Below are 52,470 nucleotides of genomic sequence, written 5' to 3'. Positions count from 1 at the left end.
TCGCGGGCAAGCCCGCTCCCACAGGTCCTGAGGCTGACCAGCAACAATCACCGGCACATCAATCTTCTTCACGCACCGTCGCCACTTCATCCGCCCGCACTTTGACTTTCGCTCCGGAAATGTCTTCGAACTCGTAGAAGCCATCTTTGGTCTCGGTTTTCGGCATGTCCTTGGTCAGGTATTGCGTGCCGTTTTGCAGGGTTACCACGGTGGGGGTGGAGCAGCCTGCCAGTGCCAGCAGGGCGGCAGCCGCCAACGGTAGAACCAACGTCTTGATGTTCATAACCACCTCTCATATTCGAAAAAAACGCAGCGACCGTCGCGTTTGACAGCACCTCTATCGCGGTTGGTGCCGTGGAGGGGCGGAAAGTTCGGCCTCTTAAGAAAAATGATTGATAGCGATCCGCCCATCTTTTTCCGATTGCGCCATGCAGGGTGTTGCTGGTATCTGTACGCATAACCAGTATTCGCTCGCCATGGCTCCCTTTCCCGTGACCGCAAATCCCCTCGAAGACCCGTTCTATTACTTGAACAACTTCATGCAAGTGCTTGATTGGCTTGAACAACGCTACGGCGATGTGCTGGCCGAAGAAGAGCAGCGCTTCATCTCTGACTTCAATCAACTAAATCGCGAATCCCGAGCGCTGTTGGTCAGGATGGTCATGCGCAAGGGCATTCATTTCAGGGCGAGCAAGCTGCAATACGTCGAAATCGGCGACACCCTCGAAGCGGTGGAACCATTGGTGGCGCTGGGATGGATCGACGAACAACGGCCACTGCCCATCGAGGCGCTGTGCGAGCTGTTGCTCAAGGCCGAAATCCTGCAATGTCTGGGCCACGCCATTGACCAGCCGAAGGCCAAGAAAACCGACTGGCTTCCCGTCCTGAGCGAGCGCTTTCCCGAGGCGCTGAGCTTTCAGGCGTGGTGTCCAGCCCTGAACGAGCGTCTGTTCAGCGTGACCATCATGGATCTGTGCGACCGGCTGCGTTTCATGTTCTTCGGCAATCTGTACCAGGACTGGTCCGAATTCGTTCTGGCGGACCTCGGCATCTTCACCTACGAAAAAGTCGAGTTCTGCGTCGACTCCCGAGGTTTCCGCAACCGCGAAGACGTGGATGCCGGTATGTTCCTGCACTTGTGTCAGCAAGCATTCATAGACGGCGAGGAAATCGAAGACATCGTCGAGCGTATCGGCGGCCTGCCCCTCGGCAACCCCTGGCTGCAAAGACGCCGGGACAAACTGCTGTTCCAGATGGCCCAACACTGCGAACGCATCGCCGATTTCGCAACGGCCCTGACACTCTATCGCCAATCTGCCTACCCCGGCGCCCGGGTGCGCCTGATCCGCGTGCTGGAGCGATGCGCCGAATACGAACTGGCCCTGGAATTGGCCACCCAAGTCCAGCAATCCACCCCAAGCGCCGCCGAGCAGCAACAACTGCTGCGTATGCTGCCCAGGTTGCGTCGCAAACTCGGTGGACCCGCGGTCAAACGCGCAGCACAACGGCAGATGGAGCGTCTGGACCTGCTGTTGCCCAGAATCGATCCCGACCTGTCCGTGGAGTACTACGTCCAGGCACACCTGGCAGAAGATTCGGCGCCGGTGCACTACGTCGAGAACAGTCTGATTAATTCGCTGTTCGGCCTGCTGTGCTGGCCGGCGATTTTCGCGCCGCTGCCCGGGGCGTTTTTCCACCCGTTCCAACGCGGCCCGGTGGACCTGCTCAACGAAGACTTCCAGGAAAGGCGAGCGCAGCTGTTCCAGGCTTGCCTTGAGCAACTGGACGACGGTCGATACCTGCACACCATTCGCCAGTGCTACACGGAAAAATGGGGCGTGCAGTCGCCTTTCGTGTTCTGGGGCGCGCTGGACGAGGCCTTGCTGGAGCAGGCCCTGGACTGCCTGCCACCCGAACACCTCAAACACTGGTTCAACCGCCTGTTGCTGGACATCAAGGCCAATCGCGCCGGAATGCCGGACCTGATCCAGTTCTGGCCGCAGCAGAAAACCTACCGCATGATCGAAGTCAAAGGCCCGGGCGATCGCCTGCAGGACAACCAGTTGCGCTGGCTGGAGTTTTGTCATGAACACGGCATGCCGATCGCCGTGTGTTACGTGCAGTGGGCGGAGCAGGGCGCTTGAGCTACAGCATCGCGGTACGTGCGCTGTGTGAGTTCACCGCCAAGGTGGGCGATCTCGACCTGCGTTTCACCCCGTCACCCACAGCGCTGGAAGGCATCGTCGGGCATCGTACGGTGGCCTCCCGGCGCAGCGAGGACTATCAAAGCGAGGTCGCCCTTGAAGGTCGGTTTCAAAGCCTGACCGTCAAAGGCCGGGCCGATGGCTACGACCCGGCGCGAAACTGCCTGGAAGAAGTCAAAACCTACCGTGGCGACCTGAGCAAGCAACCGGCCAATCACCGGCAACTGCACTGGGCCCAGGCGAAGATCTACGGCTGGTTGATGTGCCGCAAGTTGCAGTTGGAGCAGATCAACCTGGCGCTGGTGTACTTCGACATCGTCAGCGAAAAGGAAACCTGCCTGGTCGAAAGCTTCAGCGCCACACAGTTGCAGGAGTTCTTCGAAAAGCATTGCACCCGTTTCCTGCACTGGGCCGAGCAGGAAATGGCCCATCGCCAGGCGCGCAACTTCGGGGCGCAACAGCTTGCATTTCCCCACAGCGGATTTCGGCCGGGGCAACGACATCTGGCCGAGTCGGTGTTCAAGGCCGTCAGCACCGGCCGCTGCCTGATGGCCCAGGCGCCGACGGGGATCGGCAAGACCCTGGGCACGTTGTTCCCGATGCTCAAGGCGCTCGCGCCGCAGCAACTGGACAAGGTGTTCTTCCTCACGGCGAAAACCCCCGGACGCAAACTGGCGCTGGATGCGGCGCAGGTCATTCTCGACAGTGCCAACGCTCCGCCCCTGCGGGTACTGGAGATGATTGCCCGGGACAAGGCCTGCGAACACCCGGACAAAGCCTGCCACGGCGAGTCCTGCCCCCTGGCCCAGGCCTTTTACGACCGTTTGCCGGCCGCACGACAGGCCGCCAGCGAACTGAAGCTGCTGGACCAGGGCGCTTTGCGCCAGGTCGCCCTGGAGCACGCTGTATGCCCGTACTACCTGAGCCAGGAAATGGCCCGCTGGGCCGACGTGGTGGTTGCCGATTACAACTACTACTTCGACTTCAGCGCCTTGCTGTTCGGACTGGCCCAGGCCAATCAATGGAAGGTCGCGGTACTGGCAGACGAGGCCCACAACCTGGTGGAGCGCGGCCGGCAGATGTACAGCGCCAGTCTCGACCAGTTCACTCTCAACACCGTACGCAAAACCGCGCCCGAACCTCTGAAAAAGTCCTTCCAGCGGGTCAATCGCGAATGGAACGCCTTGCATGACCCGCAGCCGATTGCCTATCAGGCCTACGACAAGGCGCCGGAGAAACTGCTGCAGGCGTTGTCTTCCTGTACGGGCAGCATCGGCGAATACCTGAACGACCACCCGCAAGGCCTGGACAGCGCACTGCAGAGCTTCTACTTCGACATGCTGCAGTTCTGCCGGGTGGCCGAGCTGTTCGATGAGCAGTTCCTGTTCGACATCACCAAGCGCGACCTCGACCGCAAGAAACCGCTGTCGAATCTGTGCCTGCGCAACGTGGTGCCCGCCGGCTTCATCGGGCCACGCTTGACTGCGGCGCGCAGCACCGTGCTGTTCTCCGCGACCCTGAGCCCGCGCCGCTATTACGCCGATCTGCTGGGTACACCCGGCAACACGGTGTGCATCGACGTCGAATCGCCGTTTCATGCCGACCAACTTCAGGTGCACATCGCCAGCCAGATCTCGACCCGGTTCACCCATCGACAGGCGTCCCTTGCGCCTATTGTCGAGCTGATGGCCCAGCAGTACCAAACCCGCCCCGGCAACTACCTGGCGTTCTTCAGCAGCTTCGATTACTTGCAGCAGGTCTCGCAGTTACTGGCCGAACGGCACCCGCAGATCAAAACCTGGTCACAATCGCGAGGCATGGCTGAAGCGCAGCGCCAGCAGTTTCTCGATCAGTTCACCGAGGACGGCGAGGGCATCGGTTTTGCGGTGCTGGGCGGGGCGTTCGGCGAAGGCATCGACCTGCCCGGCGCGCGGCTGATCGGCGCGTTCATCGCGACCCTGGGGCTGGCGCAGTTGAACCCGGTCAACGAGCAGATCAAACAGCGCATGGCGGCGATCTTCGGCGCCGGCTACGACTACACCTATCTGTACCCCGGCCTGCAAAAAGTCGTGCAGGCGGCCGGCCGGGTGATTCGCACTCAGCAAGACAAAGGCGTGGTGATGCTGATCGATGACCGATTTGCCGAGTCACGGGTTCGGCAGTTGCTGCCGAGCTGGTGGTCCATCGGCGATACCGCGGTGCAGGGCGTCTAAATTCAGGCTGTCCAAATCAGCGGTTTGTCGCATACTTCCAAGAAACATTCTGACGCGAGTACTCAATGAGCGAGGATCGAAGCAAAGGGATCGCAAGCGATGACATGCGCTTTCGGCTGCTGGTCGATGCGGTCGTCGATTATGCGATCTACATGATCGATCCCGACGGCATCATCATCAGCTGGAATGCTGGCGCCAAGCGGTTCAAGGGCTATGAAGAAGCCGAGATCCTGGGCCAGCATTTCTCGCGCTTCTACACCGACGCCGACCGACGAGCCGGCCTGCCGCAACGGGCGCTGGACACGGCGCTGCATGAAGGACGCTTCGAAGGCGAAGGCTGGCGGGTGCGCAAGGACGGCACGCATTTCTGGTCAAGCGTGGTGATCGATCCGATTCGCGATCCGTCGGGCACATTGCTGGGCTACGCCAAGATCACCCGGGACCTGACCGACCGCAAGATGGCCGAGGAAACCCTCAAGCAAAGCGAGCAGCAGTTCCGCCTGCTGGTGCAGAGCGTTACCGACTACGCCATTTACATGCTCACGCCAGACGGCTACGTGTCCAACTGGAATCCGGGGGCTCAGCGCATCAAGGGCTACCGGCCCGAAGAGGTCATCGGCCAGCACTTTTCCATGTTCTATACCGCCGAGGACCGTGAGGCCAACGAGCCGTGTCGGACCCTGGACATCGCCAGGCGTGAAGGGCGCTTCGAAAACCGCGGTTGGCGCCAGCGCAAGGATGGCACGCGATTCCTCGCACATGTGGTGGTAGACCCGATCTGGGGCGACACCGGCACCTTGCTGGGTTTCGCCAAGATCACCCGTGATGTCACCGAGGCGGCCCAGGCCCAGCAAACCCTTGAGAAAACCCGGGAAGCGCTGTTCCAGGCGCAGAAGATGCAGGCGATCGGTCAACTCAGCGGCGGCATCGCCCACGACTTCAACAATTTGCTGACGGTGATCCTCGGCAACCTGGAAATCGTCCGCAAGCGCGTGGGCGACGATCCGCGCCTGACCCGTTTGATCGATAACGCCACCCAGGGCGCCCAGCGTGGTGTATCCCTGACCCAGCGCATGCTGGCCTTCGCCCGCCGTCAGGAGCTCAAGGCAGAACCTGTCGATATCCCCGCACTGGTGCAGGGCATCACGGGTCTGCTGCGCAGTTCGCTCGGGCCTTCGGTCAGAATCGAAACCAATTTCTCTCCTGAACCTGAGCCGGTACTGGCCGACCTCAACCAGCTGGAGCTGGCGGTGCTCAATCTCGCGACCAACGCCCGGGACGCCATGCCCAATGGCGGCAAGATCGTAATGGGCACCAGCACCGAGGTCATTCTCGATCAACCCCACTCGACCCTGGCACCCGGGCGATACGTGTGCCTGTCCATCAGCGACACCGGCGAAGGCATGGACGAGGTGACGCTCGCCTCGGCGATGGACCCATTCTTCACCACCAAAGGTGTCGGCAAAGGCACGGGCCTGGGACTGTCGATGGTCCACGGTTTCATCGAGCAGATGGGTGGACGTTTCCTGCTCAAAAGCGAAAAAGGCATCGGTACCTCCGCAGAACTCTGGTTGCCGGTCGCTCAGGCGGGATCGTTGGCCGAGGCCGCGAATACCGTGCCTGCCGCCCCCGAGGTGCCACGTTTGAATGTGCTGGTGGTCGATGACGACAGTCTGGTGCTGACCAGTACCTGTCTGCTGCTTGAGGACCTGGGGCATCGGGTCAGCTTTGCCGATTCCGGCGCACAAGCGCTGCGCCTGCTGGAGAGTGAGCAGCACTTCGACCTGGTCATCACCGACATGGCCATGCCGCAGATGAATGGCGCACAACTGGCCCAGGCGATCCGCATTCTGATGCCCGACTTGCCGATCATCCTCGCCACCGGCTTTGCCGAGAGCATTGATGGCTTCGCCGCCGGCCTGCCACGCTTGTCCAAACCCTTCACCCAAAACAGTCTGGTGGAAATCATCGCCGCGGCGCTGAAGTGAGCCGGCGTTCGCGCTGCTCGTAGCGTGCAAGCATCGGTTGGGTGCTGATGCCGTGCAGCAGAATGCTCAGCGCCACCACCGACAGGGTCAGGTCGGTGCACAGGCTGGCGACCGTTGCCGGCAGGTCGTGATTCAGGGCGTAGAACAGGTAGTAGAAGCTACCGATCCCGCGAATCCCGAACCAGCCGATCAGCAGTCGTTGCCGGGTGTTGAGCAGGCTGCCCCAAGGCACCAGCCCGACGCTCAAGGGGCGAATCACGCAGAACAGCACCAGGGCAATCGCCAGCGCGCGCCAGTCCCAGTGGCCGACCAGCACCACGCCGAGCAGGGTCACCAGAAATACCTCCATAGCCCGTTCCACCAGCCCGCCGAACGCCAACATGTCGCCGATCATGATGCCGGCGGCCACCTGTGTGTCGTCCAGATGCTCCACGTCTCCGTGCAGCGCCTCGTGGGGTTCGACGTCCTGGTGGCCGACCACGGCTTTGACCAGATGCTCCGCCGGCGGCTGCAAATGCCCGGCGGAGTTGACCTCTGCAGCCCGCAACCCCAAGCCGGCGGCGAACACCGAGAGAAAGCCGTAACCGTGCACCGCTTCGGCGGCGACATAGGCCAAGGCAATCAGAGCGAAGGTCAGGTAGTCGTTGGGCGACAAGGTGCTGTCGGCATTGCGGATGCGCATCGACAGGGTCAGGCGACCGATCCCGCGTCCCATGCAGTAGCCGATCAGCAGGCCGGCCGGCACTGCCCACAGCAGCCTCTTCAAGGCCCAATCATCGAGCCAGGCGCTGGAAGCACCTTCAGGTTGTTGCAGGAACAACAAACCAAGAATGACGAAGGGAAAGGCAATGCCATCGTTCAGGCCGGCTTCGCCCGAAAGGCCAAAGCGTACAGGGTCGTCATCCTGGGCATCGTTGACCTGCACCAGCGACGCAAGCACCGGGTCAGTGGGCGCCAGAATCGCGCCTATGAGCAAGGACGATCCCCACGCCAGATCGAAGGCGAAGTGCAGCAACAGGCAGACACCCGCAATGGTCAGCACCATCACCGGCCCGGCGAGGCCGTAGGCTACGCGCCATTTGCGCTTGTTGAGTGGCAGGCGCAGCTTCAGCCCGCAGACGAACAACGAAAACAGCACCGCAACTTCCGTCAGGTGCTCCATCCAGAACGACGCATCCTTGATGTCCAGCCTGAGCCAACCCAAGCCTGCAGGCCCGATGGCCATGCCGAGCAACAGGCACACGGCCGAGGTGGTCACCGGCATCCAGCGCAAATACGAAGACGTCAGCGCCAGCGCCAGCAACACGGCGCCCAACACCGACACCCAGGCAACGAAGCTCATGGCCTCGGGTCGTCAGCCAACGGTGGCACGCAGGTATTCAGGACTCAGCACGTTGAACCAGATCAGGATCATCTCCACCAGAACGGTGACCAGCACCAGCAGCGCGACACCCCAGACGCAGGCCGCATTGAGCAGGCCTTGCTCCTTGCGCTCGTGCATGAAGGTCGGCAACCCGACAAACAGCAGGAACGTCGAATAGACCGAGGCAGCGCCCAGCACCAGAATCGCCAGCCAGCGGCTCGGGTACAGACCGGCCAGGCCTGCGACGAAGAACGGCGTGACGGTGTAGGCGGCAAAGCCGATGCACTGGTTGAGGGTCGGTCTGGCGTCAAAGGTCCGGGACATCCAGCGGATGAACATGCCGATGACTGCAACGCCGACCATGATGCTGACGTACAGCAGCACACTCAGTTGCAGGGCGCTGGCGGCACTGAGCTTGACGGTTTCGTTTTCGGCCAGGCTCCAGCCCACATAGGTGGTGCCGATGAACAGGCAGACCGGTGGAATCAGGGCCAACAGCAGCAGATGCGCCAGGTAGTGGCGCGGATGGGCTTCCTCTTCCTTGCGAATATCCGTCCAGGCGAAGTTGGGTTGGGTGAACAGCTTGACGATAGGTGCGGACATGGCGACCTCCATTTATCGACAGGCCCGCCATGGGAGGGCCCTTATCGTGTTGAGCGGCGCGGCAATGGCGGGGTTCCATCTTTTGGCCCAAGTGTCTAGGCCCAAGTGTCTAGGCCCAAGTGTCTAAAGAATGGGTTTGCCGCCTGTCACACCAAAGCGCTGGCCGGTGATGTAACTGCCTTCGTCCGAGGCCAGCAGCACATAGATCGGCGCCACTTCCACCGGCTGGCCCGGACGGCCGAGCGGGGTGTTGCCGCCGAAGTTCTGAATCGTTTCTTCCTTCATGGTCGATACGATCAGCGGCGTCCAGATCGGCCCCGGTGCCACGCTGTTCACCCTGATGTTCTTCGGCCCCAGCATCTGCGCCAGGCCTGCGGTGAAGTTGGCGATTGCGCCCTTGGTGGTGGCGTAGGCGAGCAGGGTGGGGTTGGGCATGTCCGAGTTGACGGAACTGGTGTTGATGATCGAACTGCCGGGTTTCATGTGCTTCAGCGCGGCTTGGCATATTCGGAAAATCGCGGTGATGTTGACGTCGAAGGTCATCACCCACTCTTCGTCGGAGATGTCTTCGAGGGTTTCGTGAGTCATCTGGAACGCGGCGTTGTTGACCAGCACATCGATGCGGCCGAAACGTTCGACGGTTTTCTCAACCAAACCCCGGCAATGAACCTTTTGCGCCAGATCACCGGGCAGCAGCAGGCACTGGCGGCCGGCCTGTTCGACCCAGCGCGCGGTTTCTTCGGCGTCCTGCTGTTCATCGAGATAGGCGATGGCGACATCGGCGCCTTCCCGGGCAAAGGCAATCGCCACGGCCCGACCGATGCCGCTGTCGCCGCCGGTGATCAGGGCGATCTTGCCTTCAAGGCGTCCCGAGCCCTTGTAGCTCTGCTCGCCACAATCGGGATAGGGATCCATCTTGCGCTGCGAACCGGGGACAGGCTGGTGTTGTTTGGGGAAGGGTGGTTTGGGGTAGTGGGTCATCATCAATCTCCGAACGTTAGTGGTGCTTGTTCGGGGTTGACTGTGAGGGTTTGGCGGGAGTTCGGTTGGATTACCGGGGGAGTGAGATCTCAAATCAACACGAGATACCTGTGGGAGCGGGCTTGCCCGCGATGGCGTCAGGGCGGGCGACATCGATGTCGACTGTTCGGGCCTCATCGCGGGCAAGCCCGCTCCCACAGGGTATGCGGTGATTAAAGTGGCCCATCAGGCCTTTAGGTTACGCAAACTCCGCTCCATCCGGCTGATGCCTTCTTCGAGCAACGACCGCGGGCAGCCGAAGTTCAGGCGTACGAACTGCTTGCAGCCGTCGCCAAAGTCCAGGCCCGGGCTCAGGCCGACCTTGGCCTGCTCCAGGAAGAACTGCTGCGGGTTGTCCAGCCCCAGCGCCGTGCAGTCGAGCCAGGCCAGGTAGGTGCTTTGCGGCACGTTCATGGTGATGCCCGGCAGGCGGGTGCGCACGGCGTCGACCAGGTAATCGCGGTTGCTCTGCAGATAGGCGCTCAACTCGGCCAGCCAGGGACCGGCTTCGCTGTAGGCTACGCGGGTCGCTTCCAGGCCCAGCGGGTTGACGCTGTCGACCATGCCGCAACGGGCGTGGTTGACCTTCTCGCGCAGGTGGCGGTCCTGAATGATCATGAACGAGGTCTTCAGGCCGGCGATGTTGTAGGCCTTGCTGGCCGACATCAGGGTGATGGTGCGCTGGGCGATCTGCGGGCTCAGGGTGGCGATCGGAATGTGCTTGCGACCGTCGAAGCACAACTCGGCATGGATCTCGTCGGAGATGATCCAGGCGTCGTGCTCCAGGCAGATGTCGGCGATGGATTGCAGTTCTTCGCGTGGGAATGCCTTGCCCAGCGGGTTGTGCGGGTTGCTCAGCAGCAACGCGCCGCCACCTCGCAGAGACTGGCTCAGGGTATCGAGCGGGGTGCGATAGGTGCCGTCCGCTTGTGCCTCGAAACCCAATTCGACCTTGTTCAGGCCCCAGTGCCCCGGCGCGTGACGCAGCGGCGGGTAGTTGGGAACCTGCACCACAACGTTCTGCTGCGGCTGGACCAGCGCCTTGAGCGCCATGTTGAAACCCGACTCGACGCCCGGCAGGAAAATCAGCTCCTGAGGCTCGATGCGCCAGGCGTACTTGTTCCACAGATCCGCGACGATGGCTTCACGCAGGCTGTCCGGGGCCACGCTGTAGCCGACCATCGGGTGTTCCAGACGCTTTTGCAGGGCCTGGATGATGACCGGCGGCGCGGCGAAATCCATGTCGGCAACCCACATCGGCAACACATCGGCCGGGTAGCGGCTCCATTTGGTGCTACCGGTGTTGTGGCGGTCGAACACCTGATCGAAATCGAAAGTCATGCGGGGTCTCGTGAAGGCGGGGTTGGATATGGCGCCATCATAATCGCCTGGCGGGTTGTTCGCGATATCAATGCACACCAACGATCCCTGTGGGAGCGGGCTTGCCCGCGATGGCGGCGGCAAATTCAACATATCCTTCGCCTGACCCACCGCTATCGCGGGCAAGCCCGCTCCCACAGTGTTTTGTGTGCGCAGTGGGAATCGCCGACAAGCGGCCGACGGTCGGTTTTCATCCCGGTTTCGACAGGCTTGTCTATCGTTCAAGTGTCGGCAGCGCGTCTGCCGCGCCCGTGATTGTCCAGAAAAATCCGGCAAAGCACCGGATCTCCACCTGATCAGGAGTGCACGATGGACCTCAGCCGTCGTCAGTTCTTCAAGGTCGCAGGTATCGGCCTTGCAGGCTCTAGCCTTGGCGCGTTGGGCATGGCCCCCACGCTTGCCTTCGCCGAGCAGGTGCGCCATTTCAAGCTCGCCCACACCCATGAAACCCGCAACACCTGCCCGTATTGCTCGGTCGGTTGCGGGTTGATCATGTACAGCCAGGGCGATGCGGCGAAAAATGTCGCGCAAAGCATCATTCACATCGAAGGTGACGCCGACCACCCGGTCAACCGCGGCACCCTTTGCCCCAAAGGAGCGGGTTTGCTGGACTTCATCCATAGTCCCGGGCGCCTGCAATACCCGCAAGTGCGCAAGCCCGGCAGCAACGAGTGGACGCGCATCGGCTGGGATGAAGCCCTGGACCGCGTTGCCGACCTGATGAAGGCCGACCGCGACGCCAATTTCATCGAGAAGAACGAGCAAGGCCAGACGGTCAATCGCTGGCTGACCACGGGCTTCCTCGCGGCATCGGCGGCGTCCAACGAAGCGGGTTACATCACCCACAAGGTCATTCGCAGTCTCGGCATGCTGGGGTTCGATAACCAGGCGCGTGTCTGACACGGCCCGACGGTGGCAAGTCTTGCCCCGACGTACGGCCGTGGTGCCATGACCAATACCTGGACCGATATCGCCAACGCGAATCTGGTTCTGGTGATGGGCGGCAACTCAGCGGAAGCGCACCCATGCGGTTTCAAATGGGTGACCGAAGCCAAGGCGCACAACAAGGCGCGGCTGATCGTGGTCGATCCGCGTTTCACCCGGACCGCCTCGGTAGCCGATTTTTACGCGCCGATCCGCACCGGCACCGACATCGCCTTCATGGGCGGGCTGATCAATTACCTGCTGACCGAGGACAAGATCCAGCACGAATACGTGCGCAACTACACCGACGTGTCGTTCATCGTCAAAGCCGGCTATGGCTTCGAGGATGGCATCTTCAGCGGTTACGACGCGGACAAGCGCGCCTACACCGACAAGTCCGGCCGGGGATACGAGCTGGGCGAGGACGGTTTCGTCAGAGTCGACCCGACCCTGCAGGATCCGCATTGCGTGTTCCAGTTGATGAAGCAGCATTACAGCCGCTACACCATGGAACTGGCGAGCCAGATCTGCGGCATGCCGGTCGATGCGATGAAGAAAATCTGGGAAGAGATCGCCACCTGCTCGCAACCGGGCAAGACCATGACGATCCTCTACGCCCTGGGCTGGACCCAGCACTCGATCGGCTCGCAGATCATCCGCAGCGCGGCCATGGTGCAATTGCTGCTGGGTAACGTCGGCATGCCCGGCGGCGGCGTGAACGCCTTGCGCGGACACTCCAACATCCAAGGGCTGACTGATCTTGGCCTGTTGTCCAACTCGTTGCCGGGTTATCTGACCCTGCCGCTGGACGCCGAGCAGGATTACAACGCCTATATCCATAAGCGCACTCAGGTGCCGCTGCGTCCAGGACAATTGTCCTACTGGCAAAATTACGGCAAGTTCCACGTCAGCCTGATGAAAGCCTGGTACGGCGCCAACGCCACGGTCGAGAACAACTGGGCCTACGACTACCTGCCGAAGCTGGACATCCCCAACTACGACATCCTCAAGGTCTTCGACCTGATGGGCCAGGGCAAGGTCAACGGCTACATGTGCCAGGGCTTCAACCCCATCGCGGCGCTGCCCGACAAGAACCGGGTGATGGCGGCGCTGGCCAAGCTGAAATGGCTGGTGGTGATGGACCCGCTGGCCACGGAAACCTCGGAGTTCTGGCAGAAGGTCGGGCCGTACAACGACGTCAACACCGCCAATATCCAGACCGAGGTGATTCGCCTGCCCACCACCTGCTTTGCCGAGGAAGACGGCTCGCTGGTCAACAGCAGCCGCTGGCTGCAATGGCATTGGAAAGGCGCCGATGGTCCTGGTGAGGCCCGCACCGATGTGCGGATCATGACCGAACTGTTTCTGCGCCTGCGCCAGCGTTATCAGGCCAACGGTGGCAAATTCCCCGATCCGCTGCTCAAACTGTCGTGGCCGTACAAGATCCCAGAGGAGCCTTCGCCCGAGGAGATCGCCAAGGAGATCAACGGTTACGCCACTACCGACTTCACCGATGGCTCAGGCGCGGCGATCAAGGGCAACTCGCAACTGGCCGGCTTCAGCCAGCTCAAGGACGACGGCAGTACGGCCTCCGGCTGCTGGATTTTCTGCGGCAGCTGGACTGAAGCGGGCAACCAGATGGCCCGCCGCGACAACAACGACCCGTACGGCATGCACCAGCATCAAGGTTGGGCCTGGGCCTGGCCGGCCAACCGGCGGATTCTCTACAACCGCGCCTCGGCCGACCCGCAGGGCAAACCATGGGATGAGAAAAAGCGCCTGGTGTGGTGGAACGGCAAGGCCTGGGGCGGCACCGACGTGCCGGACTACAAGGCCGACGTAGCGCCGGAAGCGGGGATGAACCCGTTCATCATGAACCCCGAAGGCGTGGCGCGGTTCTTTGCCGTCGACAAGATGAACGAGGGGCCATTCCCCGAGCACTACGAGCCGTTCGAGACGCCGATCGGCATCAACCCGCTGCATCCGCAGAACAAGAAAGCCACCAGCAATCCGGCGGCGCGCATCTTCGAGTCGGTGTGGGATTCCCTCGGTGTGGCCAAGGACTATCCGTACGCGGCCACCAGCTATCGGCTGACCGAGCATTTCCACTTCTGGAGCAAGCACTGCCGGCTCAACGCGATTGCCCAGCCCGAGCAGTTCGTCGAGATCGGAGAGGTGCTGGCCAAGGAGAAAGGCATCGCCGCCGGCGACCGGGTGCGGGTCAGCAGCAAGCGCGGCTTCATCGAAGCGGTGGCGGTGGTGACCAAGCGGATCCGGCCGTTGCAGGTCAACAACCAGGTGGTGCATCAGATCGGCATCCCGCTGCACTGGGGTTTCACCGGCCTGACGCGCCACGGTTACCTGACCAACACCCTGGTGCCGTTCCTCGGCGATGGCAACACACAGACCCCGGAATCCAAGTCATTCCTGGTCAACGTGGAGAAAATATAAATGGCCAGCCAAGACATCGTTGCACGCTCGGCCACCACTACAGTGCCGTCTTCGGTGCGCAATCTGGAGGAAGTGGCGAAGCTGATCGACACCACCAAATGCATCGGCTGCAAGGCCTGTCAGGTCGCCTGTTCGGAATGGAACGAGCTGCGCGACGAGGTGGGCCACAACTACGGCACCTACGACAATCCGCAGGACCTGACGGCGGAAACCTGGACGTTGATGCGTTTCACCGAACACGAGACCGACGCCGGCAATCTGGAGTGGCTGATCCGCAAGGACGGCTGCATGCACTGCGCCGAACCCGGTTGCCTGGCCGCATGCCCCAGCCCCGGGGCGATCATCAAGCACGCCAACGGCATCGTCGATTTCAACCAGGATCATTGCATCGGTTGCGGCTACTGCATCACCGGTTGCCCGTTCAACATCCCGCGCATTTCGCAGAAGGACCACAAGGCCTACAAATGCACGCTGTGTTCGGACCGGGTGGCCGTGGGGCTGGAGCCGGCCTGTGTGAAAACCTGTCCGACCGGTGCCATTGTGTTCGGCTCCAAGGAAGACATGAAGGAACACGCCGCCGAGCGCATCGTCGACCTCAAAAGCCGCGGTTTCGACAACGCCGGGCTATATGACCCCGCAGGCGTCGGCGGCACTCACGTGATGTACGTGCTGCACCACGCCGACACGCCCAAGCTCTACGCCGGGCTGGCGGCCGACCCGACCATCAGTCCGCTGGTGGGCCTGTGGAAGGGGGTGAGCAAACCCCTGGCGCTGCTGGCCATGGGCGCGGCGGTGCTGGCCGGGTTCTTTCACTACGTGCGAGTGGGGCCGCAGATTGTCGAGGAAGACGAACTGCCCCATGGCCCGGATCCGTCGGTGCATGAAGTCGATCCTTCGGTGCACACCTATGATCCCAAGCGGGAGAACCGGCCATGATCCGCAAAGAGATCCTTCGCTACACCGCCAACCAGCGCACCAATCACTGGCTGGTGGCGATTCTGTTCTTCATGGCCGGGCTGTCGGGGCTGGCGCTGTTTCATCCGGCGCTGTTCTGGCTGAGCAACCTGTTCGGCGGCGGGCCCTGGACGCGCATCCTGCATCCGTTCATGGGCGTGCTGATGTTCCTGTTTTTTCTCGGCCTGGTGTTCCGTTTCTGGCGCGCCAATTACTTCATCGCCAACGACCGCCTGTGGCTCAAGCGCATCGACCGGGTGATGAAAAACGAAGAGGAAGGCGTGCCTGCCATCGGCAAGTACAACCCGGGGCAGAAACTGCTGTTCTGGACTTTACTGCTGTGCATGCTGGTGTTGCTGTTCAGCGGGCTGGTGATCTGGCGGGCGTATTTCAGCGCGTACTTCGGTATCACGGCGATTCGCTGGGCGATGCTGCTGCATGCGCTGGCGGGTTTCGTGCTGATCCTGAGCATCATCGTGCACATCTACGCGGGCATCTGGATCAAGGGTTCGGTGAGCGCAATGATGCATGGCTGGGTCAGTCGCGCATGGGCGAAGAAGCACCATGAATTGTGGTATCGCGAGGTGACCCGCGACGACACCAGAGACAAGACTCCCCATCGACCGATCACGAAAAAGGGATGACATTTGCCAACCATTCTCGAACCCGGACAAATCGAAGCGGCGGCCGGTACGCCACCGTTTCTGCACCTGCCGCCGCACAACCTGTTCACCCTGCGCGCCGAGCGCCTTGACCAGCTGGCCGAAGGGCATCCGCTGGCCGATTACCTGCGCCTCTTGGCCGGGTTGTGCCGGGCACAACAGCAGGTCATGGATAATCCGCCGTCCAGCGAGCCGCTCGATCGCCAGCGCATCGAGTTATGCAAGGAACACGGCCTGCCGCCGTTCGCCGCCGATAGTTTGAGCCGTGAAGATGATTGGCAGGGGTTTCTTGATGCGCTGCTGCAGTCTTATGTCGCTCCCGATCAGCCTGCTGTGGTCGAGGCACTGGACACGCTGCGTCAGGCCAGCACCGGACAACGCCGGGTGTGGGCGGTGGCGTTGCTCAGCGGGCAATACTCCATGGTGCCGGCGGCGCTGGTGCCGTTCCTCGGTGCAGCCCTGCAAAGTGCCTGGAGCCATTGGCTGTTGAGCACGCCGGATCTGCATTTGACGGCGGGCGCCAACCTCAGCCAGTGCCCGGCCTGTGGATCGCCCGCCATGGCCGGGGTGATTCGCCATCGCGGCAAACACAACGGCCTGCGGTATCTGGTCTGCTCGTTGTGTGCCTGTGAGTGGCATGTGGTGCGGGTCAAGTGCGTGTATTGCGAGCAGAGCAAGGGGCTTGAGTACCTGAGCCTGGAGGACGATCGCCACGCCGCGAACCAGGCGCCGCTACGGGCGGAAATATGTCCGGGCTGCAATGTCTATCTCAAACTGCTGTATCTGGAGAACGATGCCCATGCCGAAGCCCTGTCGGCGGACCTCGCCAACCTGATGCTGGACATGCGCCTGGCCCAGGACGGTTACCAGCGGTTGGCGCCCAATCTGCTGCTGGCGCCGGGAGACGAATGAGCACAGGGTCTACACTCTGGCGCGATGGTCATTCGTATTCTGGAGCGCCTGATGCCCGCAAGCCTTGCCAGCCAAACCCCGCGTCTGCCTTCCATCGACAGTCTGCTTCGACACCCGGCGTGCCAGCCACTGGCCGAGCGTTACGGGCGCGAAGCCTTGCTCGGGTCCTTGCGGCAACTGCTCGATGAATTGCGCGAAAGCGTGCAACTGGGGCAGATGCAAGCCGTCGAAGTCAGTCCCGAAGTGCTGGCAGGAAGGGTAGGCGAGCGTCTGGCTGTCCAGCACCGCAGCCATGTACGGCGAGTGTTCAACCTCACCGGCACTGTGCTGCACACCAATCTGGGCCGCGCCCTGCTGCCGGAAGAAGCCATTGAGGCCGTGCAAATGGCGGCGCGTTATCCGCTGAACCTGGAATTCGATCTGCACAGCGGCAAGCGCGGCGATCGTGACGATCTGATCGAAGGTTTGATCCGCGAGTTGACCGGCGCCGAGGCGGTGACCGTGGTCAACAACAATGCTGCCGCCGTCCTGCTGACCCTCAACAGCCTGGGAGCGCGCAAGGAAGGCATCATTTCCCGGGGCGAGCTGATCGAAATCGGCGGGGCGTTTCGCATTCCCGACATCATGGCTCGGGCGGGGGTGAAGCTGCACGAGGTCGGCACCACCAATCGCACCCATGCCAAGGATTACGAAGCGGCCATTGGCCCGCGCAGCGGTCTGGTGATGCGGGTGCATGCGAGCAACTACAGCATTCAGGGGTTCACCACCAGCGTGCCCACGGCGGAGTTGGCGCAACTGGCACACAACCATGGTTTGCCGCTACTTGAGGACCTTGGCAGCGGCAGCCTGCTGGATCTCACTCGCTGGGGGTTGCCGGCAGAGCCTACGGTGCGCCAGGCGCTGCTCGATGGCGCGGATATCGTCACCTTCAGCGGCGACAAGTTGCTTGGCGGGCCACAGGCCGGGTTGATTGTCGGGCGCAAGGAGCTGATCGCGAAGATCAAGAAGAACCCGCTGAAACGGGCGCTTCGGGTCGACAAGTTGACTTTGGCCGCACTTGAGGCGGTGCTGGGGCTGTATCGCAATCCGGATCTTCTGGCCGAGCGTCTACCAAGCTTGCGCCTGTTGACGCGGCCTCAGGGGGAAATCCTCGCTCAGGCAGAACGTCTGCAACCCTCGCTGGCGCGGGTGCTGGGCGCCGCCTGGAGGGTCAGCGCAGTGCCGGCGCTGGGCATGATCGGCAGTGGCAGCCAGCCGGTGGCGCGGTTGCCGAGCGCGGCGTTGTGTGTGCGGCCGCTGACTTCGAAGCGTCTGCGCGGGCGGTGTCTGCTGGGGCTGGAGGAGGCGCTGCGTGGCTTGCCGATCCCGGTGCTGGGGCGCATCGATGACGACGCCTTGTGGCTGGACTTGCGCCAGCTGGACGACGAGACGGCGTGGCTGGCGCAACTGGATCAATTGCAAGGGGAGGAGCGGGCAGGGTGATTGTCGGCACCGCAGGGCACATCGACCACGGCAAGACCGCGTTGCTCCAGGCCCTGACCGGGCAGGCCGGGGACCGGCGCCGGGAAGAGCGCGAGCGGGGCATGACCATTGACCTCGGCTACCTTTACGCTGAGCTGGCGCCGGGTGCGGGGCTCACCGGGTTTATCGATGTTCCGGGGCATGAGCGCTTCACCCACAACATGCTGGCCGGGGCGCAGGGCATTGATCTGGTTTTGCTGGTGGTTGCGGCGGATGACGGTGTGATGCCGCAGACTCGTGAACATCTGGCGATTGTCGAGCTGCTGGGTATCCCGCGGGCGTTGGTGGCCATCAGCAAATGCGACCGGGTTGAGCCGTCCAGGGTGCAGCAAGTGCGGGAGCAGATCAGCGCATTGTTGGCACCTGGTCCCTATGCCGACGCACCTTTGATGGGCTTGTCTAGCCTGACGGGGGAGGGCGTCGAAGCCTTGCGCGAGTCCTTGCTGGTGGCCCAGTGTGAGGTGCGGCAACGCAGTCTCGACGGCGGATTTCGCCTGTGGATCGATCGGGCCTTCAGTGTTGCGGGTGCGGGGATAGTGGTCACCGGTACGGCGCTGTCGGGTCAGGTGGCGGTGGGCGATACGCTGCAGCTTGGGCCGTTGGGCAAAACCGTTCGGGTGCGGGGACTGCACGCGCAAAATCAGACCGCTGAAACCGCCATGGCCGGGCAGCGTGTGGCGTTGAATATCAGTGGCGAACGGCTGGCGCTGGAGCAGATTCATCGGGGGCAGTGGCTGACTTCAGAGTGGCTGTATGCGCCGACTCAACGGCTGGACATCGATCTGCAGTTGCTGTCCAGCGAATCCCGCGCCTTCGAACACTTTCAGCCCGTGCACGTGCATATCGGCACCCAGGATGTGATCGGTCGCGTGGCCTTGCTGGAGGGCGCGAGCGTGGCGCCGGGCGAGCACATGTTCGCGCAGTTGCTGCTCAATGGACCAGTGCAGGTGGTCAAGGGTGATCCGCTGATCCTGCGTGACCAGAGCGCGCAGCGCACCCTGGGTGGCGGCCGGGTACTCGACCCGTTCGCACCGACCCGGCAACGTCGCAGTCCGGAGCGGCTTGCGCAATTGCAGGCGTTGAGCAGCACCTTCGACATCGAAACGATATTGCCGGCGCTGCTGGCCAACAGCGACACCGGGCTCGATCCGCAGCGCCTGGAGCGTCAGTTCAACCGTCCCCGTGTCAGCTGGACGCTGCCTGACAGCGTGCGGCTGATCGAGACACGCACGGGCCCGGTTTTATTCGACTCGGTGCGTTGGCAGGCTTTGAAAGACGGGGTACTGGAACATCTGGCGCGTTTTCATGAGCAGGAACCGGATCAGATGGGGCCGGATCGTGATCGCCTGCGGCGCTTCAGCGGTACGGTGCTGGAGCGTGCGACCTTCCTGTGTCTGCTCGATGAAATGCTGGGCGCTGGTCTGATTGCCGCCAGCGGGCCGTGGTTGCATCGGCCGGCCCATCAAGTGCGCCTGAGTGAAGAGGACGAGGCTCTGTGGCAGCGCTTGCAACCGCAGTTCGACGCGGCCGGTTTCAATCCGCCATGGGTGCGCGACCTTGGGCACGACCAAACCACGGTGCGCGCGCTATTGCGCAAGATGGCGCGGTTGGGGTTGCTGCATCAGGTGGTGCGTGACCTGTTCTACACCGATACGGTGATTCGGCAATTGGCGGCTATGCTGTTGCAACTGGCCGAGGATGACCCGGTGATCCAGGTAACCACGTTTCGCGATGCACTGGGGGTTGGGCGCAAGCGCAGCATCCAGATTCTGGAATACTTCGATCGGCTGGGCCTCACCCGGCGCATGGGCGACCGCCGCCAGATTCGCACGGACAACGCGCTGGCGCGGCGAACGGACTGATTTCAAGGAAGGTAATCGCGCCCGGTGGCGCGGCCGGGCTTCAAACCCGGTTGGGGACGGCATCCGTTCCCGGGCAGGTTCGACTCCGGCTACCTTCCGCCAATTTCCCAACCGATCCCAAACACTCCCACAGTTGTTCATCCACTGCGGCAGCCGATCAGTTTTATTGAACTTTTTCGCGAGCCTGCGACCGTCCGTCTATGCTGGGCAAACCGACTCTATCTTCGCAGTGATCTGCCAGGAGACTTCGATGTTGCCCACTCAGCTCTCAGAGAAAACCTGGTCCCGCGGGCTGCTCGATGTACTGATCCGCGCCGGACTGATCGTGGTGCTGGTGCTGTTCTGCTTTGAAATCTTCAGCCCGTTCCGCGACCTGATGTTGTGGTCGGTGATTCTGGCAATCACGCTTTATCCGTTGCAGAAGAAGCTCATGGGCCCGATGGGGCAGAAGGAAGGTCGCGCTGCCACGCTGATCATTCTGGTGTCCATTGTGATCCTGATGGTACCGATCTATCTGTTGGGTACCTCGATTGCCGACTCGGTGGACGGCGCCATGACCGTAGTGCGCAACGAAGGCATCCACATTCCGCCGCCGCCTGACTCCATCGCCGAAGTGCCAGTGGTGGGCAAAACGATCTCGGCGATCTGGCTGCAGGCGGCCACCGATCTGCCGGGCCTGACCGAGAAATACATCCCGCAAATCAAGGGCGTCAGCATGACCCTGCTGGGCAAACTCGCCGGGGTCGGCATGGGGTTCCTGACCTTTATCTTCGCGCTGATCATTGCCGGGATCTTCATGGCCCACGGTGAAGGTGGCAGCCGCGCCGCGGTGCAGATCGCCTCGCGGGTCAGCGGTCCGGAAAGAGGACCGAAAATCGCCGCCCTGTGCACCGCAACCATTCGCGCGGTGGCGCTCGGGGTGGTGGGCATCGCCTTTATCCAGATGCTGCTGGTCGGCCTGGGCTTCGTGTTCAAGGGCATTCCCGGCGCGGGGCTGCTGGCTCTGGCGGTGTTGCTGCTGGGCATCATGCAACTGCCGGTGACACTGATTACGCTGCCGGTGATCGCCTACGTCTTTGCCACAGAAGGTGCCAACACGGCGACCATCGTCTTCGCCATCTATGTGTTCGTGGCAGGGCTGGTGGACAACGTACTCAAGCCGCTGATGCTGGGACGGGGTGTCGATGTGCCGATGCCGGTGGTGTTGATCGGCGCCTTGGGCGGGATGGTCACCAGCGGCATCATCGGCCTGTTCATCGGCCCGGTGATACTCGCCCTGGGCTATCAACTGTTCTGGCAGTGGGTGCAGGACCGGCCGCCGGAGGAGAGTGCGCTCTGATCGATTTCAAGGGGCGTCACGGTCAGCGCCGTACGCCCTGAATCTCAGCCGATCGGCTCGGCGGTGCAGCTCGTCTCTTTGCCGCCGGGCTTCTGGAACAGAATCACGCCACCGTCCTGCCAGAAGCTGTAAGGCCCCAGGCTGTCCTTGCCGATGTAACGGTTGCCCATGTCACTGGGCACCTGATTCAGCGTGATCGAACTCTTCGCCCATTTCAGGTACACCACGCCCGGCTGCGTGGTGAAGAAGGTCGCGGCCAGCGGTGCGTTCAGTCCGGGGCAACGATAGGCCATCGGGCCTTCGGTGAGTCGGTCCGGATCCTTGGTGCGAACGATGGCTGACCCCTGACGCAACTGGTGCGCGCGCTCCGCATAAGCATCGATCGTGCAGGTCTTGGGATCGCGCTCGGAGGCGCAATGGTTGCGCTCTTCGAGCCAGAACTGCTGATCGATCATGACTTTGTCGGGCAGCGGTACCGAGTGTTCATCGGTGAGCGCCAGGCGATAGAGCCGGTTCAGTTCTAGATCCATCTTCGCCAGTTGCGAATCGCGGCAGATGAGCTTTTCAATGGAGAGCGTGGTGCTGGCACAATCGAAGCTGGTCTTGAAACTGGCCGCATCGACACAGGTACTCGTCGCCATCAAGGCGCCGGCACCCAGCACACTGTTGAGAAAGGCCGTGACCGATTTCATGTTGGCTTCACCCGAATCATGACGTGACGCCCGATTGACGTGGGAAGTATCGATCCGTGAAACAGACATTGATTGGCATAGGTGTACGGAGTTTAAGCCAGCGCGGCAAACTTGCCACACGGGCTGACGGCTGGGTACCGAGCTCCTACAATGATCCGCCTGGGCCGACGTTGTATTCTTCGTCGGTCACCATTTCCATCCAGACCACGCTCACACCATCCAGGGCTTCCTGAACGCCGATATGGGTCATGGCGGTGTTCGCGGCCGCGCCATGCCAGTGTTTGTGGCCCGGTGGGCACCAGATGACGTCACCGGCGCGAATCTCCACGATGGGTTCGCCTTCACACTGGGTCCAGCCGCAGCCGGCGGTGACGATCAGGGTCTGACCGAGTGGATGGGTGTGCCAGGCGCTTCGGGCACCGGGTTCAAAGGTGACACTGACCACTGACACCCTTGCCGGCTCCGGGGGATTGTTGAGCGGGTCCATGCGAACGGTGCCGGTGAAATAGGCTTCAGGGGCCTTGATCGAGGGTTGTGAACCTACGCGTTTGAGGATCATGGTCAATCAATCCTGTAGTGAGGGGGGTATTTGCCGGAGGGGACATTGCCGAAACAATGTGCGCCCCGCATTCGATATTCGCAACTCACCCGGCGCTATGCTTCGACGGATAGTAGATGTCTGATACGCCGTAACACACTTACTGGATGTTCTGGAGAACGCTTTCGATGGAAGCCAACCGATTCGGCGACATTGCCGCCTTTGTCGCGGCCGTGAAGGCGGGCAGTTTCACCGCGGCGGCGGATTCGCTTGGCCTGACGCGTTCGGCCGTGGGCAAAAGCATCGTTCGCCTGGAAAGCCGCATGGGCGCGCGGCTGCTCAATCGCACCACCCGCAAACTGAGCCTGACCGATGAGGGACAGGTCGCCTATGAGCGCTGGCGACAGATCCTTGAGGATCTGGATGAAGTCGAGGCGACCATGGCCCTGCGCCGCGGTCGGCCCACCGGCACGTTCAAGCTCACCGCGCCGCTTTCGTTTGGCCAGCGCCATATCCTGCCGATTCTCGATGCCTACCTGAAGCAATGGCCCGACCTGCGTGCGGATGTGTGGTTCACCGATCGCTTCGTCGATCTGGTCGAGGAGGGCGTCGACATCGCCATTCGCATTGGTGCGCCGAAGGAGGATTCGCAATTGCTGACCCGCACCGTGGGCTGGCAGCAGTACGCGACTTGCGCTTCGCCAGCGTATCTGGCCCGTTCCGGCGTACCGCAAACACCGGATGAATTGGCTGGCCATGACACCATCGCCTTCGGCAGCGGCGAACGAACCGTCGCCTGGCGTTACCAGACTCCGGCCGGCCTGCACCTGCACGAGCTGCCGGGGCGGCTGAATATCGACAGTTCCGAAGCCATGCGCGAAGCGGCGCTGACAGGCATTGGCCTGATTCACCTGCCGACCTACATCACCGGCAACGACCTGCGAGATGGAACCCTGGTTGAAGTGCTTAGGCCTTACCGAGCGCCGCCGGATCCCATCAGGGTCGTGTATCCGAACAAGCGTCATCTATCGCCTCGGGTTCGCAGCTTCATCGATCTGATGGTGAGCCACTGGGAAGCGGGCGTGCCTTGGGAAAAATGACTCGATTGGGGAATTCAAGGACCGGGTAATGGTCGCCGGATGCGGTTTATCCGGGCTCGGGATTCAATAAAGATGCAGTCATCGCCACTTGTGAGGACTGCCACCATGACCCACGCCATTCAACGCTCGACCACTTCGCCGACTCCGCATCCGATGCTCGAGCGTCACCCTGGTTTTCAACGTCTGTTCAAACCGCAGGCGCTGACCATCGGCCTGATCCTGCCTCTGGAAACCCATCCCGGTCGCCCTGCGCCCACCATGCGCGATCACGTCGAAATGGCGCAACGCGCCGAAGCGCTCGGTGTGGGCGCGTTGTGGATGCGCGACATCCCGTTCTATGACCCGAACTACGGCGACGTCGCACAGATCTTCGAGCCCCTCGTCTATATCGGCTACCTGGCCGCGGCCACCCGCAGCATCGTGCTCGGTACCACCGGAATCGTGCTGCCGACTCGCGAGCCGATGTACCTGGCCAAGCAAGCGGCATCTCTGGATCAACTGAGCGAAGGCCGGTTGGTGTTGGGGCTGTCCTCGGGCGATCGATTCAGTGATTACCCGATGCTGGGTATCGATTTCGAATCCCGTGGCGAACGTTATCGGGATGCCTATTCGGTGTTTCGCACCTTGCTCGAGCAGCGTTTTCCGAAGTTTCGCTCCGAGCGCTTCGGTGGATCGTCCGGCGGTCTCGACCTGGTGCCGAAGGCGCCGTACGGCCGGGTTCCATCCATCGCGGTAGGCCAGGCGCAGCAGAGCATCGAATGGCTGGCGCAGAATCTCGACGGTTACCTGGCTGGTGTTCAGAGCCCTGAGCGTCTGGCCTCGCTAGGTGAGCACTGGCACGGTCTGGTGAACGAAGCCGAAGGTCGCGACGCCTTCAAACCCTTGGGGCTGGGCGGTTATCTGGATCTGAGCAGCAACCCGGATCAGCCTTTCCAGCGCATCCAGGGCGGCTTCCGCGCCGGGCGCAACGGCCTGCGCAATTACCTTGAACAGGCGCAATCGGCCGGGGTTTCGCACATCGCGCTCAATCCCAAGGTCAGCGTCCAGCCTTACGGCGAAATCCTCGATGAACTCGGTGAGTACGTCTTGCCGCATTTTCCATCACACGTGTGAGCCGGCCCATTGTCTGCGGGAGGAATCAGTTCATGTCATCGCTCTTTGAATCTTATGATCTGGCCGGTTTGCCTTTGTCTAACCGCATCGTCATGGCCCCCATGACCCGCGCTCGCGCCCACGACACCGTGCCGTCCGCCGACATGGCGACCTATTACGCCCAACGTGCAAGCGCCGGACTGATCATCACCGAGAGTGCCCAAGTCTCCACGCAAGGAAGAGGCTATCTCTACACGCCGGGCATCCACACCGACGAGCAGATCGAAGGCTGGAAGCGCGTGACCGATGCGGTGCATCGGGCCGGCGGGCGCATATTCATCCAGCTCTGGCATGTGGGGCGTGTTTCTCACGTCTCCTTACTGGACGGGCAATCGCCGGTTTCGGCTGTGGCGGTGACGGCGGCGCAAACCCTGGTTCACGCCTACGACAGCGACGGTCAACCCGCGCAAGTTGCCGCCAGCCTGCCTGTGGCGTTGGATGCCAATGGCATTCGCCAGGTCATCGCCGACTTCCGGCAGGCCGCGCTCAATGCCATGGCGGCGGGATTTGACGGCGTGGAAATTCATGCGGGCAACGGATTTCTGTTCGAGCAGTTCATCAACGGCGGGCTCAATACCCGTGAAGATCGCTATGGTGGTGCCTCGATCAGCAATCGCCTGCGCCTGCTGCTGGAGACGGTCGACGAAATCAGTGCGCAGATCGGCCATGAACGTGTGGGAGTGCGTGTTTCACCCTTCGCCCGGCTGGCGGATCTGCATCCGTTCGAAGATGAACAGGCAACCTGGCTGGCACTGGCCGGCGCGCTGTCGCAACGACGAATTGCCTACCTGCATGCCAGCCACTTGGGAGACCCGGATTTTCACAAGGCCTTTCGGGCGGCGTTCGATGGCAGTTTTGTACTGTCGGGAGGTTTTACCGCGGAAACGGCGAGGCAGGCGATCGATGAAGGCCTGACGGATTTGGCGGTGTTTGGCCGGCCGTTCATTGCCAATCCTGATCTGGTGGATCGCCTGCGCTTTGGCTGGCCGCTGGCTGAAGCGGGGAGGGAGGCGTTTTACGGGGGTGGGGCGCGGGGGTATGTGGATTATCCGGTGTATTCACATGAACAGTTGGCGTTGGAGCCGATCTGACGTACGTTTTTGCGGTCGATGTAGACAAGCGAGGTGTCATCGATCACCAGGCCATACAGACTTGGGCCGATAGCCTCGGTAGCGACTCTCCGTTGCCGGTTCCGCGCTGATGGAGTTGAATGGACCGGCAAGACGCTATCTTCCAAGGAGCACCCAATGACCACTGCATTCAAAATCGGCGACGCCGTTTGCTGGAATTCCGAAGCAGGGGAGATCCGCGGGAAGGTCACCAAGGTACACGTCAAGGATGTGGAGTTCATGGGCCGGCACCGGCCCGCTTCCCCAGAGTGTCCTCAATACGAAGTGAAAAGCGACAAGACCGGGCATCTGGCCATGCATCACGAAGAAGCTCTGCGTCGCATCTGAAGTGCCAGATGGCTGTCATGCCGATTGTTCACCACAGCGAACAATCAATTCACTTTTCTGCCGTAGTCAGGCGGGCAGGCGCTGCTTAATCTGACGGTGAAATTCATATTCACCACCGCAGCGAGACCTGTCATGACCAATGCTAACGACAACAAAGAAGTTGCTCAGTACATCCACGGTGTCCACGTTACCGGCAGCGGCGCCCGCACTCAGCCGGTTTTCAATCCTGCCACCGGCGCGGTCAGCACCCATGTTCGCCTGGGCAGCATCGAAGACGTAGATGCCGCCGTGGCATCCGCGGAGGCCGCGTTTCCTGCCTGGTCGAACACTCCGCCTATCCGCCGTGCCCGGGTATTGTTCAAATTTCTGGAATTGTTGAACCAGCATAAAGATGAACTGGCGCACCTGATCACCGCCGAGCATGGCAAGGTCTTTACCGATGCCCAGGGCGAAGTGGCCCGGGGTATCGATATCGTCGAGTTCTCCTGCGGCATTCCTCAGTTGCTCAAGGGCGACTTCTCCGATCAGGTGTCCACCAACATGGACAACTGGACCCTGCGTCAGCCTCTGGGCGTGGTCGCCGGCATCACGCCGTTCAACTTCCCGGTGATGGTACCGATGTGGATGTTCCCGGTGGCGATCGCTGCGGGCAACACCTTCGTCCTCAAGCCAAGCCCGACCGATCCGAGCGCCAGTCTGTTCATGGCCGATCTGCTGAAGCAGGCCGGCTTGCCTGACGGTGTGTTCAACGTGGTTCAAGGCGATAAAGAAGCCGTTGATGCGCTGCTGGTACACCCTGACGTGAAAGCCGTTTCCTTCGTCGGCTCCACGCCGATCGCCAACTACATCTACGAAACCGGCGCCCGTCACGGCAAGCGTGTACAAGCCCTGGGCGGCGCGAAGAACCACATGGTGGTCATGCCTGACGCCGACGTCGATCAGGTCGTCGATGCTTTGATCGGCGCGGGCTACGGCTCGGCGGGCGAGCGCTGCATGGCGATTTCGGTAGCCGTATTGGTGGGCGATGTGGCTGACAAAGTCATTCCGAAATTGGTGGAACGCACCAAGGAACTCAAAGTATTGGATGGCCGCAACCTCGCCGCAGAAATGGGCCCGATCGTTACCCCGGCTGCGCACTCGCGCATCACTGGCTACATCGAAAAGGGTGTCAAGGAAGGCGCGCAACTGTTGGTGGACGGTCGCAACTTCAATAGCTCCGACGCTGGCGAAGGCTGCGAGGAAGGCTTCTGGATGGGCGGCACGCTGTTCGACAACGTCACCCCGGAAATGACCATCTATAAAGAAGAAATCTTCGGGCCGGTGCTGGCTTGCATGCGCGTCGATGATTTCGCCACTGCTGTGCAGCTGGTCAACGACCATGAATTCGGTAACGGCGTGGCCTGTTTCACCCGCGATGGCAACGTCGCCCGTGAATTCAGCCGTCGCATTCAGGTCGGTATGGTCGGCATCAACGTGCCAATTCCAGTGCCGATGGCCTGGCAGGGTTTCGGTGGCTGGAAGAAGAGCCTGTTTGGCGATATGCATGCTTATGGCGAGGAGGGTGTGCGCTTTTACACCAAGCAGAAATCCATCATGCAACGCTGGCCGGAAAGCATCGGCAAGGGCGCCGAGTTCGCGATGCCGACCGCTAAATAAGGCTGCTGCGTGAATGAGGGGAGCTCCGGATGAGAAATCAGTTGATTGATTAAGACGATCAGTCTATTAATCGGCCCATGACGAACATTCCTGCTACCCCTCGCAAACGCGGTCGACCGGCGAAAGCCGCAGGCGACCATCGAGAAACACGAGAAACCCTTTGCCGTGCGGGCGTTGCCGCCTTGACGGAAAAGGGTTTTTCCGCGACTGGCATTGACGAAATACTCAAGTCGGTCGGCGTGCCGAAAGGCTCGTTCTACCACTTCTTTGCCAGCAAGGAAGCGTTCGGTAGCGAGTTGATCACGCTGTACGCGACCTATTTCGTACGCAAGATCGACCGGTTTCTGCTCGATCAAAGCCTCACTCCACTTCAGCGCATCGCAGCCTTTTGCGAGGACGCGGAGCTCGGCATGCAGCGTTTCGATTTCCATAGAGGTTGCCTCGTCGGCAATCTGGGTCAGGAGATGGGCGCATTACCTGAATCCTTTCGCGGACAACTCTCTGGAGTGCTGCTGGATTGGCAGGCCCGGTTCGAGCGCTGCCTGGAAGAAGCCAAGGCCGCTGGGGAAATCGCCAGAGATGCCGATTGTGCGCGTCTGGCTGCGTTTTTCTGGATCGGCTGGGAGGGGGCGGTGTTGCGCGCGAAGCTTGAGCAAAACGGCGAAGCCTTGCGGGTCTTTGCGGACATGTTTTTAACGAGCCTGAGCGTCAACAGACGAGAACACTCCAACCATGGCTAAAGTGGAAGTCGAACAACTCTGGACCCACGTGCACTGGCTGGCGATCCTGGAAGAGCAGGGGACCTATACCGCGGCTGCGCTGAGGTTGGGAGTCAGCAAGTCGGCCGTGAGTCAGCGCATTGCCGAGCTGGAGAAAGCCACGGGGTTGAGCCTGGTGCAACGCACGACCCGCAGCGTGCGATTGACTGATGCGGGAAACGCGCTGGTCAGTGACGTGCGTAGTGCCTACGAACAAATCGCCCGCAGTTTTTCCGATGTCCGGGATTCCGCAGGTGTCGCCCGAGGCCTGCTGCGACTGACCGCGCCGGTCGCCTTCGCCCGCCAGCAACTGGTACCGGTACTCGCTGGCTTCTTCCAGGAATACCCCGAAGTCAGGGTCCAACTCGACGTTTCCGACCAGATTTCCTCCATTGCTTCCGAGGGTTTCGACCTCGCCATCCGGCACAGCAATCAGATCCCGGATACCCACGTCGCCTGGAAACTCAGCCCGACCCGTTCCGTGCTGGTCGCCACCCGCAGCTACCTGGAGAAATTCGGCGAGCCTCGGCATCCGGATGATCTGGCAGGGCACAGCTGCCTGTTTTACCCGCGAGGCAGCGACACGCCGGCATGGGCCTTCGAGGCAATCGAGGACGCGCAGATGGCGGGGAAGCGGCTGACCGTGCCGGTCAAAGGCATCTTCGCCACCAACAACAGCGAAGCGTTGCGTGATGCGGCGCTGACGGATTTGGGTATCGCATTATTGCCTGACTTCACCGCTCAAGCCGGGCTCAAAAGCGGAGCACTGGTCCAGGTGCTGCCGGCATGGCGGTCAGTAGGGGCGTTCCCGGAGGACATTTATCTGGTGCGTCCTTATTCGGCACATGTACCGAGAGCAGTCAGTGTTTTTGTCGAATATCTGCGTGGGCGGTTCGCGGCGGGGTTCATGTAAGGGCGGGGTCATCCGTGTAGAGCAATAACTCTACTAAATAGATGTTTAGTCGAGTTAACCCATTTTCCAAGCGATTAGCGGGGCGTCGGTCGGTAGACTATGCCCAATTGTATAAATCATGAATCAGACCTTCAGATTGAGACCGGTCTATTAGAAGTTGTATGAGGAGGGTCGACTACTGGCAAGTCCAATGATGGCTGTCACGTATGATAGGTCGGTAGCGCCACAAAAGCGCGATTATTTTCCACTGAATACCGAGCATGATCAGAATTCGACGGAAACTCTTTGGGTGCGAAATTTCGCTGTCGGAGCGGAACAAGTACCACAAGCAATTAAAAATCAATATGTTAGCGCCAGACCTCGAGTAAGCATTAGTCACTAATCCGTGGAATGCGAGCCAGACATGGTCGTTGTCTCGCGGAAAATAGAGATTTGAGTCATCGTTTTTCCACTGATTGATGACTATTGGGCGGGTTTCAACGCGGAATCGCTTGGGCATACGCTCAGCTTACCAGGCAGCAGTAGAAAAAATTTATGGAAAACACATAGAGTTAGAGTGGTTTTCACTTGAGTGATGGTCATTGTTCGGCGGAAATATGAGCGCGCGCATAATCGTTATTCAATGGAAAAACCGAAATCGATGATCTAGGAGCTTGTAGAGAGTGACTTTCCGGCGATCTATGACTAAACGGCTGGAGGAAAACGAAGGCAGAAAAATTATAGCCAATTAAAACAAATGGTTACGGCCATAGCGGTGCTTTCCATTTATTAGTGGTTGCTGACAAAGGCGTTAAAAAGCACTGCGCAACCGGCCTAATATTGATACACGATGTTACGTGTAATGTATATTATGTTAAATTATATGTCTGGATATCAACTCACCCATCCAATCCAACCCGGTACTCGCCGAAACTCCGCCACTCTGGCTCAAATCTTTCTCACAGTTGCGATTCTCAAGTTCAACCACCCCCTTCCTCAAGAACTAGCTCGCGCAAAGTATCAAGAAACAGCTTGAGCACCGGCGAATCATCGTCCGCGCGGTATGTGGCGTACAGCGGCACCTCCGGCAATGCCGGAGTCAGGCGCCGGAATACCAGGCCCGCCGGCGCCAATTGCTCGATGGACGCCGGCAGCAACGCCACGCCGAAACCGGCACGCACCAGACTGAGCAAGGTTTGCACCTCGATCACCTGCTGGCGGATCTGTGGGGTGAAGCCGGCCTGGATGCAGCACTGAAAGAGAAAGTCGGCGAACCGCGATTGTTTCAATTCCAGGGCGACAAATGGCTCCTGAGCCAGATCCGACGGTGCCAGGGCTTCGCGCCTTGCCAACGGATGATCAACCGGCATGACCACCCGGATGGGCTCGTAGATCAACAGTTCATTGCGCAATTGCGGGTCGTCATAGCCGACCCGAAATACGCAGGCGTCTATACGCTTCTCCTTGAGCGCCTTGACTTGCGCTGCCGGGGTCATCTCATGCAGGTGCCAGTTCACTTGCGGATAACGCTCGCGAAACAGGTGTAACGCCCGTGGCAGCACCCCGACCATTACCGAGCTGATCATGCCGATTTCCAATTCGCCCAACTGGCCACGGCCGGTCTGGCGCGTCAGGTCCAGCGCGCGGTCGAGTTGTTCGAACACCAGCGGCGCCTGTTCCTTGAGCATCTGCCCGGCGGCGGTCAACTCGACCCGGTGATGGCTGCGTTCGAACAACGGCGTGCCCAGTTCCTCCTCCAGCAGACGGATCTGCTGGCTCAGGGGTGGCTGGCAGATATGCAAGCGGTTGGCGGCTCGGCCGAAATGCAGCTCTTCGGCCAGGGCCATGAAGTACCTCAGCAAGCGCAAGTCCATGTCCGCTATCCCAGGTTCAGCGGTGTAGAGCGCTGACGCACCCCGGTCAGGCTGAACAGGGCATTGGCAATCGCCGGGGCCACCGACGGGCTGCCCAGTTCGCCAACGCCACCGGGTTTACCTGGTTCGCCATCGATGACCAGGATGTCCACCGCCGGCATGTCCGACATGCGCGTCACCCGGTAATCATGGAAGTTGCTCTGCACCACCCTGCCCTGTTTGATGTCCATCCGGTCGAACAGCGCATGGCCGAGTCCCCACATCAAGCCGCCGTAGATCTGCTCTTCGACTCCGCCTGGCGACACCGCCAAGCCGCAATCGACCACACAGGTGAGCTTCTCGACCTTGATCGCGCCTTCTTTTCGCGACAGGCGCGCAACCACCGCAATGAAGCTGGTGTATCCCTGGTTGGTGGCGATCCCCAGCGCCGTGCCTTCGGGCAGCGGCTGGCCCCAACCGGCGCGTTCGGCGGCGCTTTTCAAAACGGCGACATGCGGTGGCCGATCCTTCATGTTGGCCAGGCGGAAGGCCAGCGGGTCTTGCCCGGCGCCATGGGCCAATTCATCCATGAAACTTTCCACGGCGAACACGTTGGGAATGAAGCTCACCGAGCGATACCAACCGCTGGGCACCTGGCTCTCGTGCCTGACCCACGTCAGGTCGAGGTTGGCCGGGCGATAGGCGAAATCCCACGCGGTGATGGCTTCGGTGGTGCTGTAGTCCATTTTGTCGGGGCGCTCGAAATAGCCCGGCTCCCACTGTTCCGGCGAGGCCGGCGACACCGCCTCGAGCCGCAACGCGGTCAAGCGGCCCTGCGCATCCAGCGCACCTTTGGCCCGGTGCAGCGTGGCCGGGTGCATGAACAATGAGCGCATTTCGTCTTCGCGGCTGTTCATCAGTTTTACCGGCACCCTGGCTTGCTGCGCCAGGTAGGCCACTTCGAACAGCCAGTATTTGGCCTCTCGCGCACCGAAGCTGCCACCGGACACCAACTCGTTGATGGTGACGTTGTCCTTGGTGATCTTGCACACGATTTGCGCCGCTTCCAGCGCCGACGACGGCACCTGCACCCCTCCCCAATAGGTGATGGCGTTGTCCTTGACCTGCGCGGTGATGCAGATCGGTTCCAGCGGATTCTGCACCTTGTAGGGCATGCGGTAATCGGCTTCGAGCAGCTTCGCGGCGTCTGGCCATTGTGCGTTCACATCGCCCGCCGCCATCGCGGACACCCGTTGCGCGCCTTTGTCCGCCAGCGCCGCTACCTGGGCCTTGGCCAGTTCATCACTGTCGAAACCCGCCAGCGGCGAGTCGCTCCACTGCACCTTGAGCAATTCGCGGCCCTGATGCGCGGCCCAGTAGCTGTCCGCCAACACCGCCACGCCTTCGACGTTGCCGCCGAGTACATCGGGACGCCCCGGCACTGTGATCACCTTGCGCACGCCGGGTATTTGCAGCGCAGCCGCACTGTCCACCGCCACAACGTTCGCCCCCAGCACGGGAGCGCGTTGAATCACCGCCACCAGCATGTCCGGCAGCACCACGTCGATGCTGTACTGGAAGCGCCCGCAGACCTTGGCCTGGGCATCGCGCTTGTGCCGCAGTTTGCCGATGTACTTGAACTGTGCCGGGTCCTTGAGCGAGACCTTGGCCGGGGCCGAGAGATGCGCGGCGACGCCCACCAGTTCGCCGTAGCCCAGGTTGCGTTTGCTCTCCCCATGAATCACACGGCCTTCTTCGGTGATGCAGCTATCGGGGCTGACTTTCCACTGTTTGGCAGCCGCCGCGATCAGCAGCGCCCGGGCCGTGGCGCCGGCCATGCGCAGGCGGTCGTATTCCAGCGAAACACTGGTGCTGCCGCCGGTTGAGAAGACTTTCCAGATCGGATGAATGTAGGTTTCGAGGAACGGATCTTCCGGCGAGATCACCTGCACGGTCATCGGGTTGACGTCCAGTTCCTCGGCCACACAGGCGGCCAACGCGGTATGCGTTCCAGTGCCGGAGTCGTGCTTGTGCACCACCAGCTTCACCGTGCCGTCCGGCAGGATCCGTACCCAGGCGTTGGGCTCGAATTCGCTTGCCGGCACCGAGGTTTTCGGGTCAGTCGCGGCCAGACTCGAAGGCAGGTAAAAGGCAATGGCCAGACCGCAGGTAACGGTCGCGGTTTGCTTGAGAAACACGCGCCGCGAAACATCCATCGGGGAGATCGTCATCACGCCTCCTTCGGCGCGTTGGCCGCGCGCTTGATCGCTTTATTGATCCGACCGTATGTACCGCAGCGGCACAAGTTGCCGGACATGGCATTGCGGATCGAATCGTCGGTCACCGCGGCACCTGTGTTGAGCAGCGCGGCGGCTGACATGATCTGACCCGATTGACAGTAACCGCATTGCGGCACATCTTCGGCAACCCAGGCCAGTTGCAGCGGATGCTGTTCAGTGGGTGACAATCCTTCGATGGTGGTGATGTGGTGCCCCGCTACGGCGGCGACCGGCAACTGGCAGGAGCGCACCGCGACGCCGTCCAGGTGTACGGTGCAGGCACCGCACAGGCCCATGCCGCAGCCGAACTTGGTGCCGGTGAGTTTCAAGTGATCACGCAACACCCATAACAAGGGCGTGGAGGGAGATGTCTCTGCCAGCTCGCGTCGTTCGCCGTTTACCGTGAATTCGATCATTGTCAGGCTCCAAAAGAGCGGCCCGTCTTTGTGCAGGCCTGGTGATCGATTATTGAAAACCTTGGGAAAATCGGGCCAGCGACGATTTCTGCCATCCTGTGTAAGTAGGACTAACAGCATGTACAAGCGATACCCGTCGGTGCAGTCCATGAGTGCGTTTATCCAGGCGGCGCGCAGCGGCAGTTTCTCCAGCGCGGCGCGTAAACTCGATCTGACCCACAGCGCCATCAGCCAGCAGATCCGCGCCCTTGAAGACTTCATCGGCCAGCCGCTATTCGTGCGCGAAGGCGGCGGCAGCAATCTGACCGATGCCGGGCAACTTTTCGCCAGCGTGCTGTCTGACGGATTGGCGCAGATCGACCGGGCGCTGTCTTCGGTGAAAAATCGCAGCGTGGCCCAGCGCCTGACTCTCGACATCGACAGCGAACTGGCCCAGAGCTGGCTCAATCCGCGCCTGCCGCAACTGCTGGACTTGTTGCCCGACCATGAGGTGGTGCTGCTGTCGATGCCACGCTCCGATCGCAGTGCTTTCGAGCGGGTGGACCTGGCCTTGCGCTACGGTTATGGCGACTGGGACGACTGCGAGATGACGCAGATTTGCGGGGATCGGGTGATGGCGGTGGCTTCACCTGTGCTGCTGGAGCGTCATGGTGTGGAGCTGCCATTGAGTCCGGTGCAGATCCTTGAATTGCCGTTGTTGGGCTATACGCGACGGTCATGGATTCCGTGGCTGGATGCGGCCGGCCTGCCTCCCGTCGAGCCACCTGCACGGGTGGTGTTCGATAATGCGGCGAACCTGATTGCCGCTGCCGAGGCCGGCGTCGGTGCGGGACTGGTGCGTGGCTTGTTGGCAGCCGACGCGTTGCGCAGTGGACGGCTGGTGGCGTTGAACGAGGCGCAGATTGCGGCGCATTACAACCTGTATGCGGTGTGGCCACCGGGTCAGGCCGAGCGGGTGGCACCGATGGTTGAAGCAGTCAAGCAGTTGGCATTGCTGACACAGCTCTGACGCCTTCGCTGGCAAGCCATTTCCTACAGAGGACTCGCGCCAATACGACACAACTGTAGGAGCTGGCTTGCCAGCAAAGGCGCCGGCAAAAACAACCACTGAAACGATATCCATATCGAACGCATATCAACCCCTCGCCCAATTAATATTGTACGAACCCGACACCCCCTTCCAATACTTCCCCCCAAGCAGCCAGCGTCCCGAGCCGGATGCGACCAGGCGAGGGAATGCGTGATTCTTCGCGCATAGAAATGGCCGATTGCCCGGGACGTGGCTGCTGCGAACCGCAAGGTTCCCTTCCCCGCTATCAGGAGATCGACTTCAATGATCATCGATATCAGCTGCTATCCCACCGATCTGGTGGACCTCGCCTGGAGGCATGACGGTGACCCGTTCACCGGCGAGCGTCTCCTGGAGATGATGGATGGCCCGTACATGGTCAACGGCAAGCCTCGCCGCATCGACAAAGCCTTCATCCAGCCACCGCAGGGCAACACCATCTACACCTGGACCGACGGCGAACTCAGTGGCCGTGAGTCCATCGACGCCTACATGGCCTACACCCTGAAAATGGTGCAGACCTACCCGGACCGTTTCATCGGCTGTTTCGTCTACAACCCGCGCTGCGGTGTGGAAAACGGCGTCGAAGCAATCGAACGCTACGTCAAGGAACACGGTTTCAAGATGGTCCAGATGCAGGCCAACATGCACGCCTACCGTCCTGACCGAGCCATGGACTGGGTGCGCCCGGCCTTCGAGAAATGCGCCGAACTGGGCATTCCGGTCAAGCTGCACACCGGCGACGGCCCTTACAGCATCCCGTCGGAATGGGTGCCGATGATCAAGGAGTTCCCCAACGTCGACTTCATCATGGCGCACTTCGGCGTGCAGACCGGCGGCGTCTATGTGTTCGAACCGATGCAATGGGCGATGGAGCTGCCCAACGTCTACTGCGAATCGGGCTGGTGCCTGCAATCGCGGATCGTCGAGTTCGCCAAGGTCCTGCCGACCCACAAGATCCTGTTCGGTACCGATACGCCGCCGAACGAACCGGGCATGTGGCTGCGCCTGCTGGAAGTGTTGTGCCACGAGCCGCCGCAGGGTCTGAACCTCGACGAGGACACCCTCGAAGCGTATCTGGGCAATAACACCGCCCGGATGATCGGCGTCGAACCGACCCCGCCACCTCGTTCCGTTTCCGAAGCAGAGGCGCAACTCAAGCGCCCCGTCACCACGCAACTGGCCAGGAGCTGAACCGATGATTATCGATACCCATCTGCACCCCACCAACCTGGTCGACGAGGCCTGGCGCCACACCGGCGAACCCTTCACCGGCGAGCGCATGCTCAAGCTGATGGACGGTCCGTACATGATCAACGGTAAACCGCGCCGCATCGACATGGGCTTCATCCAGCCGCCACCGGGCAACACCGGTTATCGCGACGGTAACCGCCGGGGTCGTGAGGGCGTGCGTGACTACATGTCCTACGTCGCCGAGCTGTGCGTGAAATACCCGGACCGCTTCATCGGCAACTTCAACTTCAACCCGCGCTGGGGACCGGAAAACGGCGCGGCGGAGCTGGAATTCCACATCAAGGAATACGGCTTCAAGATGCTCAAGCTGCACGCCAACATGCACGGCTACCGCCCGGACCGGGCGCTGGACTGGCTGCGCCCGGCGATGAAGGTGTGCGCCAAGTACAACATCGTGGTGCTGATTCACACCGGGGACGGGCCGTACACCATCCCGACGATGTTCTACCCGATCATCCGCGAGTTCCCGATGGTCAATTTCATCATCGGCCACTTCGGTATCCAGACTGGTGGCAACTACTCGTTCGAAGCATTCTGGATGGCCATGGATACACCGAACGTGTACTGCGAATCCGGCTGGTGCTTCCAGTCGCGGATCGTCGAGTTCGCCAAGGACCTGCCACGCAACAAGATCGTCTTCGGCACTGACTCGCCGCCGAACGAACCGGGAATGTGGCTGCGGGAACTGGAGGTACTTTGCTCGCCAGCGCCGCAAGGGCTGGGGATCGATGAAGATCACCTTGAGGACTATCTGGGCAACAACATTGCCCGGTTGTGCGGCATCGAACCGACACCGCCACCCAAGGACCTGGTCGAGGCAGACATTCGTCTGACCACGACCTACCTCTAAGCGTTTAAAACCAGAGCACAGCGACTTTACAGGCGTACAGATGACCCGGCGTTCGATCGACCGGCAGGCCAACGGCTTGTCGATCGAACGTCGCCCTCAGCCCTGCACGCCTGCTTTTTACGAGGTGAAACCATGACCCTCTCTACGCTCGGCGATACCCAGGACTTCCACGATTTCATCGACGCCTATCGCCGGCAATACCCGGACGATGTGCTGACCGTTCACCAATCGATTTCGGCCGATCAGGACGTCACCGCCTTGGTCGATGCCCTGGCCACCCAGGGTCGCGACCCGTTGCTGATCTGCGAGAAGGTTGGCAGCCTCGGTGTGCAGGTCGCTACCAATCTGTTCGCGTCCCGGACCCGTATCGCACGCATCTTCGGTGTCAGCCCGGAACAGATGCACGAAACTTTCCAGGCCCGTGCCAACCACCCGATCGCACCGCGCTACGTCGAAACCGGCCCGATACTCGACGAGATTTTTGAAGGCGAGGCCATGGACCTCGCGCTGCTACCTATGCTCAAGCACTTCGACAGCGATCGCGGGCCGTACATCACCAACGCAATCATCATTGCCGAGGACCCGGTCACCGGCATCGCCAACATGAGCTATCACCGTTCGATGCGCCATTCCCGGCAGACCCTCGCCACCAGCCTGCATTCACGCGGTCACTTGTGGCGCATGCTGCAGACCGCTCGCGAGCGCGGCGAAGAATTGCGCGTGGCGATGGTGGTCGGCGCGCATCCGCTGTTCATGCTCGCGGCAGCAGCACGCCTGCCATTTGGCAGTGATGAACGCACGGTGGCTGGCGGTCTGTTTGGCGCTCCGCTGGAACTGGTCAAGACTCCGCGCTATGGCATCGGTGTACCGGCCCATGCGGAGTTTGTCCTGGAAGGTACCATCGATCCGGCGGCCTACGCCGAAGAAGGCCCGTTCGGTGAATTCAGCGGCTATTCCTCGGACCGCTCGACCAATAACGTGTTGCGGGTCGACACCCTGATGCGGCGCAAGGACGCCTGGCTGGTGGACGTGGTCGGCGGACGTTATGCCGAACACCTGACCCTGGCGCGACTGCCCCGGGAAGCGGAGATGAGCGAGAAACTCAAGGCGCGTTTCCCCGCCGTCACCGCCGTGCACTACCCGAATTCCGGCACCCATTTTCATTGTTATGTTGCCCTGGATCAGAGCCGCAACGGCGAGGCGCGGCAGATCATGCTCGCCCTGCTCGGCTGGGACCCGTACCTGAAAACCGTGATCGCGGTGGACAGCGACATCGACATCAGTGACGACAGCCAGGTGCTGTGGGCGCTGGCCACGCACTTCCAGCCGCACCAGGACATCTTCGTCATCGATGGCCTGCCCGGCAGCCCGCTGGACCCATCGTCCTCTGTCAACGGCACCACCTCGCGCATGGGGCTGGACGCCACTCGCGGTTCGGGTTTCGACGGGATCAAGGCGCAGCTGGATCAGGATGTGGCCGAGCGTGCGCGTCAACTGCTCGCAGGCCTGCAATCATGAACCGCCCGCGCATGGTGGTCGGCATCAGCGGTGCATCGGGTTTCATCTACGGCGTGCGCCTGCTGCAATTGCTCGCGGAGCTCGACATCGAAAGCCACCTGATCATCAGCCGCGCCGCGCTGCTGACCATGGCCCACGAGACCGACTACAAACTGGCCGACGTCACCGCACTGGCCAGCCATTACCACCGCGCTGACGATGTGGCCGCCGGGATCGCCAGCGGTTCGTTCCGCTGCCTGGGTATGGTGGTTGCACCGTGTTCCATGCGCACCCTGGCGGAGATCGCCACCGGCACCTCGTCAGGCCTGATCGGTCGTGCCGCCGACGTCACCCTCAAGGAGCGCCGCACGCTGGTACTGATGGCCCGGGAAACCCCGCTGACCCTCGCCCACTTGCGCAACATGACGGCCGTCACCGAGATGGGCGGCATCATCGCCCCACCGGTTCCGGCCTTTTACGCCCGCCCGCGAGACCTTGCGCAAATGGTCGATCACAGCCTCGGCCGTGTTCTCGATCTGTTCGGCCTCGACGCCGGAACTGCGCTGCGCTGGAGAGAACCGTCATACCCGCCAACCACGCACAAAGCCTGCAGGAGCGAGCTTGATCGCGATAGCCATGGGTCAGTCAGCATCAATGCCGACTGATACGCCCTCATCGCGAGCAAGCCCGCGCCCACAATTGACAGCACTGCGACCCATTCGTCAGTAAGGAGCTCTACATGAACAGTCCATTCAACGCCCCGACCCCGAATACCAAAATCCCGGTGACCATCCTCACCGGCTTCCTCGGCGCCGGCAAAACCACCCTGCTCAACTACATCCTCAAGGAAAACCACGGGCGCAAGATCGCCGTGATCGAAAACGAGTTCGGCGAAGTCGGCATCGACGGCGACCTGGTACTCAGTTCTGAAACCGAAGAAATCTACGAAATGGTCAACGGCTGCGTGTGCTGCACCGCCGAGGTCCGCGAAGACCTGGTGCGTATCGTCCGCGAGCTGGTGGCGCGGCCCGTGCGGCTCGACCACATCCTGATCGAAACCAGCGGCCTGGCCGACCCGTATCCGGTGGCCCAGAGCTTCTTCATCAACGACCCGATTGCCGATGAAGTGGAACTGGACGCCATCGTCACCATGGTCGATGCCAAGCACATCGCTCAGCACCTGGAAGACCTGCAACTCGATGGCGTGGACAACCAGGCGGTAGATCAGATCGTCTGCGCCGACCGCATCGTCATCAACAAGGTCGATCTGGTCAGCGCCGCCGAAGTGGCGTCCCTGAGCGACAAGATCCGGAGTCTGAATGCCACGGCGGATCTGGTGACCTCCAGCTACGCCGAGATCGATCTGTCGAAGATTCTTGGCATCGGGGCCTTCGAGTCCACGCAAAAACTCATGGAGATCGGTGCCGGGCACGATGACCACGCCGATGAACATCACCACGCCCATGACGAACCTGGCCATGAGCACGACCCGAGTGTGTCCTCGGTGGGTATTACCGTGGAGGGTGCGGTGAACCTGGGGGACTTCCATCGCTGGATCACGAAGTTACGCAGCGAGCAGGCCGACAACCTGTACCGCATGAAGGGCGTGCTGGCGGTGGCCGATCAGGACCAGCGCTACGTGCTGCAAGGGGTGCACAGCCTCGTCGAGTTCCGGGCGTCCACTTCATGGGGCACCGAACCGCGCTCCAGCAAGATTGTGTTCATCGGCCGCGACCTGGACCGCGCGGCCCTGAACCAGGGCTTTGCCGCCTGCCTGGCAGGCTGAAAAGGCATCGGAGCCGGTGGATGGCGGTTCCGGGCACACGAATGACTGATACCAGACAGTCAGGACACCCAAAAACCATGGGAGCGAGCCTGCTCGCTCCCACTGGGATCAATGGTGTTCCGGCGATCGGCGTCAGAACGAATACCCCTCTCTACAGCATAAAAACAGCAAGAGGTGATTCCCCATGTCGTCAGCCAATACCCCTGCAACGTCCACCATCCACCCCGTCGACCGGATTCTGCCGGTGCGGCAAATGCTCACCCTCGGCCTGCAGCACATGGCCGTCTCGTACATCGGCGCCATCGCGGTGCCGTTGATTGTCGCCAGCGCCTTGAAGATGTCCCAGGCCGACACGGTGGTGCTGATCAGCACCACGCTGTTCTGCTCCGGCATCGCCACCCTGCTGCAAGCCGTCGGTTTCTGGAAATTCGGCGTGCGCCTGCCGATCCTCCAGGGCGTGGCGTTCAGCAGCGTGGGACCGGTGATCGCCATCGGCAGCAATCCGGAAGTCGGTTTCACCGGGGTCTGCGGCGCAGTGATCGGCGCGGGGATTTTCACCATGCTGGTGGCGCCGTTCGTGGGTCGATTACGGCGCTTTTTTCCACCGGTGGTCACCGGTTGCATTGTCACCGTGATCGGCTTGCAGTTGTTTCCGATAGCCTATGAGTGGGTCGGCGGCGGGCGGCATGCCAGCGACTTCGGCGCGCCGGCGTACCTGGCCGTTGCGGCGGTGGTGTTGCTTAGCATCCTGCTGGTCAACCGTTACGGCAGTCCGATGCTGCGCAACATGGCGGTGCTGGTGGGCATGCTGGTGGGCGCGGCGCTGGCCTACGGGCTGGGCATGGGCAGCTTTCACAGCGTGCAAGAGTCGCCATGGCTCACCGTGCCCTACCCGTTCTACTTCGGCCTGCCGACCTTCAGCCTGATCCCCATCGCCACCATGGTGGTGGTGATGATCGTGCAGATGGTCGAATCCATGGGGCTGTTCGTGGCCATCGGTGACATCGTCGACAAACCGGTTGAAGAAAAACAGGTGATCAACGGCCTGCGCGCCAATGGCCTGGCCAGCACCATCGCCGGGATGTTCGCGGCGTTTCCGTTCATTGCCTTCATGGAGAACGTCGGGCTGGTGATCCTCACCGGCGTGCGCAGCCGCTGGGTCGTTGCCATCAGCGGCCTGTTGATGTGCTCGGTAGCGCTGGTGCCAAAGGCCGGCGCGATCATCGCTTCGATGCCGACCGCGGCCCTCGGCGGTGCCGGCATCGCCATGTTCGGCGTGGTCGCGGCGGCGGGGATCCAGACCCTGGCCAAGGTGGACTACGAGCGCAATCGCTACAACGTACTGATCGTCGGCTTCACCATCGCCGCGGCCCTGGTGCCGGTGCTGGCCCCGCCCCTGTTCAAGCAATTGCCCGAGTGGTCGCAGCCTTTCCTGCACAGCAGCGTGGTCATCGCCTGCCTGGTGTCGGTGTTGCTCAACGCCACCCTCAACGGTGTCAGCGCGCCTGATGCCGCCGTCAGCAAATCCGCCACACACAGCCTCTGACTGGAGCCGACCATGACTCAACTGCAAAACATACTGATCAAGAACCCGCTGGCGGTCATGACAGGCCTGCGTGGCCCGCGGGCTCGGGCCGGTGCGGTGGATATCCGCATCGTCAACGGGCGCATCGCCGAAATGGCCCCGGGTCTTGAAAAGCAGCCCGGCGAGCGGGTGATCGATGCGCGCCACTCGGTGGTGTATCCGGGCTGGATCAACACCCACCATCACCTGTTCCAGAACCTGCTCAAAGCCGTGCCCGAAGGCTTGAACCAGGACCTGCAAGGCTGGCTGGCCAGCGTGCCCTACCCGCGCCTCAGCCGCTTCACCCCGCAACTGGCGCGGATCGCCGCACATCTGGGCATGGCCGAGTTGCTGCTGTCGGGGGTGACCACCTGCGCCGATCACCATTACCTCTATCACGCCAATGGCACCACCGAGACCGGTGACCTGCTGTTCGATATGGCCGAGGAATTCGGCCTGCGTTTCGTTCTGTGCCGCGGCGGCGCGCTGGAGTCGGCCAGTGCCCATCCGGGGTTCTCGAAAACCGCGCTGCAACCGGAAACCCTGGACCAGATGGTGGGTGACATCGAACGACTGAAATCGCGCTATCACCAGGACACCCCGGACGCCTTGCGCCGGGTGGTGGTCGCGCCGACCACGCCGACTTTTTCCCTGCCGCCTATGCTGCTGCGGGAGCTGGCCCACACCGCCCGGGGCCTCGGTTTGCGATTGCACACGCACCTGTCGGAGACACAGAACTACGTCAACTTCTGCCGCGAGAAGTACAACTGCCTGCCGGTGGAGTTCGTCGCCGAACATGAATGGCTCGGCCCGGACGTGTGGTTTGCCCACGCGGTGCACATGCAACCCGCTGAAATCCGCATGCTCGCGCAAACCGGCACCGGCATTTCCCACTGCCCGGTGAGCAATGCGCGCCTGGGTAGCGGCGTGGCGCCGGTGCCACAGATGTTCGAGGCCGGGGTGCCGATTTCCCTCGGCGTGGATGGCGTAGCGTCCAACGAGTCCGGGAGCATGGTCGGTGAAGCGAACACCGCGTGGCTGATTCACCGGGCCGAACAAGGCGCCTCGGCGACAACAGCCGAAGATGTCATTCACTGGGGCACGGCTGGCGGTGCACAGGTGCTCGGGCTGGGTGCGGTCGGGACCCTTGAAGTCGGTCAGGCGGCAGACCTGGTGATCTACGGTCTCGACCATCCGCGCTTCTTCGGTTTCCACGACATTGCCGTGGCGCCCGTGGTGGCGGGCGAGCCGATTGCGGTGAAGTACAGCCTGGTCGGTGGCCGGGTGGTGGTCGATAACGGTGTGATTCCGGGGATGGATGTACAGCGGATGCGGGCCGAGGCGTGGGATGGGGTGCGGCAGTTAATGAGTGTGGACGACTGACCTTCCAGCAACACCTTTACTCCTGTGGGAGCGAGCCTGCTCGCTCCCAACCGAAGTCGGGGCAAGTGTCAGATCGTCAGAGATTTCAAGTCACGACGCTACGCGCTTGGCCGCCGTTCTGACGTGCGTGCTGTACAGCGTCAATCCAGTGAAAGCCAATCCACCGACCAAATTGCCGAGTACAGTCGGGATCTCGTTCCAGACCAGATAGTCCATCACCGAGAACCCGCCACCCATGATCATCGCCGATGGGAACAGGAACATGTTGACCACCGAGTGCTCGAAGCCCATGAAAAAGAACAGCATGATCGGCATCCACATGGCGATCACCTTGCCGCTCACCGAGGTCGAGATCATCGCGCCGACCACGCCCATGGACACCATCCAGTTGCATAGCATGCCGCGCAGGAAAATCGTGATCCAGCCGCCAACGCCATAGTGCGCATAGCCTAAGGTTCGAGCCTCGCCGATGCTGGCGATCTTTTCCCCGACTGCGCCGGGACCGGCGTTGAAGCCGTAGGTGAACACAAAGGCCATCATGAAGGCCACGGTCAGGGCGCCGGCGAAGTTGCCGACGAACACCAGCCCCCAATTTCGCAGTACGCCCCGCACCGTGACGCCCGGGCGCTTGTCCAGCAACGCCAGCGGCGTGAGCATGAACACTCCGGTCAGCAGGTCGAAACCCATCAGGTAGAGCATCGAAAACCCCACGGGAAACAGTACGGCACCCAACAATGCAGAGCCGCTCTGCACCGCGATCGTTACCGCGAACACAGCCGCCAGCGCCAGGATCGCCCCGGCCATGAAGCTGCGGATCAGGGTGTCGCGGGTCGCCATGTGAATTTTCGATTCGCCGGCATCGAGCATTTTGGTGACGAATTCAAACGGAAGTAGATAGGACATTGGGTTTTCCTCAAGACTGACTCTTCAAATTGGGGCCTGCTGCTCGATCACCAGGACCGGTACGGCAGGAATTTGCCATTGAGGGTCAGCAATACGCGGTCGCCCTTGGGGTCTTCGATTTTTTCGACATGCATGGAAAAGTCGATGGCGCTCATGATGCCGTCACCGAATTTCTCCTGAATCACGTCTTTGAGGGTCGGACCGTAAACGCCGACGACTTCGTACAGGCGATAGATCAACGGGTCCTGAGGCACGGTCTTTTCCCAGCCTTTGACCGGATATTCGATCATGGCCATGGCGACGTCTTCGCCCAATTCCAGTACTTCACAGATGCGCGCCGCCACTTGCGGCGAGGCGCTGTTCATGCCGTAGCACACCGATGCCAGCCATACCGGCGCTTTGCCAACCAGTTCGCTCAGACGGTCCCAGGTCATTTCCTTGCGCGCCTTGGCGGCCATGACGGTGTGGTGCATTTCGACTTTGTTCATAGTGTGGATCTCTCTTGTGAGGTTGGCGACACAGGAGAGATAGCGAGAGTTGTGCCAACTCTCGAAAATCTCATATCTATCTGATTTGTATAGATTTATTTAGGATTAATACTCGGCAGAAATTAACGATATTTCGATACTAACGAATTTTAGTTAATTATTTCACGATTTTTCGTATATTCGAGCAGTCGTTTTCGCCTCAGGACGCCCCGCTATGCCAACCGTTATCGACGCCAATTGCGCTGCCCACGCGCCACTCGCCATGCTAGTAGTGCACCCGGCATCCGACGCTGTAGTTCAGGTCAACGCCGCCGGCCTCGCTCTGCTGGGTTATGAAGAAAATGCTATCGCCCTTCCCCGCTTCAGCCACTTCTTCGCAGGCGCGATCGCGCAGTGGGTCAGCTTTACCGATGAAGTGCTGACCCAGGGTCAGGCCTGGTCCGATGACCTGAGCCTGCTCGATCTGGCGCGCCGACACCATGCCGTGGAGGTCAACGCCCGTGCGCTGGAGGACGGTCAGCATATTGTGCTGATCATTCAGGACCGTGACCTCCTGGAGACTCGACGCAACCGCTCGGAAGCCCGTCGTCAGCACCGTCTGGGTCATGTCGGATGGGAGCGCATCAGTCAGGTATTCGAGCGTATCGAGCGGCAGAACCGGCTGATTCTCGGCGCCGTTGGTGAAGGCATATATGGGCTCGACGCGACGGGTCAAACCACTTTCATCAACCCGGCTGCCGAGCGAATTCTTGGTTGGAGCGCCGGAGATATGGTCGGCCATGACGCCCATCAGTTGTTCCATCACAGCCACAGCGACGGCAGCCCATTTGAAGTCGAGCAATGCTCCATTCACACCTCGTTCAGTGACGGCCAGGTGCATCGCGTGGATAACGAGGTGTTCTGGCACAAGAACGGTGACGCCATTCCCGTCGAATACACCAGCACACCGATCTTCGAGATGGGCAGGCTGGTGGGTGCGGTGGTGCTTTTTCGCGACATCCGAGAGCGGCAGCGGGCTGAACTGCGTTTGCGCGAAGCCCTGAATGAAGTGGAACAACTCAAACAACGCCTGGAACTGGAAAACCAGTATTTGCAGGAAGAGATCAAAGCCGAGCGAAATCATCATGAGATCGTCGGCGACAGTCCAGCGGTGCTGCACCTGATCCGCCAGATCGAACTGGTGGCGCCGACCGATGCCAACGTGCTGGTCACCGGTGAATCGGGCACCGGAAAGGAATTGATTGCCCGCGCCATTCACGCCAGCAGTCGGCGCAGCGACCGGCCGCTGATTCGCGTCAATTGCGCGGCGATTCCTCGGGACTTGTTCGAAAGCGAATTTTTCGGTCACGTCAAAGGCGCGTTCACCGGGGCCACCCATGACCGGGTCGGACGTTTCGAACTGGCCGATGGCGGCACCTTGTTTCTCGATGAGGTCGGCGAAATCCCTCTGGAACTGCAAAGCAAATTGCTGCGTGTGCTGCAAGACCAGCAATTCGAGCGTGTGGGCGATAACCTGACCCGCGCGGTGGATGTGCGGGTGATTGCCGCCACCAATCGCGACTTGCGGGAGATGGTCGCTGCCGGCGGGTTTCGTGAGGATCTGTATTTTCGCTTGAACGTTTTCCCGGTGCGCTCGGTGCCTCTGCGTGAGCGCCTGGGCGACATACCGCTGTTGGCTGGCCACTTTCTTCAGCGTGCTTGCCAGGCCTTCAACAAACCGGGTGTGCGCCTGCCGCTGACCCAGGTCGAGGTACTCAAGCGTTATTCGTGGCCGGGCAATATTCGAGAGCTGGAGAATGTGATCGAGCGGCAGATCATCGTGTCGCAGGACGGGCGCTTGCGTTTCGATGACCTGTTGCCCGCCTCCGCGCGCGAGCAGGTCGCTGCGCCCATTGCTCCACTGGACGACAGCGAACCGCTGCGCGATGAAGATTTGCAACAGCAACTTCGGCAGAACACCTTGGCCATGCTCAAGCGCACCGGGGGCAAAGTCTCCGGCGAAGGCGGCGCCGCGCAACTGCTGGGGTTGAAACCGACTACCCTGGCGTCACGGCTGCGCAAATGGAGCATCGACCCGCGCGAGTACAAACCGAACCGATCCCCAGGATCTTGAGCATTCTGACTTGGGGACTGTCATCCATCACCGCACGGCCGCCCGCTTGTCCTGAACCGGGTGCTTTGCGTGGGCAGCGCTGATCCGATCCACCAAGTACCTCGCATCTTTTGCCACACCGGAAAAACGCCCCGAGCCCCAGGTGTATAACCACGGCAATCCAAGAAAATACAGACCCGGCTGCCCGGTAACGCCGCGTTGATGCCCCGGATGGCCGCGGCCATTGAAGACCGGTGCCTCGACCCAGGTGAAGTCCGGGCTGAAGCCGATACACCAGATGATGCTGGTGATGTTTGCCGCCTCAAGGTCCACTTCGCAGCGCTCTTGCTCAGGCGTCCAGGTGGGAACATAGCGCTCACCGGTCGGCGCCTCGATGCCATGCTGTTCGATGTACTTGTCGATCGAGCCGTTGATGCGGTTGTACACCGCATCGGCGTTGTCCAGGCTCTGCGCCAGGTTAGGCGCGAACTGCATCCGTGTACCTTGCAAGCCTTCGAGTCGACCGAACAATTCCATGCCTTGCCCGGCAAACTTGCGCAGGTCGATGTCACGCCCGCCGTCACGCCCGGTGACATAGTGGTTGGTGTTGTCGCGAACCCCTTCACGCAGCGGATGGGTGTCGACGCCGATCTCGTAGTACCCCATCTCTGCCAGCCAATCGACCACGTCCTTACCGCGATAGAAACGCGCGCAACGTGGTGCATCGCCGACGGCCAGGAACACTTTGCGCCCGGCCAGGTGCAGGTCCTCGGCGATCTGCGCGCCCGACTGCCCGGAGCCGACCACCAGCACATTGCCTGAAGGCAGGGCCTGCGGGTTGCGGTATTGCTCGGAGTGGATCTGGTGAATGTCTGCAGGCAAACGCTCCGCCAGGCGCGGAATGATCGGCGTGTGATAACCACCCGAGGCGACGATCACGTGGTCAGCCGAAAACTCGCCCTGGGAGGTATGCACCTCAAAGCCACCGATGGCGCGCGGCACCACGCGCAGCACTGTCACGCCTTCACGCACCGGCGCATTCACCGCTTTGACGAAGCCCGCCAGGTACGCGTTGATCTCGTCTTTCTTCATGAACCCATGGGGATCGGTGCCCTTGAATTCATCGACGTAGGTGTAACCCGGCAAGGCGCACTGCCAGTTCGGCGTGACCAGGCTGAAGGCGTCCCAGCGCTGGTGGCGCCAGGTGTGTGTCACGCTGTGCTTTTCCAGCACCAGATGATCGATCCCCTCCTGCTGCAGGTAGTAACTGGCGGACAACCCGGCCTGGCCGCCGCCGACGACGATCACGCTGTGGTGTGTGGTTTTGATGGAAGTGAGGTGGCTGGTCATGGCATTGCTCCGGTCATCGGTGTCGATAAAAAGTTCAGAAAAAAATCAGAATGAGCTCCAGCCCGCACCGATCGCTTGCCCGGCGCCCTCGGTGCGCATGCTGATCACCTCCACCCTCCCCTCGACGTCGGTCGGTTCAACCAGATAACTGGCCTGGCCTTTCAACGAACTCAAGGTGTCCATGGCCGAGCTGCAATAGAAGCCCTTGACCTCCTTGACCCGCTCCGAAGCGTTGTTCAAGGCACTTTCCAGGCGTTGCAAAAAATCCGGAAGCGGGTAACTGGCGCCCTCCTCCAAATACTGAAAAATCACGGTCGACGGCGAGTAGCCGCTGGCTTCGCGGCCATTGGGCCAGCGGATCCTGAAATTGACGGCGGGCATGTCAGTGCTCCTGTTGCTTGAGGTTCAAAGGGGAAAAATCGAGATGGGCGTAGTTGAAACCGGTAAATGGCTGCTCACGCAGATTCCAGAAATGGCCATGCTGCTGGCCGAGGCGAACGTTCAAAACGCCGCTCGCGTCGACTCGGGCGATACGCTCGCAACGCAGCCCTTCGAAAGCGAAAGCGGTCTGGACCTGGTCCCAGTCGCCTTCGTCGAGGGTCATCAGAAAGCCGTAGCTGGGAAACACTTGCAGCCAGCGCTCAAGGTCGGCATCCGGCGGGCATGGCAGCGCCGCCAGGTCGACAGTCGCGCCGCAACCGGTGGTTTCCAGCAGCATCAGCAGGCTGCCCAGCACGCCGGCGTTGCTGATGTCCTTGGCGGCGCGCAGCAGCCCGGCATCGGCCAGGCGCGGCAGCACGTCGAGCTTGCTGCACAGGCGTTCGGCGGGAACACCTTCGAAGGCCTTCCAATAAGTGCTGTCGGCGTGCCAGACGCCTTCGAGGTCCACCGCCATGGCGATCACCTGGCCCGGCGCGACATGCAGGGTCGACAGCAGTGTTTTCGCAACGCCAATGATTGCCACCGCCAACGCGGCGGGGTTGCCCGACGCGAGGCTGGTGTGACCGCCGGCCAGCAGCAGTCCATAGGCTTCGCAGGCCGCTTGAATACCCGCCAGGATCTGTTGCGCGGCGCTATTGTCGTGATGCCAGTAGGCATCGACCACTGCCGTCGCACGTCCGCCCATGGCGGTAATGTCGCTGACATTGGCCATGACCGCCGACCATCCGGCAAACCAGGGCGCGGCATCGACGAACGCAGGCAACATGCCTTCGATGGCCAGCAGTTGAAAATGATCGCCGCAGGCAATCGCCGCGGTGTCATCACCTGGCAGGGCGTAAAGCTGCTCGCGGGTCAGGGCTTTTTCCGAGTGGCTGATCACTGCCGCTGGCTGTTGAATCGCCTGTTTCGAGCGCATCGCCTGGGTGTTGCGCAGGACGTCGATCAGAGCCGCGAGGTCAGTCATGGCGAGTCACCTTCAGCGCACGCAGTGACACCTGACGTGGCATCAGCGGGTAGCTCGACAGATCCGCCTGCATCAGGCAATGGGGCTGGCCGAGGAGCTCGGTATGCTCAAGGGTCTGCCAGCGCAGGCCATGAAAGTAGCTCTCGTTCTGCGCCTGCACGGTTGCCCGGAACACCTCACAGCCCAAGTCCTTGGCCCGGGATACCGCCTCGTTGACCAGCGCCTTGCCGATCATACTGTGCCGCCGATACGCCGCGGCCACACACAAGCGTCCGCCAAACCAAAGGCCGGGCTGCGGCTGATAGATACGCACCGCGCCCACCACCTGGTCGGCGATCCCGCAATTGCCGGCCAGGGCGACAATGGCGATAGCCTGGAAATCGTGACTGTCCTTGTCCTGTACCAGCAGTTGCTGCTCATCCGAAAACACCGAACGGCGCAAGGCGAAATACGCCTGTTTCTCCCAGGGCTCACTGGCGGGCTTGACCAGCAATTCACCAGCGCGGAACGGCTCGAACGTGCTGTCGACCAAAGCAAAGACGGAATGGGCCATGGGAGTTCTCCGGCTTATTCGTAGTTTTTCAGGGCCGAGCAGGCGCCGCACTTGGCGCAGCCGGCGTTGATCTGATCGGAGTGCAGGCCATGACGGCGCAGGCTTGCGCCGATCTGCGGATACAGGCGAGCCATCATCGCGCTGTCCGGTTTGGGGTGATGAGCCAACGGCGTGCCGTCGATGGGCACGAAGGGCACCACGAACGGGTACACGCCCAGCGCGCACAAACGCTCGCTCATCTCGCTGATGGCTGCTTCGCTGTCCCCCAGGCCGGCGAGGATGTAGGTACTGACCTGACCGCGTCCGAACACCTCGACGGCTGCGCTGAAGGCTTCGAAATAGCGACTCAGAGGCACTTCGGCCTTGCCCGGCATGATCCGCTGGCGCACTTCATCGGTGACCGCCTCCAGGTGCATGCCCAGGGAGACCACACCACTGTCGGCCAGGCGCTGGAACCATCGGTCGTCGTCCGGAGGCTCGCATTGCGCCTGGATCGGCAGGTCTACCGCGGCTGTCACTGCCGCGGCGGATTCACACAAGATCGCCGCGCCACGGTCCGCGGTTTGCGGTGTCCCGGTGGTCATCACCATGTGCTTGACGCCGTCGAGCTCCACCGCGGCCTTTGCCACTTGCGCCAATTGCTGCGGACGCTTGCGAGCGATGGTCTTGCCCGCCGCCAGTGACTGGCCGATAGCGCAAAACTGGCAGGAGCTGGCGCGATCGTTGAAGCGAATGCAGTGTTGCAATACCGTGGTCGCCAATACATCGCTGCCGTGCAGGGTGGCGATTTTCCAGTAGGGAATGCCGTCGGCGGTACTCAAACCGTAGAAGTTCGGCACGCCGGGCATTTGTACCTGCCCGACCTGCAAGCCTTCACGGAAGATCAACGCCTGGCTGCCATCGGCACTGGGTTGCGCCTGGTAAGGCGAGGTCTGCGAAGCCTGATTGAGGATCGGCACCATCATGGTCCGGCTGCCGAACGTCAGCGCCTTGTGGTCCGACGGTCCCGCGCCGCCTTGACGAGACAGGCCGTTGTGCGCCGCTGGCCAGCGCACCCCGTGGCATTGCAATTCGGCCAGCAGTTCATTGGCTTGCATGATCGAGCTCCTCGGTGGCAGTGGCGTTGAGGTGTGCGGCGCGCTCATGCACATGGGCGGCGGGTGTACGGTCGATCAACAGGCTGAGCAGTTCCGGACGGCTGTAGTGCCCAACTGAATCCATCATGCGTTTGCGCTTGTCGATCAAGGCCAGGTCGAGGTCGGCAATCACCACGCCTTCGCCGCTGCGCAGTGGCTCGCCGAGCAATTTGCCTTCCGGCGAGACGATGGCGGTGAAGCAGCCGCCGGAAATCGGGCCGAGGCCGCAGCCGGTGTCCTGCATGATCTGGCCCTGCTGATCGGCGTCCAGCCAGGCGGTGGCGTTGACCACGAAACAACCGGACTCCAAGGCGTGATGGCGGATGGTGACCTCGATCTGCTCGGCGAAAATGTCCCCGACCAGGGAGCCGGGGAACATCGCCGCGTGGATCTGCTCGCCGTCAGCCATCAAGGCATAACGCGCCAGAGGGTTGTAATGTTCCCAGCACGCCAGCGAACCGATGCGGCCGATGGCGCTGTCTACGGCTCGCAGTCCGGAGCCGTCGCCCTGCCCCCAGACCATGCGCTCGTGATAGGTGGGCGTGATTTTGCGGCGATGCTGGATCAGCGTGCCGTCGGCGTCGAACAGCAGTTGCGCGTTGTAGATCGTGCCGCCGTCGCGCTCGTTGACGCCGATGGACACCACCATCCCCGCCTGCTTGCAGGCCTCGCCTATGGCGTGGGTGGTGGCGGACGGCACGGTGACCGATTGATCGAGCAGCTTGAGGTGTTGTGCCCCCATGGCGAAAGCCGGCTGCACGAAGGAAAAATAGGGGTAGTACGGCACCACCGTCTCGGGGAACACGGCGAACTGCACGCCTTGTTGGCCCAAAGCGATGATTTGCTGGCAGACCTTGTCCACGGTGCCTTCGCGGCTGTAAAGCACTGGGCTGAGTTGGACGGCTGCTGCGCGAATGATGGGCATGATGGGGTCCTGAAATGATGAGTGCT

44 protein-coding genes, 1 tRNA gene and 1 pseudogene are annotated in these 52,470 nt (G+C 61.4%); 28 read left to right on the top strand and 18 right to left on the bottom strand.

The genetic code is table 11. The features are described from left to right. Positions 1-58 precede the first annotated feature (58 nt). The gene (locus K9857_RS10565) at positions 59-283 is read right to left on the bottom strand and encodes a YgdI/YgdR family lipoprotein (RefSeq protein ID WP_224535541.1); all 225 of its coding nucleotides are present in this window, start codon (positions 281-283) and stop codon (positions 59-61) included. A gap of 193 nt (positions 284-476) precedes the next feature. Between K9857_RS10565 and K9857_RS10560 the strand changes: the two genes are divergently transcribed. The 3 genes from K9857_RS10560 (at position 477) to K9857_RS10550 (ending at position 6,405) form a co-directional block, all read left to right on the top strand. Beyond that, positions 477-2,144 (top strand): VRR-NUC domain-containing protein, encoded by a 1,668-nt coding sequence (locus tag K9857_RS10560; protein WP_224535539.1) that lies wholly within the window; start codon positions 477-479, stop codon positions 2,142-2,144. Next, entirely contained in the window at positions 2,141-4,417 is a 2,277-nt protein-coding gene (locus K9857_RS10555) for an ATP-dependent DNA helicase (RefSeq protein WP_224535537.1), read from the top strand. Before K9857_RS10560 ends, K9857_RS10555 begins: the two co-directional genes overlap by 4 nt. 65 nt (positions 4,418-4,482) lie before the next feature. After that, on the top strand, positions 4,483-6,405 hold the full coding sequence (locus K9857_RS10550; RefSeq protein ID WP_224535536.1) for a PAS domain-containing sensor histidine kinase: 1,923 nt from the start codon (positions 4,483-4,485) through the stop codon (positions 6,403-6,405). On the opposite strand, the gene K9857_RS10545 is transcribed toward K9857_RS10550, so the two are convergent. The 4 genes from K9857_RS10545 to K9857_RS10530 all read right to left on the bottom strand — a co-directional run bounded on the left by K9857_RS10545 (position 6,383) and on the right by K9857_RS10530 (position 10,732). After that, the gene (locus K9857_RS10545; RefSeq protein ID WP_224535534.1) at positions 6,383-7,747 is read right to left on the bottom strand and encodes a cation:proton antiporter; all 1,365 of its coding nucleotides are present in this window, start codon (positions 7,745-7,747) and stop codon (positions 6,383-6,385) included. The genes K9857_RS10550 and K9857_RS10545 overlap by 23 nt on opposite strands. 12 nt (positions 7,748-7,759) lie before the next feature. After that, positions 7,760-8,371 carry a Yip1 family protein gene (locus K9857_RS10540; RefSeq protein ID WP_224535531.1) on the bottom strand — a complete coding sequence of 204 codons (612 nt, stop codon included), beginning with the start codon at positions 8,369-8,371 and terminating at the stop codon, positions 7,760-7,762. A gap of 123 nt (positions 8,372-8,494) precedes the next feature. After that, the gene (locus tag K9857_RS10535; RefSeq protein ID WP_224535543.1) at positions 8,495-9,352 is read right to left on the bottom strand and encodes an SDR family oxidoreductase; all 858 of its coding nucleotides are present in this window, start codon (positions 9,350-9,352) and stop codon (positions 8,495-8,497) included. A gap of 225 nt (positions 9,353-9,577) precedes the next feature. Continuing rightward, positions 9,578-10,732: a MalY/PatB family protein gene (locus K9857_RS10530; protein ID WP_224535530.1), complete on the bottom strand. Its 1,155-nt coding sequence runs from the start codon at positions 10,730-10,732 to the stop codon at positions 9,578-9,580. Between the two features lie 348 nt (positions 10,733-11,080). Between K9857_RS10530 and fdnG the strand changes: the two genes are divergently transcribed. From fdnG to K9857_RS10490, 8 genes are all read left to right on the top strand, one after another. After that, on the top strand, positions 11,081-14,146 hold the full coding sequence (gene fdnG / locus K9857_RS10525) for a formate dehydrogenase-N subunit alpha (RefSeq protein WP_224535528.1): 3,066 nt from the start codon (positions 11,081-11,083) through the stop codon (positions 14,144-14,146). Continuing rightward, entirely contained in the window at positions 14,147-15,082 is a 936-nt protein-coding gene (fdxH, locus tag K9857_RS10520) for a formate dehydrogenase subunit beta (RefSeq protein ID WP_224535526.1), read from the top strand. After that, complete coding sequence (locus K9857_RS10515; RefSeq protein WP_224535524.1) at positions 15,079-15,744, top strand: formate dehydrogenase subunit gamma; 666 nt, start codon at positions 15,079-15,081, stop codon at positions 15,742-15,744. Before fdxH ends, K9857_RS10515 begins: the two co-directional genes overlap by 4 nt. A 3-nt stretch (positions 15,745-15,747) precedes the next feature. Next, entirely contained in the window at positions 15,748-16,674 is a 927-nt protein-coding gene (gene fdhE / locus K9857_RS10510; protein ID WP_224535522.1) for a formate dehydrogenase accessory protein FdhE, read from the top strand. A gap of 51 nt (positions 16,675-16,725) precedes the next feature. Then, a complete protein-coding gene (gene selA, locus K9857_RS10505; RefSeq protein ID WP_224535520.1) occupies positions 16,726-18,156 on the top strand; it encodes an L-seryl-tRNA(Sec) selenium transferase in 1,431 nt (476 codons plus the stop codon). Continuing rightward, positions 18,153-20,057, top strand: a complete 1,905-nt coding sequence (selB, locus tag K9857_RS10500; RefSeq protein ID WP_224535518.1) for a selenocysteine-specific translation elongation factor — start codon at positions 18,153-18,155, stop codon at positions 20,055-20,057. Before selA ends, selB begins: the two co-directional genes overlap by 4 nt. A gap of 6 nt (positions 20,058-20,063) precedes the next feature. Further along, positions 20,064-20,159 (top strand) — tRNA-Sec (locus K9857_RS10495). Between the two features lie 148 nt (positions 20,160-20,307). Continuing rightward, positions 20,308-21,396, top strand: a complete 1,089-nt coding sequence (locus tag K9857_RS10490) for an AI-2E family transporter (RefSeq protein ID WP_224535516.1) — start codon at positions 20,308-20,310, stop codon at positions 21,394-21,396. Positions 21,397-21,440: 44 nt separating this feature from the next. On the opposite strand, the gene K9857_RS10485 is transcribed toward K9857_RS10490, so the two are convergent. Both K9857_RS10485 and K9857_RS10480 read right to left on the bottom strand, forming a co-directional pair. Continuing rightward, positions 21,441-22,088: an MliC family protein gene (locus K9857_RS10485; RefSeq protein ID WP_224535514.1), complete on the bottom strand. Its 648-nt coding sequence runs from the start codon at positions 22,086-22,088 to the stop codon at positions 21,441-21,443. A gap of 145 nt (positions 22,089-22,233) precedes the next feature. Further along, positions 22,234-22,647: a cupin domain-containing protein gene (locus tag K9857_RS10480; protein ID WP_224535512.1), complete on the bottom strand. Its 414-nt coding sequence runs from the start codon at positions 22,645-22,647 to the stop codon at positions 22,234-22,236. 167 nt (positions 22,648-22,814) lie between these two features. Here K9857_RS10480 and K9857_RS10475 point away from each other — a divergent pair, with 167 nt between their 5' ends. The 8 genes and pseudogenes from K9857_RS10475 (at position 22,815) to K9857_RS10440 (ending at position 29,662) form a co-directional block, all read left to right on the top strand. Next, positions 22,815-23,726 carry a LysR family transcriptional regulator gene (locus K9857_RS10475; RefSeq protein WP_224535510.1) on the top strand — a complete coding sequence of 304 codons (912 nt, stop codon included), beginning with the start codon at positions 22,815-22,817 and terminating at the stop codon, positions 23,724-23,726. Positions 23,727-23,831: 105 nt separating this feature from the next. Next, on the top strand, positions 23,832-24,839 hold the full coding sequence (locus tag K9857_RS10470; protein WP_224535508.1) for an LLM class oxidoreductase: 1,008 nt from the start codon (positions 23,832-23,834) through the stop codon (positions 24,837-24,839). A gap of 32 nt (positions 24,840-24,871) precedes the next feature. Further along, on the top strand, positions 24,872-25,969 hold the full coding sequence (locus tag K9857_RS10465) for an alkene reductase (protein ID WP_224535506.1): 1,098 nt from the start codon (positions 24,872-24,874) through the stop codon (positions 25,967-25,969). A 14-nt stretch (positions 25,970-25,983) separates the two neighbouring features. Further along, positions 25,984-26,079, top strand: a pseudogene (locus tag K9857_RS10460) (CopG family transcriptional regulator); the annotation flags it as partial. A 46-nt stretch (positions 26,080-26,125) separates the two neighbouring features. After that, positions 26,126-26,335 carry a DUF2945 domain-containing protein gene (locus K9857_RS10455; RefSeq protein ID WP_224535504.1) on the top strand — a complete coding sequence of 70 codons (210 nt, stop codon included), beginning with the start codon at positions 26,126-26,128 and terminating at the stop codon, positions 26,333-26,335. Between the two features lie 132 nt (positions 26,336-26,467). After that, on the top strand, positions 26,468-27,991 hold the full coding sequence (locus tag K9857_RS10450) for a CoA-acylating methylmalonate-semialdehyde dehydrogenase (RefSeq protein WP_224535502.1): 1,524 nt from the start codon (positions 26,468-26,470) through the stop codon (positions 27,989-27,991). A 77-nt stretch (positions 27,992-28,068) separates the two neighbouring features. Next, entirely contained in the window at positions 28,069-28,731 is a 663-nt protein-coding gene (locus K9857_RS10445; RefSeq protein ID WP_224535500.1) for a TetR/AcrR family transcriptional regulator, read from the top strand. Beyond that, positions 28,724-29,662 carry a LysR family transcriptional regulator gene (locus tag K9857_RS10440; protein WP_224535498.1) on the top strand — a complete coding sequence of 313 codons (939 nt, stop codon included), beginning with the start codon at positions 28,724-28,726 and terminating at the stop codon, positions 29,660-29,662. Before K9857_RS10445 ends, K9857_RS10440 begins: the two co-directional genes overlap by 8 nt. Before the next feature lie 959 nt (positions 29,663-30,621). Here the strand turns inward: K9857_RS10440 and K9857_RS10435 are convergent. From K9857_RS10435 to K9857_RS10425, 3 genes are read right to left on the bottom strand one after another with little or no spacing between them, the layout of a single operon-like run. Continuing rightward, entirely contained in the window at positions 30,622-31,515 is an 894-nt protein-coding gene (locus K9857_RS10435) for a LysR substrate-binding domain-containing protein (RefSeq protein ID WP_224535495.1), read from the bottom strand. A 5-nt stretch (positions 31,516-31,520) separates the two neighbouring features. Next, positions 31,521-33,725 (bottom strand): xanthine dehydrogenase family protein molybdopterin-binding subunit, encoded by a 2,205-nt coding sequence (locus tag K9857_RS10430; protein ID WP_224535493.1) that lies wholly within the window; start codon positions 33,723-33,725, stop codon positions 31,521-31,523. After that, entirely contained in the window at positions 33,725-34,189 is a 465-nt protein-coding gene (locus K9857_RS10425) for a (2Fe-2S)-binding protein (RefSeq protein ID WP_224535491.1), read from the bottom strand. The genes K9857_RS10430 and K9857_RS10425 overlap by 1 nt, the downstream gene beginning before the upstream one ends. A 118-nt stretch (positions 34,190-34,307) precedes the next feature. Here K9857_RS10425 and K9857_RS10420 point away from each other — a divergent pair, with 118 nt between their 5' ends. The 8 genes from K9857_RS10420 to K9857_RS10385 all read left to right on the top strand — a co-directional run bounded on the left by K9857_RS10420 (position 34,308) and on the right by K9857_RS10385 (position 43,592). Beyond that, positions 34,308-35,198, top strand: a complete 891-nt coding sequence (locus K9857_RS10420; RefSeq protein WP_224535489.1) for a LysR substrate-binding domain-containing protein — start codon at positions 34,308-34,310, stop codon at positions 35,196-35,198. A 324-nt stretch (positions 35,199-35,522) separates the two neighbouring features. Next, entirely contained in the window at positions 35,523-36,452 is a 930-nt protein-coding gene (locus K9857_RS10415) for an amidohydrolase family protein (protein WP_224535487.1), read from the top strand. 4 nt (positions 36,453-36,456) lie between these two features. Further along, complete coding sequence (locus K9857_RS10410; protein WP_179054175.1) at positions 36,457-37,362, top strand: amidohydrolase family protein; 906 nt, start codon at positions 36,457-36,459, stop codon at positions 37,360-37,362. A gap of 132 nt (positions 37,363-37,494) precedes the next feature. Then, a complete protein-coding gene (locus K9857_RS10405; RefSeq protein WP_224535485.1) occupies positions 37,495-38,880 on the top strand; it encodes a UbiD family decarboxylase in 1,386 nt (461 codons plus the stop codon). Continuing rightward, the gene (locus K9857_RS10400; protein WP_224535482.1) at positions 38,877-39,524 is read left to right on the top strand and encodes a UbiX family flavin prenyltransferase; all 648 of its coding nucleotides are present in this window, start codon (positions 38,877-38,879) and stop codon (positions 39,522-39,524) included. Before K9857_RS10405 ends, K9857_RS10400 begins: the two co-directional genes overlap by 4 nt. A gap of 74 nt (positions 39,525-39,598) precedes the next feature. Next, positions 39,599-40,645: a CobW family GTP-binding protein gene (locus K9857_RS10395; protein WP_224535481.1), complete on the top strand. Its 1,047-nt coding sequence runs from the start codon at positions 39,599-39,601 to the stop codon at positions 40,643-40,645. 184 nt (positions 40,646-40,829) lie between these two features. Continuing rightward, positions 40,830-42,191 carry a nucleobase:cation symporter-2 family protein gene (locus K9857_RS10390; RefSeq protein WP_224535479.1) on the top strand — a complete coding sequence of 454 codons (1,362 nt, stop codon included), beginning with the start codon at positions 40,830-40,832 and terminating at the stop codon, positions 42,189-42,191. A gap of 12 nt (positions 42,192-42,203) precedes the next feature. Next, positions 42,204-43,592 carry an amidohydrolase family protein gene (locus K9857_RS10385; RefSeq protein WP_224535476.1) on the top strand — a complete coding sequence of 463 codons (1,389 nt, stop codon included), beginning with the start codon at positions 42,204-42,206 and terminating at the stop codon, positions 43,590-43,592. A 90-nt stretch (positions 43,593-43,682) separates the two neighbouring features. Here K9857_RS10385 and K9857_RS10380 read toward each other — a convergent pair whose 3' ends face one another. Next, on the bottom strand, positions 43,683-44,495 hold the full coding sequence (locus K9857_RS10380) for a formate/nitrite transporter family protein (RefSeq protein ID WP_224535474.1): 813 nt from the start codon (positions 44,493-44,495) through the stop codon (positions 43,683-43,685). A 47-nt stretch (positions 44,496-44,542) separates the two neighbouring features. Next, entirely contained in the window at positions 44,543-44,983 is a 441-nt protein-coding gene (gene cynS, locus K9857_RS10375) for a cyanase (RefSeq protein ID WP_224535472.1), read from the bottom strand. 214 nt (positions 44,984-45,197) lie between these two features. Between cynS and K9857_RS10370 the strand changes: the two genes are divergently transcribed. Further along, complete coding sequence (locus K9857_RS10370; RefSeq protein WP_224535470.1) at positions 45,198-47,096, top strand: sigma 54-interacting transcriptional regulator; 1,899 nt, start codon at positions 45,198-45,200, stop codon at positions 47,094-47,096. 27 nt (positions 47,097-47,123) lie between these two features. On the opposite strand, the gene K9857_RS10365 is transcribed toward K9857_RS10370, so the two are convergent. From K9857_RS10365 to K9857_RS10340, 6 genes are read right to left on the bottom strand one after another with little or no spacing between them, the layout of a single operon-like run. Further along, on the bottom strand, positions 47,124-48,425 hold the full coding sequence (locus K9857_RS10365) for an MSMEG_0569 family flavin-dependent oxidoreductase (RefSeq protein ID WP_224535468.1): 1,302 nt from the start codon (positions 48,423-48,425) through the stop codon (positions 47,124-47,126). Between the two features lie 45 nt (positions 48,426-48,470). Then, entirely contained in the window at positions 48,471-48,806 is a 336-nt protein-coding gene (locus K9857_RS10360) for an MSMEG_0570 family nitrogen starvation response protein (RefSeq protein ID WP_224535466.1), read from the bottom strand. Between the two features lies 1 nt (position 48,807). Next, entirely contained in the window at positions 48,808-49,830 is a 1,023-nt protein-coding gene (locus K9857_RS10355; RefSeq protein WP_224535464.1) for a sll0787 family AIR synthase-like protein, read from the bottom strand. After that, the gene (locus K9857_RS10350; protein ID WP_224535462.1) at positions 49,823-50,383 is read right to left on the bottom strand and encodes an MSMEG_0567/Sll0786 family nitrogen starvation N-acetyltransferase; all 561 of its coding nucleotides are present in this window, start codon (positions 50,381-50,383) and stop codon (positions 49,823-49,825) included. Before K9857_RS10350 ends, K9857_RS10355 begins: the two co-directional genes overlap by 8 nt. A gap of 14 nt (positions 50,384-50,397) precedes the next feature. Then, the gene (locus K9857_RS10345) at positions 50,398-51,480 is read right to left on the bottom strand and encodes an MSMEG_0568 family radical SAM protein (protein WP_224535460.1); all 1,083 of its coding nucleotides are present in this window, start codon (positions 51,478-51,480) and stop codon (positions 50,398-50,400) included. Next, the gene (locus tag K9857_RS10340; RefSeq protein WP_224535458.1) at positions 51,467-52,444 is read right to left on the bottom strand and encodes a Nit6803 family nitrilase; all 978 of its coding nucleotides are present in this window, start codon (positions 52,442-52,444) and stop codon (positions 51,467-51,469) included. Before K9857_RS10340 ends, K9857_RS10345 begins: the two co-directional genes overlap by 14 nt. Positions 52,445-52,470 lie beyond the last annotated feature (26 nt).

Source organism: Pseudomonas sp. REP124, assembly GCF_020164475.1.
Lineage (GTDB): Bacteria > Pseudomonadota > Gammaproteobacteria > Pseudomonadales > Pseudomonadaceae > Aquipseudomonas.
Note: the sequence above shows the minus strand (reverse complement) of the source record. Positions and strands in the feature narration are given on the sequence as shown.

What these genes read in the sequence shown, in the direction of transcription:
- K9857_RS10565 (WP_224535541.1), bottom strand. Translation starts at nt 283, where the DNA reads ATGAACATCAAGACGTTGGTTCTACCGTTGGCGGCTGCCGCCCTGCTG.
- K9857_RS10560 (WP_224535539.1), top strand. Translation starts at nt 477, where the DNA reads ATGGCTCCCTTTCCCGTGACCGCAAATCCCCTCGAAGACCCGTTCTAT.
- K9857_RS10550 (WP_224535536.1), top strand. Translation starts at nt 4,483, where the DNA reads ATGAGCGAGGATCGAAGCAAAGGGATCGCAAGCGATGACATGCGCTTT.
- K9857_RS10545 (WP_224535534.1), bottom strand. Translation starts at nt 7,747, where the DNA reads ATGAGCTTCGTTGCCTGGGTGTCGGTGTTGGGCGCCGTGTTGCTGGCG.
- K9857_RS10540 (WP_224535531.1), bottom strand. Translation starts at nt 8,371, where the DNA reads ATGTCCGCACCTATCGTCAAGCTGTTCACCCAACCCAACTTCGCCTGG.
- K9857_RS10535 (WP_224535543.1), bottom strand. Translation starts at nt 9,352, where the DNA reads ATGACCCACTACCCCAAACCACCCTTCCCCAAACAACACCAGCCTGTC.
- K9857_RS10530 (WP_224535530.1), bottom strand. Translation starts at nt 10,732, where the DNA reads ATGACTTTCGATTTCGATCAGGTGTTCGACCGCCACAACACCGGTAGC.
- fdxH (WP_224535526.1), top strand. Translation starts at nt 14,147, where the DNA reads ATGGCCAGCCAAGACATCGTTGCACGCTCGGCCACCACTACAGTGCCG.
- K9857_RS10515 (WP_224535524.1), top strand. Translation starts at nt 15,079, where the DNA reads ATGATCCGCAAAGAGATCCTTCGCTACACCGCCAACCAGCGCACCAAT.
- selA (WP_224535520.1), top strand. Translation starts at nt 16,726, where the DNA reads ATGCCCGCAAGCCTTGCCAGCCAAACCCCGCGTCTGCCTTCCATCGAC.
- K9857_RS10490 (WP_224535516.1), top strand. Translation starts at nt 20,308, where the DNA reads ATGTTGCCCACTCAGCTCTCAGAGAAAACCTGGTCCCGCGGGCTGCTC.
- K9857_RS10485 (WP_224535514.1), bottom strand. Translation starts at nt 22,088, where the DNA reads ATGAAATCGGTCACGGCCTTTCTCAACAGTGTGCTGGGTGCCGGCGCC.
- K9857_RS10480 (WP_224535512.1), bottom strand. Translation starts at nt 22,647, where the DNA reads ATGATCCTCAAACGCGTAGGTTCACAACCCTCGATCAAGGCCCCTGAA.
- K9857_RS10475 (WP_224535510.1), top strand. Translation starts at nt 22,815, where the DNA reads ATGGAAGCCAACCGATTCGGCGACATTGCCGCCTTTGTCGCGGCCGTG.
- K9857_RS10470 (WP_224535508.1), top strand. Translation starts at nt 23,832, where the DNA reads ATGACCCACGCCATTCAACGCTCGACCACTTCGCCGACTCCGCATCCG.
- K9857_RS10465 (WP_224535506.1), top strand. Translation starts at nt 24,872, where the DNA reads ATGTCATCGCTCTTTGAATCTTATGATCTGGCCGGTTTGCCTTTGTCT.
- K9857_RS10455 (WP_224535504.1), top strand. Translation starts at nt 26,126, where the DNA reads ATGACCACTGCATTCAAAATCGGCGACGCCGTTTGCTGGAATTCCGAA.
- K9857_RS10450 (WP_224535502.1), top strand. Translation starts at nt 26,468, where the DNA reads ATGACCAATGCTAACGACAACAAAGAAGTTGCTCAGTACATCCACGGT.
- K9857_RS10445 (WP_224535500.1), top strand. Translation starts at nt 28,069, where the DNA reads ATGACGAACATTCCTGCTACCCCTCGCAAACGCGGTCGACCGGCGAAA.
- K9857_RS10440 (WP_224535498.1), top strand. Translation starts at nt 28,724, where the DNA reads ATGGCTAAAGTGGAAGTCGAACAACTCTGGACCCACGTGCACTGGCTG.
- K9857_RS10435 (WP_224535495.1), bottom strand. Translation starts at nt 31,515, where the DNA reads ATGGACTTGCGCTTGCTGAGGTACTTCATGGCCCTGGCCGAAGAGCTG.
- K9857_RS10430 (WP_224535493.1), bottom strand. Translation starts at nt 33,725, where the DNA reads ATGACGATCTCCCCGATGGATGTTTCGCGGCGCGTGTTTCTCAAGCAA.
- K9857_RS10425 (WP_224535491.1), bottom strand. Translation starts at nt 34,189, where the DNA reads ATGATCGAATTCACGGTAAACGGCGAACGACGCGAGCTGGCAGAGACA.
- K9857_RS10420 (WP_224535489.1), top strand. Translation starts at nt 34,308, where the DNA reads ATGTACAAGCGATACCCGTCGGTGCAGTCCATGAGTGCGTTTATCCAG.
- K9857_RS10415 (WP_224535487.1), top strand. Translation starts at nt 35,523, where the DNA reads ATGATCATCGATATCAGCTGCTATCCCACCGATCTGGTGGACCTCGCC.
- K9857_RS10410 (WP_179054175.1), top strand. Translation starts at nt 36,457, where the DNA reads ATGATTATCGATACCCATCTGCACCCCACCAACCTGGTCGACGAGGCC.
- K9857_RS10405 (WP_224535485.1), top strand. Translation starts at nt 37,495, where the DNA reads ATGACCCTCTCTACGCTCGGCGATACCCAGGACTTCCACGATTTCATC.
- K9857_RS10400 (WP_224535482.1), top strand. Translation starts at nt 38,877, where the DNA reads ATGAACCGCCCGCGCATGGTGGTCGGCATCAGCGGTGCATCGGGTTTC.
- K9857_RS10395 (WP_224535481.1), top strand. Translation starts at nt 39,599, where the DNA reads ATGAACAGTCCATTCAACGCCCCGACCCCGAATACCAAAATCCCGGTG.
- K9857_RS10390 (WP_224535479.1), top strand. Translation starts at nt 40,830, where the DNA reads ATGTCGTCAGCCAATACCCCTGCAACGTCCACCATCCACCCCGTCGAC.
- K9857_RS10385 (WP_224535476.1), top strand. Translation starts at nt 42,204, where the DNA reads ATGACTCAACTGCAAAACATACTGATCAAGAACCCGCTGGCGGTCATG.
- K9857_RS10380 (WP_224535474.1), bottom strand. Translation starts at nt 44,495, where the DNA reads ATGTCCTATCTACTTCCGTTTGAATTCGTCACCAAAATGCTCGATGCC.
- cynS (WP_224535472.1), bottom strand. Translation starts at nt 44,983, where the DNA reads ATGAACAAAGTCGAAATGCACCACACCGTCATGGCCGCCAAGGCGCGC.
- K9857_RS10370 (WP_224535470.1), top strand. Translation starts at nt 45,198, where the DNA reads ATGCCAACCGTTATCGACGCCAATTGCGCTGCCCACGCGCCACTCGCC.
- K9857_RS10365 (WP_224535468.1), bottom strand. Translation starts at nt 48,425, where the DNA reads ATGACCAGCCACCTCACTTCCATCAAAACCACACACCACAGCGTGATC.
- K9857_RS10360 (WP_224535466.1), bottom strand. Translation starts at nt 48,806, where the DNA reads ATGCCCGCCGTCAATTTCAGGATCCGCTGGCCCAATGGCCGCGAAGCC.
- K9857_RS10355 (WP_224535464.1), bottom strand. Translation starts at nt 49,830, where the DNA reads ATGACTGACCTCGCGGCTCTGATCGACGTCCTGCGCAACACCCAGGCG.
- K9857_RS10350 (WP_224535462.1), bottom strand. Translation starts at nt 50,383, where the DNA reads ATGGCCCATTCCGTCTTTGCTTTGGTCGACAGCACGTTCGAGCCGTTC.
- K9857_RS10345 (WP_224535460.1), bottom strand. Translation starts at nt 51,480, where the DNA reads ATGCAAGCCAATGAACTGCTGGCCGAATTGCAATGCCACGGGGTGCGC.
- K9857_RS10340 (WP_224535458.1), bottom strand. Translation starts at nt 52,444, where the DNA reads ATGCCCATCATTCGCGCAGCAGCCGTCCAACTCAGCCCAGTGCTTTAC.